Annotated in this window: 54 protein-coding genes (1 of these 54 running past the window's edge); 23 read left to right on the top strand and 31 right to left on the bottom strand. The window is 69.0% G+C overall.

Annotated features, from left to right (window positions below; all coding sequences use genetic code 11):
- Positions 1 to 351 precede the first annotated feature (351 nt).
- A complete protein-coding gene (locus F8566_RS44095; RefSeq protein WP_151569419.1) occupies positions 352 to 1,323 on the top strand; it encodes a zinc-binding dehydrogenase in 972 nt (323 codons plus the stop codon).
- Positions 1,324 to 1,515: 192 nt separating this feature from the next.
- On the opposite strand, the gene F8566_RS44100 is transcribed toward F8566_RS44095, so the two are convergent.
- Complete coding sequence (locus F8566_RS44100) at positions 1,516 to 1,788, bottom strand: hypothetical protein (RefSeq protein ID WP_151569421.1); 273 nt, start codon at positions 1,786 to 1,788, stop codon at positions 1,516 to 1,518.
- A gap of 191 nt (positions 1,789 to 1,979) precedes the next feature.
- On the opposite strand from F8566_RS44100, the gene F8566_RS44105 reads away from it, so the two are divergent.
- Genes F8566_RS44105 through F8566_RS44120 form a run of 4 tightly spaced genes read left to right on the top strand, consistent with a single transcriptional unit; the run spans position 1,980 to position 5,418 of the window.
- Positions 1,980 to 2,885 carry an ABC transporter ATP-binding protein gene (locus F8566_RS44105; protein ID WP_151569423.1) on the top strand — a complete coding sequence of 302 codons (906 nt, stop codon included), beginning with the start codon at positions 1,980 to 1,982 and terminating at the stop codon, positions 2,883 to 2,885.
- A 1-nt stretch (position 2,886) separates the two neighbouring features.
- Complete coding sequence (locus F8566_RS44110) at positions 2,887 to 3,627, top strand: ABC transporter permease (RefSeq protein WP_151569425.1); 741 nt, start codon at positions 2,887 to 2,889, stop codon at positions 3,625 to 3,627.
- A 14-nt stretch (positions 3,628 to 3,641) separates the two neighbouring features.
- Complete coding sequence (locus F8566_RS44115) at positions 3,642 to 4,799, top strand: sensor histidine kinase (RefSeq protein ID WP_151569427.1); 1,158 nt, start codon at positions 3,642 to 3,644, stop codon at positions 4,797 to 4,799.
- A complete protein-coding gene (locus tag F8566_RS44120) occupies positions 4,792 to 5,418 on the top strand; it encodes a response regulator (protein WP_151569429.1) in 627 nt (208 codons plus the stop codon). The genes F8566_RS44115 and F8566_RS44120 overlap by 8 nt, the downstream gene beginning before the upstream one ends.
- Before the next feature lie 652 nt (positions 5,419 to 6,070).
- On the opposite strand, the gene F8566_RS44125 is transcribed toward F8566_RS44120, so the two are convergent.
- From F8566_RS44125 to F8566_RS44145, 5 genes are all read right to left on the bottom strand, one after another.
- Complete coding sequence (locus tag F8566_RS44125; protein ID WP_151569431.1) at positions 6,071 to 6,877, bottom strand: hypothetical protein; 807 nt, start codon at positions 6,875 to 6,877, stop codon at positions 6,071 to 6,073.
- A gap of 748 nt (positions 6,878 to 7,625) precedes the next feature.
- On the bottom strand, positions 7,626 to 8,312 hold the full coding sequence (locus tag F8566_RS44130) for a DsbA family oxidoreductase (protein WP_192810186.1): 687 nt from the start codon (positions 8,310 to 8,312) through the stop codon (positions 7,626 to 7,628).
- Between the two features lie 207 nt (positions 8,313 to 8,519).
- A complete protein-coding gene (locus F8566_RS44135; RefSeq protein WP_151569435.1) occupies positions 8,520 to 9,638 on the bottom strand; it encodes a TolB-like translocation protein in 1,119 nt (372 codons plus the stop codon).
- A 1-nt stretch (position 9,639) separates the two neighbouring features.
- Entirely contained in the window at positions 9,640 to 10,143 is a 504-nt protein-coding gene (locus F8566_RS44140) for a SigE family RNA polymerase sigma factor (RefSeq protein ID WP_151569437.1), read from the bottom strand.
- A 188-nt stretch (positions 10,144 to 10,331) separates the two neighbouring features.
- Entirely contained in the window at positions 10,332 to 11,165 is an 834-nt protein-coding gene (locus F8566_RS44145) for an NAD(P)-dependent oxidoreductase (protein ID WP_151569439.1), read from the bottom strand.
- Positions 11,166 to 11,217: 52 nt separating this feature from the next.
- Here F8566_RS44145 and F8566_RS44150 point away from each other — a divergent pair, with 52 nt between their 5' ends.
- The 3 genes from F8566_RS44150 (at position 11,218) to dacB (ending at position 13,828) form a co-directional block, all read left to right on the top strand.
- Positions 11,218 to 11,577: a MerR family transcriptional regulator gene (locus tag F8566_RS44150; RefSeq protein WP_151569441.1), complete on the top strand. Its 360-nt coding sequence runs from the start codon at positions 11,218 to 11,220 to the stop codon at positions 11,575 to 11,577.
- A gap of 171 nt (positions 11,578 to 11,748) precedes the next feature.
- Positions 11,749 to 12,111 (top strand): nuclear transport factor 2 family protein, encoded by a 363-nt coding sequence (locus F8566_RS44155; protein ID WP_192810187.1) that lies wholly within the window; start codon positions 11,749 to 11,751, stop codon positions 12,109 to 12,111.
- A 103-nt stretch (positions 12,112 to 12,214) separates the two neighbouring features.
- Complete coding sequence (gene dacB / locus F8566_RS44160) at positions 12,215 to 13,828, top strand: D-alanyl-D-alanine carboxypeptidase/D-alanyl-D-alanine endopeptidase (protein ID WP_151569445.1); 1,614 nt, start codon at positions 12,215 to 12,217, stop codon at positions 13,826 to 13,828.
- Positions 13,829 to 14,152: 324 nt separating this feature from the next.
- Here dacB and F8566_RS50565 read toward each other — a convergent pair whose 3' ends face one another.
- The 5 genes from F8566_RS50565 to F8566_RS44190 all read right to left on the bottom strand — a co-directional run bounded on the left by F8566_RS50565 (position 14,153) and on the right by F8566_RS44190 (position 18,691).
- The gene (locus tag F8566_RS50565; protein ID WP_192810188.1) at positions 14,153 to 15,973 is read right to left on the bottom strand and encodes a hypothetical protein; all 1,821 of its coding nucleotides are present in this window, start codon (positions 15,971 to 15,973) and stop codon (positions 14,153 to 14,155) included.
- Positions 15,970 to 16,359 carry an RNA polymerase sigma factor gene (locus tag F8566_RS44175; protein WP_151569447.1) on the bottom strand — a complete coding sequence of 130 codons (390 nt, stop codon included), beginning with the start codon at positions 16,357 to 16,359 and terminating at the stop codon, positions 15,970 to 15,972. Before F8566_RS44175 ends, F8566_RS50565 begins: the two co-directional genes overlap by 4 nt.
- Positions 16,360 to 16,894: 535 nt before the next feature.
- Positions 16,895 to 17,473 (bottom strand): LppU/SCO3897 family protein, encoded by a 579-nt coding sequence (locus F8566_RS44180; RefSeq protein ID WP_151569449.1) that lies wholly within the window; start codon positions 17,471 to 17,473, stop codon positions 16,895 to 16,897.
- 238 nt (positions 17,474 to 17,711) lie between these two features.
- Complete coding sequence (locus F8566_RS44185) at positions 17,712 to 18,548, bottom strand: MBL fold metallo-hydrolase (RefSeq protein WP_151569451.1); 837 nt, start codon at positions 18,546 to 18,548, stop codon at positions 17,712 to 17,714.
- Positions 18,542 to 18,691, bottom strand: a complete 150-nt coding sequence (locus tag F8566_RS44190; protein WP_225994072.1) for a hypothetical protein — start codon at positions 18,689 to 18,691, stop codon at positions 18,542 to 18,544. Before F8566_RS44190 ends, F8566_RS44185 begins: the two co-directional genes overlap by 7 nt.
- A gap of 106 nt (positions 18,692 to 18,797) precedes the next feature.
- Here F8566_RS44190 and F8566_RS44195 point away from each other — a divergent pair, with 106 nt between their 5' ends.
- Positions 18,798 to 19,499, top strand: coding sequence for a TetR/AcrR family transcriptional regulator (locus tag F8566_RS44195; RefSeq protein ID WP_225994073.1), 702 nt, complete (start codon positions 18,798 to 18,800; stop codon positions 19,497 to 19,499).
- 234 nt (positions 19,500 to 19,733) lie between these two features.
- On the opposite strand, the gene F8566_RS44200 is transcribed toward F8566_RS44195, so the two are convergent.
- The gene (locus F8566_RS44200) at positions 19,734 to 20,942 is read right to left on the bottom strand and encodes an RNA polymerase sigma factor (protein WP_225994074.1); all 1,209 of its coding nucleotides are present in this window, start codon (positions 20,940 to 20,942) and stop codon (positions 19,734 to 19,736) included.
- Here F8566_RS44200 and F8566_RS44205 point away from each other — a divergent pair.
- Positions 20,907 to 21,434 (top strand): hypothetical protein, encoded by a 528-nt coding sequence (locus tag F8566_RS44205; RefSeq protein WP_192810207.1) that lies wholly within the window; start codon positions 20,907 to 20,909, stop codon positions 21,432 to 21,434. The two genes, F8566_RS44200 and F8566_RS44205, sit on opposite strands and share 36 nt — an antisense overlap.
- A gap of 9 nt (positions 21,435 to 21,443) precedes the next feature.
- On the opposite strand, the gene F8566_RS44210 is transcribed toward F8566_RS44205, so the two are convergent.
- Positions 21,444 to 21,782: a YciI family protein gene (locus F8566_RS44210; protein ID WP_192810189.1), complete on the bottom strand. Its 339-nt coding sequence runs from the start codon at positions 21,780 to 21,782 to the stop codon at positions 21,444 to 21,446.
- Between the two features lie 41 nt (positions 21,783 to 21,823).
- A complete protein-coding gene (locus tag F8566_RS44215) occupies positions 21,824 to 22,225 on the bottom strand; it encodes a VOC family protein (RefSeq protein WP_151569457.1) in 402 nt (133 codons plus the stop codon).
- Between the two features lie 574 nt (positions 22,226 to 22,799).
- Between F8566_RS44215 and F8566_RS44225 the strand changes: the two genes are divergently transcribed.
- On the top strand, positions 22,800 to 23,189 hold the full coding sequence (locus F8566_RS44225; RefSeq protein WP_192810190.1) for a hypothetical protein: 390 nt from the start codon (positions 22,800 to 22,802) through the stop codon (positions 23,187 to 23,189).
- A 316-nt stretch (positions 23,190 to 23,505) separates the two neighbouring features.
- On the opposite strand, the gene F8566_RS44230 is transcribed toward F8566_RS44225, so the two are convergent.
- From F8566_RS44230 to F8566_RS44245, 4 genes are all read right to left on the bottom strand, one after another.
- Positions 23,506 to 24,324: an IS5 family transposase gene (locus F8566_RS44230; RefSeq protein ID WP_151569461.1), complete on the bottom strand. Its 819-nt coding sequence runs from the start codon at positions 24,322 to 24,324 to the stop codon at positions 23,506 to 23,508.
- Positions 24,325 to 24,339: 15 nt separating this feature from the next.
- Entirely contained in the window at positions 24,340 to 24,765 is a 426-nt protein-coding gene (locus F8566_RS44235) for a RacP protein (protein WP_151569463.1), read from the bottom strand.
- Positions 24,766 to 24,795: 30 nt separating this feature from the next.
- Positions 24,796 to 25,704, bottom strand: coding sequence for a DUF6192 family protein (locus tag F8566_RS44240; RefSeq protein ID WP_151569465.1), 909 nt, complete (start codon positions 25,702 to 25,704; stop codon positions 24,796 to 24,798).
- Between the two features lie 180 nt (positions 25,705 to 25,884).
- Positions 25,885 to 26,142 (bottom strand): hypothetical protein, encoded by a 258-nt coding sequence (locus tag F8566_RS44245; RefSeq protein ID WP_151569467.1) that lies wholly within the window; start codon positions 26,140 to 26,142, stop codon positions 25,885 to 25,887.
- Positions 26,143 to 26,152: 10 nt separating this feature from the next.
- Between F8566_RS44245 and F8566_RS44250 the strand changes: the two genes are divergently transcribed.
- Entirely contained in the window at positions 26,153 to 28,687 is a 2,535-nt protein-coding gene (locus F8566_RS44250; RefSeq protein ID WP_151569469.1) for an SMI1/KNR4 family protein, read from the top strand.
- A 293-nt stretch (positions 28,688 to 28,980) separates the two neighbouring features.
- On the opposite strand, the gene F8566_RS44255 is transcribed toward F8566_RS44250, so the two are convergent.
- Entirely contained in the window at positions 28,981 to 30,006 is a 1,026-nt protein-coding gene (locus F8566_RS44255; protein WP_151569471.1) for a trypsin-like serine peptidase, read from the bottom strand.
- Between the two features lie 289 nt (positions 30,007 to 30,295).
- A complete protein-coding gene (locus tag F8566_RS44260; protein WP_151569473.1) occupies positions 30,296 to 30,931 on the bottom strand; it encodes a TetR/AcrR family transcriptional regulator in 636 nt (211 codons plus the stop codon).
- A gap of 152 nt (positions 30,932 to 31,083) precedes the next feature.
- On the opposite strand from F8566_RS44260, the gene F8566_RS44265 reads away from it, so the two are divergent.
- On the top strand, positions 31,084 to 31,458 hold the full coding sequence (locus tag F8566_RS44265) for a nitroreductase family deazaflavin-dependent oxidoreductase (RefSeq protein ID WP_151569475.1): 375 nt from the start codon (positions 31,084 to 31,086) through the stop codon (positions 31,456 to 31,458).
- A gap of 58 nt (positions 31,459 to 31,516) precedes the next feature.
- Here the strand turns inward: F8566_RS44265 and F8566_RS44270 are convergent, their stop codons facing one another.
- On the bottom strand, positions 31,517 to 32,128 hold the full coding sequence (locus F8566_RS44270) for a VOC family protein (protein WP_151569477.1): 612 nt from the start codon (positions 32,126 to 32,128) through the stop codon (positions 31,517 to 31,519).
- Positions 32,129 to 32,208: 80 nt separating this feature from the next.
- Complete coding sequence (locus F8566_RS44275) at positions 32,209 to 32,565, bottom strand: VOC family protein (RefSeq protein ID WP_151569479.1); 357 nt, start codon at positions 32,563 to 32,565, stop codon at positions 32,209 to 32,211.
- Positions 32,566 to 32,946: 381 nt separating this feature from the next.
- Between F8566_RS44275 and F8566_RS44280 the strand changes: the two genes are divergently transcribed.
- A complete protein-coding gene (locus F8566_RS44280; RefSeq protein ID WP_225994075.1) occupies positions 32,947 to 35,724 on the top strand; it encodes an ATP-binding protein in 2,778 nt (925 codons plus the stop codon).
- A 337-nt stretch (positions 35,725 to 36,061) separates the two neighbouring features.
- On the opposite strand, the gene F8566_RS44285 is transcribed toward F8566_RS44280, so the two are convergent.
- On the bottom strand, positions 36,062 to 36,514 hold the full coding sequence (locus tag F8566_RS44285; protein ID WP_151569483.1) for an iron chaperone: 453 nt from the start codon (positions 36,512 to 36,514) through the stop codon (positions 36,062 to 36,064).
- Positions 36,515 to 36,710: 196 nt separating this feature from the next.
- Positions 36,711 to 37,595 (bottom strand): helix-turn-helix transcriptional regulator, encoded by an 885-nt coding sequence (locus F8566_RS44290; protein WP_151569485.1) that lies wholly within the window; start codon positions 37,593 to 37,595, stop codon positions 36,711 to 36,713.
- A 182-nt stretch (positions 37,596 to 37,777) separates the two neighbouring features.
- Here F8566_RS44290 and F8566_RS44295 point away from each other — a divergent pair, with 182 nt between their 5' ends.
- Positions 37,778 to 38,551: an SDR family oxidoreductase gene (locus tag F8566_RS44295; RefSeq protein WP_151569487.1), complete on the top strand. Its 774-nt coding sequence runs from the start codon at positions 37,778 to 37,780 to the stop codon at positions 38,549 to 38,551.
- A 52-nt stretch (positions 38,552 to 38,603) separates the two neighbouring features.
- Here F8566_RS44295 and F8566_RS44300 read toward each other — a convergent pair whose 3' ends face one another.
- Entirely contained in the window at positions 38,604 to 39,905 is a 1,302-nt protein-coding gene (locus F8566_RS44300; RefSeq protein ID WP_225994076.1) for a M14 family zinc carboxypeptidase, read from the bottom strand.
- Between the two features lie 26 nt (positions 39,906 to 39,931).
- On the opposite strand from F8566_RS44300, the gene F8566_RS44305 reads away from it, so the two are divergent.
- Positions 39,932 to 40,546 carry a TetR/AcrR family transcriptional regulator gene (locus F8566_RS44305; RefSeq protein WP_225994077.1) on the top strand — a complete coding sequence of 205 codons (615 nt, stop codon included), beginning with the start codon at positions 39,932 to 39,934 and terminating at the stop codon, positions 40,544 to 40,546.
- 352 nt (positions 40,547 to 40,898) lie between these two features.
- On the opposite strand, the gene F8566_RS44310 is transcribed toward F8566_RS44305, so the two are convergent.
- On the bottom strand, positions 40,899 to 42,008 hold the full coding sequence (locus F8566_RS44310) for a hypothetical protein (RefSeq protein WP_151569489.1): 1,110 nt from the start codon (positions 42,006 to 42,008) through the stop codon (positions 40,899 to 40,901).
- 297 nt (positions 42,009 to 42,305) lie between these two features.
- Between F8566_RS44310 and F8566_RS44315 the strand changes: the two genes are divergently transcribed.
- The 3 genes from F8566_RS44315 (at position 42,306) to F8566_RS44325 (ending at position 44,856) form a co-directional block, all read left to right on the top strand.
- Positions 42,306 to 42,716, top strand: coding sequence for a MarR family winged helix-turn-helix transcriptional regulator (locus F8566_RS44315; RefSeq protein ID WP_225994078.1), 411 nt, complete (start codon positions 42,306 to 42,308; stop codon positions 42,714 to 42,716).
- A 98-nt stretch (positions 42,717 to 42,814) separates the two neighbouring features.
- A complete protein-coding gene (locus F8566_RS44320) occupies positions 42,815 to 43,900 on the top strand; it encodes an NAD(P)/FAD-dependent oxidoreductase (RefSeq protein ID WP_151569491.1) in 1,086 nt (361 codons plus the stop codon).
- Positions 43,901 to 43,941: 41 nt separating this feature from the next.
- A complete protein-coding gene (locus F8566_RS44325; protein ID WP_151569493.1) occupies positions 43,942 to 44,856 on the top strand; it encodes an LLM class flavin-dependent oxidoreductase in 915 nt (304 codons plus the stop codon).
- 414 nt (positions 44,857 to 45,270) lie between these two features.
- On the opposite strand, the gene F8566_RS44330 is transcribed toward F8566_RS44325, so the two are convergent.
- The 4 genes from F8566_RS44330 to F8566_RS50570 form a co-directional block, all read right to left on the bottom strand.
- Positions 45,271 to 46,194, bottom strand: coding sequence for an RNA polymerase sigma-70 factor (locus F8566_RS44330; RefSeq protein WP_151569496.1), 924 nt, complete (start codon positions 46,192 to 46,194; stop codon positions 45,271 to 45,273).
- A gap of 47 nt (positions 46,195 to 46,241) precedes the next feature.
- Positions 46,242 to 47,009 (bottom strand): SDR family oxidoreductase, encoded by a 768-nt coding sequence (locus F8566_RS44335; protein WP_151569498.1) that lies wholly within the window; start codon positions 47,007 to 47,009, stop codon positions 46,242 to 46,244.
- A 227-nt stretch (positions 47,010 to 47,236) separates the two neighbouring features.
- The gene (locus F8566_RS44340) at positions 47,237 to 48,124 is read right to left on the bottom strand and encodes a LysR family transcriptional regulator (protein WP_151569500.1); all 888 of its coding nucleotides are present in this window, start codon (positions 48,122 to 48,124) and stop codon (positions 47,237 to 47,239) included.
- A gap of 165 nt (positions 48,125 to 48,289) precedes the next feature.
- Complete coding sequence (locus F8566_RS50570; protein WP_192810192.1) at positions 48,290 to 48,478, bottom strand: hypothetical protein; 189 nt, start codon at positions 48,476 to 48,478, stop codon at positions 48,290 to 48,292.
- Positions 48,479 to 48,555: 77 nt separating this feature from the next.
- Between F8566_RS50570 and F8566_RS44350 the strand changes: the two genes are divergently transcribed.
- Complete coding sequence (locus F8566_RS44350) at positions 48,556 to 49,428, top strand: SDR family oxidoreductase (RefSeq protein WP_151569502.1); 873 nt, start codon at positions 48,556 to 48,558, stop codon at positions 49,426 to 49,428.
- Between the two features lie 239 nt (positions 49,429 to 49,667).
- Here the strand turns inward: F8566_RS44350 and F8566_RS44360 are convergent, their stop codons facing one another.
- On the bottom strand, positions 49,668 to 52,913 hold the full coding sequence (locus tag F8566_RS44360) for a DUF4132 domain-containing protein (RefSeq protein WP_151569504.1): 3,246 nt from the start codon (positions 52,911 to 52,913) through the stop codon (positions 49,668 to 49,670).
- A gap of 374 nt (positions 52,914 to 53,287) precedes the next feature.
- Between F8566_RS44360 and F8566_RS44365 the strand changes: the two genes are divergently transcribed.
- From F8566_RS44365 to F8566_RS44375, 3 genes are all read left to right on the top strand, one after another.
- Entirely contained in the window at positions 53,288 to 54,880 is a 1,593-nt protein-coding gene (locus F8566_RS44365; protein ID WP_225994079.1) for a rhamnogalacturonidase, read from the top strand.
- A 96-nt stretch (positions 54,881 to 54,976) separates the two neighbouring features.
- Positions 54,977 to 55,504, top strand: coding sequence for a pyridoxamine 5'-phosphate oxidase family protein (locus F8566_RS44370; RefSeq protein WP_151569506.1), 528 nt, complete (start codon positions 54,977 to 54,979; stop codon positions 55,502 to 55,504).
- On the top strand, positions 55,501 to 56,450 hold the 5' end (the start) of the coding sequence (locus F8566_RS44375; RefSeq protein WP_225994080.1) for an excinuclease ABC subunit UvrA. The gene runs 1,540 nt beyond the window's last position; only the first 950 of its 2,490 coding nucleotides appear in the window; the start codon lies at positions 55,501 to 55,503; the stop codon falls past the right edge of the window. Before F8566_RS44370 ends, F8566_RS44375 begins: the two co-directional genes overlap by 4 nt.

Raw genomic sequence — 56,450 nt, forward strand, 5'->3', positions numbered from 1 at the left:
ACCAACGTGACCGGCACGACCCGCGGATGGAAGGCCGCGTTGAACGCACTTTCGCTGCACTACGGCGACCGCATCACCCTGAACTAACAGCGATCACCACGCCACCCACAGATTTTCAGACAGTCCCGGACGGCACTCCCGCCTTCGGGCCACGGCCGGGCTTGCCACGCGGATGCGAGGGCATCGGCGATGCACGTGACCAAGGTCGGCAGGCTGGTCAGCGCCCCAAGGTCTGTGATCCATCCACTCGGTCGGTTGGTGGCGTGTGATCGGCCGAACGGGGTTGACCTCGATTGTGGTTGAGGTTGAAGACTCTCCTGTGCTGGATCGAGTCTTTGGGGAGTGGTGTGCATGCGCGTCGTACAGGCGGTGGATTTCGGGGGTCCTGAGGTGCTCGTTCCCGGCGAGACACCCGATCCGGTCGCGGGGCCGGGACAGGTGGTGGTCGAGGTCTCGGTGGCGGGGATCACGTTCGTGGAGACGCAGATCCGGCGTGGTGTCGACAAGTGGCACGCCAAGCCTGAGTTGCCTTACGTGCCAGGCGGGCTGGTGGCCGGCCGGGTGGCTTCGCTGGGGGAGGGCGTGGAGTCGAGCTGGCTGGGACGGCGCGTCCTGGCCGACACCGGGGAGACCGGTGGGTTCGCCGAACGGGCCGTAGCCGACGTTGGGGAACTGATCCCGGTCCCTGAAGGGCTTGGTCTTCCTGAGGCCGCTGCCTTGCACACCGACGGCAGCACCGCGCTGGGGCTGGTCGAGGCTGCCCGTGTCCGTTCTGGAGAGTGGGTGCTGGTCGAGGCGGCGGCCGGTGGCGTGGGCAGCATGCTGGTGCAGCTAGCCCGGTTGGCCGGCGCCAAGGTCGTCGGGGCCGCGCGCGGCGCGCGCAAGCTGGATCTGGTCCGCGAGTTGGGCGCCGAGGCCGTGGTCGACTACTCCGAACCCGACTGGACCGAGCAGGTCCTCAAGGCGACCGACGGCGTGGGTCCCGATGTGGTGTTCGACGGGGTCGGCGGGCCGACAGGGCAGGCCGCGTTCGAGGTGACGGCCCGCAACGGCCGGTTCTCGATCCACGGCGCCTCCAGCGGCCGGCCCACGGTGATCGAGCCCGCGCAGGCGGAGCTGCGGGGCGTGGAGGTGATCGGGCTTGAGCAGCTGTTCGGGTTCGGGCCGAAGATGGGCCAATGGGCCGAGCAGATGATGGCCGAAGCGGCTGCCGGCCGGATACGCCCGGTCATCGGGCAGACCTACCCGCTCGAACGCGCCGCAGATGCGCACGCGGCGATCGAGACCCGCAGCGCCCTGGGTAAGACCCTGCTCCTGATCTAAGACTTCGTCGAATCCTGGGTCAGCTCAGGCGGAGTCAGACGGCGGAGGGCCGGTGCGGGCAGGGGGGATGATCTCAGGGATAGGTCAGTCCCCGGACAGAGGGCGCGGGTGTTCGCTTCGCGCCTTGCAGGTGGCCGCCCCGGGACCCGGCCGGGTACCGGGGCGGCATGTGTGTGGTTATGCGGTGTGCGATTACTTGGCGCCGATGTTGGTCTTGGAGCTGAGGTCGTTCTTGGTCGCCAGTTTGTCGACGGCCTTGGTGATGGCGCTCACGTCCAGGCTGCTCAGGGGGTTCTTGAGGTCGGCCTTGCTCACGGTATCGGTGTCCAGCAGTTGCTTTTCGGGCGCCGGTGCGGCGTGCGCGGCGGGGGGTGACAGAAGCAGGGCGCCAGCGGCGAGGGGGGTGGTGATCAGCGTGGCAAGCGCCGCGCTGCGGCAGCCCCACATCATCTTGTAGTTGTTCACATACGGACAGTAGCGACGGTTGGGGTCGTGTGACCACCGATCAGGCCAGTTCCGCGTACCTCTTCGCTCGTGCCAGGACCTTCCCAGGGCCTGGCAGGACAAGTCGTACGGCGGCATCAACCGATCGGCTGATGGCAGGACGAGCGGCTCGGGCGATGTGGGGGCGCGGTGCCCGGGGCGATCCTCGAACCATGGCGATCATCGAAGTCAACGGCCTGCGCAAGGCCTACGGCGGGCGTCCCGTGGTGGACGGCGTCTCGTTCGCCGTCGAGGAGGGGGAGATCTTCGGGATCCTCGGCCCGAACGGCGCCGGCAAGACCACGACCGTCGAATGCCTGGAGGGTCTGCGCGAGCCCGACGCAGGCGCCGTCTGTGTCGCCGGCTTCGACCCGCGTACCGGCCGTGACGAGCTCACCAGGATCCTCGGCGTCCAGCTTCAGGAGAGCGAACTCCAGGAGAAGCTGACCGTACGGGAGGCCCTGGAGCTCTACAGCGCCTTCTACCCCGACCCGGCCGGTTGGCGTGAACTCGCCGAACGCCTCGGCCTTACCGGCAAGCTCACCACCCGCTTCGGCAAGCTGTCCGGCGGCCAGAAGCAGCGCCTCTTCATCGCGCTCGCCCTCATTGGCCGTCCCAGGGTCGTCGTCCTGGACGAGCTGACCACCGGACTCGACCCGCGCGCCCGCCGCGACACCTGGAAGCTGATCGAGGAGGTCCGCGACTCCGGCGTCACCGTTCTGCTGGTCACGCACTTCATGGAGGAGGCCCAGCGGCTCTGTGACCGGATCGCGGTGTTCAAGCAGGGCCGCGTCGCCGCCCTCGACACTCCCTCTGGCCTGATCCGCCGCAGTGCAGGCGGCACCGTGATCTCTTTCGCTCCGTCCCGGTCCCTCGACGACGGCGACCTGGCCGAACTGCCCGACGCCCAGACCATCGAACGCCGGAACGGCCATCTCACCATCCACGGCACCGACACGACCGTCAACGCGGTCATCTCCCTGCTCGCCCGACGCCAGATCACCGCCCACCAGCTGCGGGTCACCGACTCCACGCTGGACGACGCCTTCCTCGAACTCACCGAAGACCGGGAGAACTGACGTGTCCGCGTCCACCGCCGTCCTCAAGGCAGAACTCCGGCTCTTCGGCCGCGAGCCGTTCAGCCTCTTCTGGATCGTCGCCTTCCCCACGGTCCTGCTGACGATCCTCGGCCTGATCCCGTCGTTCCGGGAACCCGACGCCGGTCTCGGCGGGAGCCGGGTCATCGACCTGTACGTCCCGGTCAACGTGCTGCTCGCCATGATCATGGCCGGGGTCCAGGCGTTGCCGCCCGTTCTGTCCGGCTACCGCGAACGCGGCATCCTGCGCCGCATGTCCACCACGCCCGTACGGCCCGCTTCGCTGCTGACCGCGCAGATCGTCCTGCACTTCGCGGCCGCCCTGGGCTCGGCGCTGCTGGTCATCGGCGTCGGCCGGCTCGCCTTCGACGTGGCGCTGCCCGGGCAGATTCCGGGTTACCTGCTGGCGCTCATCCTCGGTGCCCTCAGCGCGCTCGCGCTGGGCGCGACGGTCACCGCGGTCACGCCCACCACCAAGGCCACCACCGTGGTCGGCTCGATCGTCTTCTTCCCGATGATGTTTCTCGCGGGCGTCTGGGTGCCCGTTCAGGCCATGCCCGAAGCGCTGCGGGGCATCGTCGAGTACTTCCCGTTCGGCGCCGCGTCCCAGGCCCTCAACCAGGCTGCGGAGGGCGCCTGGCCTGACTGGACGCACCTCGGCGTCACCATTGCCTGGGCCGCTGTGCTGATCGCCGCCGCCGTGCGCTGGTTCCGGTGGGAATAGGACAAAATTCTTCAATGGCGACGATCCAGGAGCAGTGGGAACGGTTCTTCCGCTGGGGACCGTTCGGCCTGCTGCTCCTCGCGACCCTCCTGGCGCTGACCATCAGGGAACTCGTCATGTCGCCCGCGGAGCAGGAGATGGCCGCGGCTCTCGGCCTCACCGCGCTGGTCCTGCAGGTGCTCCACCTCACCGCAAGGATCCCGGGCCCCATCTACTACTGGACCCGCACCGGCCTCGCCTTCGTCCTCTCCTGGCTGAACCCTTTCTTCTGCGTATACGCCGTACTCGGGTACTTCGACTCCCAGCGCTACGTGACCCGCCGTTGGGCCTTGACCGGAACGCTGGTCACGGCGGTCACCATGTCCGGCGCCGAAGCGGGCGGCCTCCCGCCGAAGAGCGCCGCCCATGTGGCCGTCTTCGGCGGCCTCTTCCTCCTGAACGCCACGCTCATCTTCATCTTCGGCGGCCTCGCCGACCGAGAGGCCGAGCGGACCCGCGTCCAGGAGGAGACCATCGCCGAGCTTGAACGGACCAACGCCCGCCTGGAACAGGCCCTCGCTGAGAACGCCGGTCTCCAGGCCCAGCTCCTCGTCCAGGCTCGCGAGGCCGGCGTCAGCGACGAACGCCGCCGCCTGGCCGCCGAGATCCACGACACCATCGCCCAGGGCCTGACGGGCATCATCACCCAGCTCCAGGCCGCGGAGGAGAACGAGCACGTCCGCCGCGCCACCGACCTCGCCCGCGAGAGCCTCCGCGAGGCCCGCCGCTCCGTACAGGACCTCGCGCCCACCCACCTTGAACACGACACGCTCCCTGAGGCCCTCAAGAAGGTCACCGACCGCAGGGCCCACCTCACCATCACCGGAACGGCGGAACCCCTGCACGAGGAACTCGAGGCCACGCTCCTGCGCATCGCCCAAGAGGCCCTCGCCAACGCCGCCCGCCACGCGCACGCGAACCGCATCGGCGTGACCCTTTCCTACATGGACGACGAAGTGACCCTCGACATCCGCGACGACGGCCGCGGCTTCACAGGCCCCTCCTCCTCTGGTTTCGGATTGACCGCCATGCGTGAACGCGCTGAACGCGTCGCCGGCACCCTGGAGATCGAGTCGGAACCCGGCCGGGGCACGGCCGTCTCCGCCCGCGTACCGTTGATCCGCCATGGCTGACATCACCGTGCTGATCGTCGACGATCATCCCGTCGTCCGGGACGGCCTGCGCGGCATGTTCGCCGCGACCACCGGCTTCGAGGTCCTGGCCGAGGCCGCCGACGGCCGCCAAGCCGTGGCCCTCGCTGAGGAGCTCCGCCCCGACGTCGTCCTCATGGACCTCCGGATGCCCGGCGGAGGAGGCGTGGAGGCCATCACCGAACTCACCCGCCGCGGCCTGCCCTGCAAGGTCCTCGTCCTCACCACGTACGACACCGACACCGACACGATCCCGGCGATCGAGGCCGGCGCCACCGGCTACCTCCTCAAGGACGCCCCTCGGGAGGATCTCTTCAACGCCGTCCGCGCCGCCGCCGAAGGCCGCACCGTCCTGTCCCCGGCCATCGCGTCCCGCCTGGTGTCCCGTGTACGCGAGCCCCGCAGCGAGTCGCTGAGCACCCGCGAACTGGAGGTCCTGCGCCTGGTGGCCCGCGGTACCAGCAACCGGGAGATCGCCACCGAGCTCTTCATCAGCGAGGCCACGGTCAAGACCCACCTCACGCACATCTACGCGAAACTGGACGTCAAAGACCGAGCCGCAGCAGTAGCCACCGCCTACGACAAGCACCTACTGCCCTAAGTGCCTGTCGCTGCCGGGGACTTTGAGAAAGGCGAGCTGAGTTGTGCGGCCGTAACAGCAGAGCCGCCAGTAGAAAGCTCGGCAGGCGATGCGTGCCCGCGTCGAGAGCACCATCAGCGAGTCCGGCCACGGCCATGGAACGCCCAATGCTGCTACTGCGGCCAGGACAAAGGCCACGTTCAGCACGTCCTCGCCCCCAACTGCGTTCAACGTCGAACGCATCAGCGCGCCTACCGCCCCCCGAACGCAGCCCCCGACGGCCTTACTCGTGGGGTCGGTGTCCTTCGCTGGGCGAGTCGGCTGCTGCTAGGTGGTGGGACGGGGTGGCCGTACGGCGCTGCGGGAGACCGCTGGACGGCGGGGTGGCTTTGGTTTGATAAGCGGCTGCCCGTCGCGTGGCGCCATCTGCTCCACGGTGCCTCCCGTGATCTGACTTGGCGTCCGACTCGCGGCGGGCGTGAACTGTGCGGTGCGGTCCAAGGTGAGGACACCACTCACGAAGCGGACAGCCAAGGCACCGCAAGCCCCACTGATCCTGCGCAACCTGCTCCTGTGGTGCCGCTCCCTGAGCCGTCAGCGCATGGTGCGGTGGTTCAGGTACCCGGATGATCGCCCAGGACATACCTCGTACTCGAAGCCCGGCAGCCCTGGTTCAGGGAACGCAGATGGCGTACGCGGTAACGCTCCAGGGGTCGGGTGAACCGGCGCCTGCCGTTTCCCGTCCGGTCGCCGTGACGCTGGTGAGCGCCGCGTTCGGGATGATGCGCTCGCGGACGAGCGAGTTGGTGTCGGGGAAGCCTCCGATTGAGGCGCTGCCCGCGTGCACACGGGTGCCCGCCGGGCAGGTGGCGGTGGCCGACTTGGGCGTCGTGGAGTCGTTCGCGGAAGAGCCGTAGACCACGGTGCGGCCCGGGATCGGATTCGCGCAGACTGCGACAGAGGTGATGGTCCAGGTTCCCGGGTAGCCGCTGTCATCGGGCACCGCTGGGGTGAGGACCTCAGCCGGGTCGAAGGGGTTGCTGCCGAGCAGCATCACCTGTCCCTGGCCGTTGTTGATTTGGCCGCCCATGCCGATGATGTGCTTGCCGCTCGGACAGAACGCCGAGGTGTACGTCACGCCCGGCGAGCCGGGTCCGGTGCCGGCGACGTACTGCAATCCTGCCGGGGCCGAACCGCAGATGGCGTAGGCCCTGATCTGCCAGGCACCGCTGTATCCAGTGTCGTCCTCGTGCGCGTCGACCCGATAGCCGCTCAGCGTGGCGGTCGGCCGCAGGCCGATGAACACCACCTCGCCGCCCCCGTTGATGATCTCGCCGCCTCCGCCGAGCACCGTGGTGCCGGCCGGGCACGCGGCCGTGGCGGCCTTGGCCGTCGACGAATCGCCGACCGTGGTCGCGCTGACCATCTGCAGATTCGGCACCGCCTGTGCCGGTGTCGAGATGACCACTTGGATCGCCATCAAGGCGAAGAATGCTGCGATCAGGGATACCGAGCGAATCAGGTGGTGGCGGGCCACGGTTCTCTCCGGTTCTCTCCACCCGGTGATTGGGCGTGTGCACCCATGGTCGACTGGGCCGGTTTGTCCGCCAAGGCCGTCCGAAGGCCGGATTGCGCCGCGGTCCGCTCCCTCGACCCGGCAACGGCTTGATGGGGGAGTGGTGATCGCACAGCGCGGGCCGAGGGCCTGGACGTCGGCCGCCGCATCTCCCAGGGCCCCGCACCCGCGCGAACTCGCCCTATGTCAGAACGAGCACGCACGCTGTGACCGGGCATCGCTGGGTACCGCGCGGACACGCTGGCGGATCCTCACCGGCCTCGGCCAGCTTGCGGAGGCCGAGCCGGACGTGGGCCATGCCCGCGTCCGCTACCGGCAAGCCCTCGCCATCGTGCGCGTACGCGACAAAACGCCCCCGACGACGAGTAAGACGGGCCACCGTCTACGCACGCAGGGCGTCAGTGCTGGTCGGCAACGTCCAGCGATGCGTTGCCCGTGAGGTCTCGCGTACTCGCTCCGCGGCGGCGGGCCCTGGTACGCGGTCTGATGAGCTGGCGCGGTGAGGAATCGCTGGATCAGGTGGTGCTTGTGCGATCGAGGGCGGCTGTGTAGGCGACCTGCAATTGGGTTGTGACGGTGGAGCCGTTCGGTGGCGGGCCGCAAGGACCGCGCCAGGCGCAAGGGGCTCGCCACGTTGGCGAAGCCATTCGGGCTAGCGTCCGGCGGGCGTCTTCGCGAGTTCCTCCGCGATGACCGACTGCAGTTCCTCGATCGACAACGCGCCGCTCACGATGGTTCCTTTGTTAAAGCGGAAGGCCGGAACGCCGTGAATTCCAGCGCGACGTGCCTCTGTCTCATCGCGGCGGACGGCGTCGCCGAACGTTCCGCTGTTCAGCATCGTTCTGGTTTCGGTCTCGTCCAGTCCACCCCGGCTGCCGAGTACGCACAACGTGTCGCGGTCGGCGATGTCCAGCGTGGTCGCCACGAACGCGTGCGACACCAGTTCCCGCACTTCCTTGCCCCGCCCCTTCGAGTCGGCGAAGTGCAGCAGCCGGTGTGCGTCGAACGAGTTCGCGGCGCGTGATTCCGTCATCCGGTAGTCCAGTCCGACCTCGGCGGCGGCTTCGGCGATGAACCGCAACGTCTGCAGCACCCGGGGCTTTGGCATTCCCAGTACGGCCTGCATGTACTCGGGCACTGAATACCGGCCCTGTTCGGGACCGTTCGGATTGAGCTCGAAGCTCCGGTGCCGCACTGCGATGTCGGCTACGCCGTCGAACTTGCGAACCGCCGCTTCGAACTTGCGCTTACCAATCCAGCACCATGGGCAAACGATGTCCGACCAGATCTCCACCTGCATCTTAACGGCTTCCCTTTCCATGCCTGCAGCGCTCGACATTCCGCACATGGTCAGCCTCGACGTGCTCGCCGGAGCCCAGAGCGTCGCCGTTGGGGCATATGTCACAGGTGAAGCGCAGAGGGCTGCCCAACCCGACGTCCCTGGCCATGAGCATGAACTTGATTCGTTCTACGAACGATATTAGTTCGTAGAACGAATTGCAAGGGTGTTGGAGCTGGGTGCGCGATTCGGCCGGATCCGGTGAGATCACCAGGTGAGGATTTGCGGCTGCCGGCCGGGGAAGGGAAAACGGTGAACCTTGCCGGTCGCGAGGTCCACACGGTGCCCTGAGCTGCCGCTCCAGAGGATGAGCGCCGTGCCCGACAAGCTCGGGGAGACCCTGGAGAACATCCAGACCATCTGGGTTCCGCCTTTGTACTGCTGCTGAAAGAGGACTCGCCGCTGCTTTCCGGTGGCCGCGTCCAGTTCCAAAAGCCGCGTCCACGAAGGGGAGCCCTGGGCGGCGCTCACGTAGACGCGCGTACCGTCCGCGCTCAGCACGGGGCGCGCCAGCTCTCCAAGAGCGCCACGGGTCTCGATCACTCGGCGGGCCCGTTCAGGCTGCCCGTCACCCCGAACATCGACGACGTAAACGTCATCGGGTCTGTCGGCGTAGTGAAGGGGGCCCGCCACGAACACCAGGCGCTGTCCGTTGGCCGACCAGCTCAGGCTGTGCGCCCCTCTGGTGGCGCGAACGGCCACCGTTCGTGTCGCGCCACCCGAGAGGGAGCTCAACTGAATCCGAACGTCCGCCGCTCTGCCGTCCGGTTCAGTTGCGGGGAAGGCGACGGTGCGGCCGTCCGGAGAGACGGCGAGATCCTCCGGGTTGGCGTCTGCCAGGTCACGGACCCGGGTCAAGCCTCTGACCTTGCCCGCCGTGTCGAGTTCGAGCCGGTAGAGGCGGGCCACGTCGCCCCCCTTCGACCATCCGGACAGGTAGTAGACCCTGCTGTCCCAGGTGGCGTTCACGTTGCTCCATACCTGGAGGTCGGCAGGGTTCGGCACCTTTGCGACCACCTTGCCGGTGCCCACGTCCCGCACTGTCAGATCTTTCGCAGCTTCAAGGGACTTGGACGTGAGTGTGACAAAGAACCGACTCGGCGCCGGAGGCAAGGGCACCAACGCCGCCTTGCGCTCCGGCTCAAGGGACGGCATCAGGGACACGGACGCGGCACACACCGCGGCGGTGACTCCAGCCGCGACGCCTGCCCGGATTCGCCTGGCCCGCCGCATCCGGCGCCGCGCCCCGGCCAGCAGATCCTGCGGTGGGTCGGCGGTGTCCGCCGCGGACCTCAGCGCCTCGCGAAGTTCATCGACAGCGGTCATGTCAGCCCTTCCGTTCGCAAGCGATCGGCACCATGACTTGCGGATCGAGCCGCAGTTTCGCCAGGGCCTTGCTCGTCTGGCTCTTCACCGTTCCGACCGAGCAGTCCAGCACCGCAGCGACCTGCGGCTCGGTCATGTCCTCGAAGAACCGCAGCACGATCACGGCTTGCTGCCGCCGTGGCAGCCTCGCCAGCGCCGCCAGGATCCACGCCCTGGTGTCCAGCCGACTCAGCTCGTCCTCCGAGGACGCCTCGGGCGGCTCGTCCGTCGGAATCTCCCGCCGCCACAACCTCCGCATCGAGGACGCATGGGAGTTCACGAGGATCCGGTAGACGTACGGGTCCGGATCGTCCTCGATCCGCCGCCACGCCCGCCAGGTCTTGACCAGGGTTATCTGAACGAGGTCCTCGGCCAGACCCCGGTCACGGCACAGCAGGTACGCCGTCTTGAACAGCCGTGGCGACTTCTCGGCCGCGTACCTCGTGAACTCCGGACTCTCTCGCACCGGGTCTCCTCCTCGGATAAGAGTTCGCAGGAACTACGCCACGACCGGCCCTAACCGTTGCCGTTCACCCGCAGAAAGATGTTTGTCCTGGTGGTCCGTGGGTGCGCGAGGTCGGGTGTCGGCGGCACTGCGGGCGGACATGGGTCATCCCGGCCGGGGTGTCCCGGCCGGGATGACAGGTCGGTCAGCTAGAGGGCGGCGAGGCGGCTGAATCCTGCTGATCCGTGTCCGGCGTCGATCGCTTGTTGAACGGCGGCTCGCGCGGAGGTGAGCACGCCGTTGTCGAGGCCGTTCGCCCGGATGGCCTGCAGGACGTGGTCCATGCTCGCCGCAGCGGAGACCATCGTGGACGCGTCACCGGGGTAGTTGTCGGCGGTGAGGTGCTCGGCTACCAGGTCGATCAGCTCCGGTAGAAGCCCGGTCGCCACCTTCACGTAGCCGGCGATGTCGGCGGGGGCGATGTTCTCCGCAGCGGCGAACTGGAACGCGTGCACGATTCCGATCATCGACGTCCAGAACGCGTCCAGCATCGACGCGTCGAATCCCGCCGCCCGGCCAGGATCCTCGCCGACGTACGCCGCGTTCTCGCCCAGTGCTGCGAGCGTGGGCTGATGTGCCTGGTAGACGTCGTTCGGCCCGCTGAACAAAAGGGTCACTTCCGGTCCGCCAACGGCTGCGGGCGCGCCCATGATCAGGCCGTCGAGGTAGTCGATGCCGTGCCCGGCGGCCCACGCGGCCATCTCGCGAGCCTGCTGTGGTGAGCCGCCGGTGAGGTTGACCAAGGTGCGGCCCTTCAGAGCGTCGGCATCGAGAATCGACCGCACGGCCTCGTAATCCAGGACGCAGACGACAACGAGCGGGCTGGCGGCGATCGCTTGGGCGGCGGTCTCGGCGACGGTGGCGGTGAGGTCGTCTCCCTTGCCAGGCGTGCGGTTCCAAACGGTGGTGGGGCGGTCGACGGCGAAGGCGGCGGCCAGCGCGCGTCCCATGGGGCCGAGGCCCAGAACGGTTACGGGTGTCATGGCGGTTAAGCTAAACCTTCACGTTAATGTCAGAGTCAACTCTGGAGCCGGGATGCGGATCGGGGAACTCTCGCGGCGGACGGGCGTGAGCGAGCGCGCGCTGCGGTACTACGAGGAACAAGGCCTGCTACGCCCGGAACGGCGTCCGAGTGGCTACCGCGTGTACCGCGACGTGGATGTGGCGGCGGTCCGGCGGATCAGGGTTCTGCTCACGGCCGGGCTGAGCACGGCGCAGATCGTCGAAGTGTTGCCGTGCATGGTCGATGACGACGACCTGCTGGCGCCCATTTGCCCCGAGCTGGTCGACGAGTTGGTGAAGCAGCGGGACCGCATCGGCGCGGCCATCGACGAACTGGCAGCCACCCGCGCCAACCTGGACACCATCATCGCCAACGAACGGCGAGCCAGCTGACGTCGTTGCGCATCCCGGCGGCGATCCCTTGGGGACTCCCAAAGCGTCACCGGTTCCAACGAGCGAGTCAGTGGGCGTTATGGCGGGTTGCCCGGGTCCAGCGATGAGTTCTGGGTCGGCGAGGGATCTGTATGGACAGTGACCAATCGCCAGAGCAAAAGGATGTTCCGCATGACCCAGTACCCCGCTCCCGCCGACGTGGCTGTCAGGTTCATCAAGGCATGGGGGAGTCAGGACATGGACGCGGTAGCCGGCCTCCTCGCCGAGGACGTGACCTTTGAGAGTCCGCGGATGAAGGTCCACGGAGCCGAATCGACGCTGGCGACGTTGGGCGAGTTCTCTCAGGTGGTGACCGGCATCGACGTCCTTGCCGTCCTCGGCGACGACCGGCAGGCAATGATCATGTACGACATGGCGACCGGGCCGTTCGGGACGCTGCGTGTGGTCGATCACCTCATCGTGGAGAACGGGAAGATCAAGGCGGACTCCATCGTGTTCGACACCTACGAGCTGCGTAAGGCCCAGGAAGGCTGACCGCGGCATCCGCGTAGGCCCTGGGGCGATCTCCGTCACGGCGGACGATCTCGTTTGAGCGAACTCTGGTCCCGATGGGTGAGGGGGCTCTAGGCTCTGCGAAATGTCCCGCTTCCCCCTCAGTAGGACCAAGATCCTCATCACCGCCGGCGTCGCCATCGCCACGGCGGGCACGCTGACCGTGACGCTCGTCTCCGGCGACCCGGAACCGGTGCGCGCGGCTCCTGTAGCGGCCACGCAGACCATTGCCCTCCAGTCGTCCGGCGACCTGCGCAAGGACCTGGACGCGATCCTCGCCGACCCCGCGCTCAAGGGCGCACGGGTCGGCGTCGTCGTCCGTTCGTACGGCGACGGCAAGCTGCTCTACGCGCGCGGCGGCGGAACGCCCCTCATCCCCGCGTCCAACCAGAAGCTCGCGACGACCGCCGCCGCGTTCGGGATCCTGGGGCCGGGCCACACGTTCCGGACGAGCGTCATGACGCGTGCCGCGCGTCGCGGCGCCACGCTCCGGGGCGACCTCGTCCTGAAGGGCACCGGCGACCCGACGCTCCAGGCCAAGGACTACGACCGCCTCGCCGCCCAGCTCCGCGCCAAGGGCGTCCGCAAGGTCACCGGACGTCTCCTCGCTGACGACTCCTGGTTCGACGCCCGCCGCTGGCCGCAGGGCTGGGATCCCACCGACGCGCCGTTCGCGTACGCCGCGCAGGTGTCGGCGCTCACCGTGTCGCCGGACGCCGACTTCAACGCGGGCTCCATCGCCGTCGAGGTCAGCCCCCGCGCCGCCGGGACGCCCGTCGCCGTGCGCACCGTCCCCGCCACCGGACACGTCAAGATCGTCAACCGGGCCACGACCGGAGCCCCGGGCAGCGCCTCGACGATCAGCGTGCTGCGCAAGTCCGGCGCCAACGTCATCGAGGTCACCGGCTCCCAGCCCGCCGGTGGCGGCACCCGTACGAGCCTGGCCAGTGTCCACGAGCCGACCCTCTACGCCGCCGACGTCTTCCGCCGCGCCCTGCGCGCCCGCGGCATCGCCGTCACCGGCAAGACCGTGCGCGGCGCCGCCCCCAAGGGATCCCGCACCCTGGCGTCCCGCAAGTCGATTCCCTTGGCGAAGCTCGCCGTTCCCTACATGAAGCTCAGCAACAACAACATCGCCGAGATTCTCGTCAAGTCGATCGGCCGCAAGAAATCCGGCAAGGGCACCTGGGCCGCGGGCCTGCCGGCCGTCCGGCGGTACGTGTCCACGCTCGGCGTCAAGACCTCGCAGCTCACCTTCGCCGACGGCTCCGGCCTCGGCCGAGGCAACCGGCAGACCGCCGACCAGCTCGTCAACCTGCTGCGCGGCGTCCGGACCAAGCCATGGTTCCGTGCGTACTACAACTCGCTGCCGATCGCGGGCAAGCCCGAGCCCTGGGTCGGCGGCACCCTGCGCACCCGCATGGTCGGGACGGCGGCCGAGGGCAACGCCCACGCCAAGACCGGCACCCTCACCGGCGCGACCGCCCTGTCCGGGTACGTGAAGAGCCCGGACGGCGTTCCCGTCGTCTACTCGATCCTCTTCAACGCCTACCCGGGCTCAATTACCGCCGTCCGAGGCGTCCAAGACAAAATCGTCGTCCGGTTGGCCGGCGGGTCCAGCCCGCAGCGTCTCACCGTGCAGTCACACCCGAGCCAACGCGTCCCCGAGCTCGAATGCTCCTGGATCGGAACCTGCTGACCGGAGTCCAGCGAGCGACACTCGCGGCCTTGACCGGTCGTCGGGCGGCACCCGCCTGGCGCGCCGATTCCCGGTCCTGAGTGAACGATCTCCACCGCCCACGACGGCGGGACGCTCACCACGAGCGTCCCGCCGTCTGCGGTTTTCGCCTGCTGCTTTCCCCGGCGCGCCGTCGATCAGAGCCTTGTTGACCGGCGCCCCTGCGGCCAGCGCGTCCTTGACCGGCGCCTTGTTGACCGGCGCGTCGTCGACCGGCGCGTCGTTCGACCGACTCGTGCCCGCGGCCCCTCGGTGTGGGGAATCGAGAAGGGTTGACGTGCCAGGTCAGCGGGCGATGCCGAAGGCGCGGATCGTCGTCTGGTCGACGGTGTTGCCCTCAGCATCCTCGGCGTGGGTGCGCAGGGATGCGTAGCCCGGAGTCGCCGGGTGGTGGAGGGTGGCCTGCCAGCCGTTCGCCGTCTGGCGGACCGGGGACTGGATCCAAGAGCTGCCGTCGTCATGGGACACCCACACAGACACGCGGCGCAGGGGTGGCCGGGTTCGGTCGGCGCCACGTTCGACGGCCAGGGTGAGCGTCTGGTCGCGGCCTGCAGGAGCCTGGTTGTGCTCATTGAGCGCGGTCTTGTACGTGACGCCGAGCAGAGACACCGCGTCACCCGGGCCCGGCGGCTTGGTGGTGAAGGTCCATTCAGCGCGCTGGCGCGTCGACAGGTCCGACCATGGGGCTCGCCGTTCGGCGTCGACCGTGAGGCGGTAGGCGGCGGGTTCGGGTCGAACGGCGAAGTCGCCGCCGACCCGGTCGGCGGTGCCGACGACCTTGCCGTCGGCGGTGCGCAGGGTGGTCGTGGCGGTGGTGTGAGCGGGCGGGAACGTGTCCCCAGGGGTCTTCCAGGCGTCCAGCAAGGGAACGACGAACCGCATGGTGCTGGGTTCGTCCTTCCAGAAGCCGACACCGGGCCCGGGGGAGAAGGGGCCCTGGTTCCAGGCCCGTATGTGGACGCCCCGATCGAAGTTCTCCCTGCGCTGGCCACTGGCCGAGTCGGTGAAGTCGCAGTCCGGTCCGGTGATGTCGGCCGAGGAGTCCCAGACGACGCCCGGGGTGAAGTACTCGGTCCGGGTAACGGGCAGCGCGCCGACGACGTCGGGGAACGACCAGCCGATACCGCCGTCGGAGTCGTAGTCGCCGACATAGTTCCGCGAGCAGCCGGGCCGCCCCTGGTCGGCGTAGAGGGTGCGGACCATGGCCAGGTCCCGGGTGCGCACCTGCAGCGACGCGTCCGGCGGGATCGCGCCCATGGCGCTCGTCCCGGCCACGTTATAGCTGTACGGGCTGCCGGACGCCGCACCGTTCCTGGTCAGGCGGGCCATCACGCGCACTTCCAGACCGGGTGCCGGCTCGGCGGGCGTGAGGTAGGTGGGGTGATCCCACCACGTGTCCTCTACGTGCCCGGCCAGCACGGTGACTCTGTCACCGATCTTCTGGACGATCCGGACCCAGCCGCCCACCGGACGGGCGTCGGCTCGGTCGACGGCGGCGGTGACCGGACGTCCATGGCGCGCGTCCAGGACGAACGCGGTGTCCTTGTCGATCCTGACTCGCGACTTGTACACGGTGGTCAGGGATGTGCGGCCATCGGCCTCGAGGGTGTCGACGTAGGTGAAGACGGCGTAGTCGCCGGTGGCCAGCCGTCCGGTGAGCCGCCCGTTGTCGAGCTCGCCCTCGCTGGCCGTCGTGCCGTCCAGGGAGTGAAAGTAGACGCGGCGGGCTTGTTCGGTGCTGGGCGGGCGGCCGTGCCTATTCAGCACCTCGACCTTCACCTGGTGCTCACCCTCCATCGGCCGGAAGCGCCTGCGGCCCTCGTCGGGCGTGCCATGCAGGACGGCGCGCGACTGGTCGTGCGGGACGGCGCGCGACTGGTCGTGCGGGACGGCGCGCGACTGGTCGTGCGGGACGGCGCGCGACTGGCCGTGCGGGACGGCGCGCGACTGATCGTGCGGGACGGCGCGCGACTGATCGTGCGGGACGGCGGACGATTGGCTGTGCGGGACGGTGCGTGACTGTCCGTGCGGTTCGGGGCGGGCGGGCGCGGGGCCGGGCGCGGCGAGCACTGGGGCGAGCAGGAGGGAGATCACGCGGAGCTTCATCGGATCGGCACCTCTCCGGGGCGGTCGACGAACCGGCCGGAGGCCGTACGGGTCTCCAGGTTGAGCACCGCACCCTTCTTGACGCTCCAGGTGCCGTCGGTGCCGGTGGAGGTGTGATTCTTGATCGCTACGGTGCGTTCACCCAGGTAGGCATAGGTTTTCGGATCGATCATGATCTCGGTGCGCTGGTAGCGATCGCGTTTCCAGAAGGCGATGAGGAACGTCTCGGCCATCAGGTCGTCGGACAGGTCCATGCCCAGCCGCCGCGCCACGTAGCGGTGGATCGCTGCGTGGTGGCGGTCGTAGAGCAAGGCGAATCGCTCGGCGTCCTGAAGCGAACGCCGGATCAACTCCGTGTCGGTCTCCGTGCGGACGTCATTGGTCATGTGGATCCCATCGCTGCCATACGGCCCTCCGGGTCGGGGGTGCGGTCACCTGTTATTGCCGTGAGCGGCAGCACGCTTCCCGGAAAGAAAGGGACTTGGGCCGCATGGCGGGGGGGTGCTCCCACCGGCGCGGCGCCATCGCAAGATCAGTGAGGGCTTTTCATCCTCGGATGATCTCGTAGTTCCGCAGGGTGGTGATGGCCTTGACTATGCGGCGTGGGACTCGGTCCGGTAGACCGGCGCGTCGTTGGCCGACGTGCTGTCGACCGGCCGTCGTTGACCGGCGCGGCAGCAGGTCAGGCCGCTTGGGTGACGGCCAGAATCCGGGCGACGCGCAAGTGACCCGACAGTCGGCCTGCGCGCAGTCGGCCTGCGCGGCGTCCAGTTTGCGGCGTCCAGTTTGCGGCGGATGTGCGCGGCGGCGGATGTGCGGTGGCGGTGCTCGGCAGATGTGCGCGGCGGCTGATGTGCGGTGGCGGTGCGCGGCGGATGTGCGCGGCGGATGTGTGCGGCGGATGTGTGTGCGGCGGCGCGTTCAGGTGCCGGCCGTGCAGATCGTCAGGGGAGGCTTGGGATAGACGAGCGCGAGGGGGCGGGTGGGATCGCTTTCCAGTGGATTGATGTCGGGGCCGCAGACGGCGTGGTCGGCCTTGCCCGGTACCACGGCGGTGACCCGGTAGGTCGCCAATGGTCCACACTGCACCTTGGTGACTTTGCCGGTGGGGAATCCGACCTCCTGGTAGAAGCAGTCACCGACCTTCGCATTGAGCGTCAGGCACAGCTCCCGGCTGGTCCTTCCCGTGGAGGTAGACCCGTAGGTGTTGCTGTCGCAGCCCAGGCGACCGCCCATCAAGGCCACTTTGTAAGCGGCGCTCGGCTCGGTGCAGGACACGATGCGGAACTCGCTTGCCTTCCCGGTCTTGCCGCCCCGCTCCTTGGCCTCCAGGCAATCACCCGGCTGGGGAGAACGATCGGTGGCCAGAAGACCGACCACAGGCACGCCCACCACGACTAACAGCACCACCGCACTCGAAAAGACCAGCCACATCTTGGTTTGCCGACTCAGGCCAGGTGACGCGTTCGGCGGGTGCACATGCTGTTCTTGGGTGCTCATCAGGTCATTGTTCCGGACATGTCCAGTCACGGCGCGGGAGCGAGTGTCACCTTGGCGTTGTCCACACGACCCTCGCAGACGCCCAGCTCACCGCCGCGGAGAGCCACCCCGCTTGACCAGCGCGACCATCCTGGAGGCGGGTGACCGGCCGACCTCGGCGGCCACAGGAGAACGTCGTGCCGCTGCCTTAGATCCCGACCGGCGACCCGCGCGTACTGGCTGTGTCGCACACCGATCGTTAGCCGGGCGTCCCGTCGCGCTCGCTTCTTCGGGCGAGGCTCTGGGCTTGCCCTGTGTGTATGTCGCTTACCCATTCCCAGCCGGGCTTGGCCGATGGGCCGAGTCGGGGGTCATCGGGAGTATGGCCGTCACGCAAGGCATGCACGTACGCGCGGTCAAGTTCGATTCGTGCGCGTACCTGACCAGCTCCGCCGACGGACCCGTGACCGGGGACGAGGACATCAGCGTCGTCCGCCACGTCCTCGAGCAGCCGCAGCCCAACGAGGTACTCCTCGATCGGGTCATTGGTGCTGTTCACGTTGTCGAGCATCGGAATCAGGACATCAGAAAGCATGTCGCCGGCGGCGAGAACCCCGCGTTCCTCGATCAACAGCGCCGCATGGCCCGGGGCATGAGCCGGATGCTCAATGATCCGGACTTGAGGGCCATCCCAAGGAATCCGATCAGTTTCGGCAGGCAGGCCGGTAATGAGGCCGAACAGGTCCAGCGGTGTCTCTTCGGCGATTTCCGGCGGCAATCCCTCGGCGACGCGGGCCTCCCAGCCCGCGTTCGACCGCAGATCTCGCATATAAGCCGCGCAGCGGGCTGTACCGTAACGGGGCGCTTCGCCGAGCTCGGCGTGCCAGAGCACGTGATCCCAATCAGGATGGGTCGCGAAGCCCGCCACAACGGGCTGGCCCAACTCGCGAAGGTCGTTCGCGAGGCAGGCCATCTCATCGCCTGTTATCCCGGGGTCGATGAGCAGCACGCCGGCCCGGCCCTGCACGACAACCGTGTTGTTCTGGAGCAACTCGCTCTGGTGGACCAGCACACCCTCCGCGACCTGTCTCAGCACGAGTTCGCCTCCCTTGCATCCCGGACGGCGTGGCGATGCATCGTGACGCCCTCCTCGAACGATCGCTGCTCGAGCAGGTCGAGCTCGACCGGCACGACGGCGCCGGCCGTGACCTTGCGCTGGTGTTCGGTGTTGTCAGGCATGGCGGGGTCCGTTCTCACTGTTGATGGTCCAGCAAACAGTGTCCACTGGACGCTGTGTATGCTAGACACAGCTTGAGGCCGCCAGCAAGCCATTTCGGGAGGATCGTTGGACAGCACCGTTGAGCTGCTTTGGGGGGTGCGACCACCGCCGAACCGAGGGCCCAAGCCCGGGTTCACCATCGAAGAGATCGCCAGGGCCGCGATGGACATCGCCGACGCCGAAGGGCTCGCCGCGTTGTCCATGCAGCGAGTCGCCGGCGAACTCGGCTTCACCAAGATGGCGCTGTACCGCTACGTCAGCGGAAAGGCCGAGCTGATCGCCGTCATGATCGAGGAAGCCGTGGGCGAGCCGCTCGACCTGAGCGAGGTCCCAGGCGGCTGGCGCGGCAAGCTCGAACGGTGGGCCCATCAGCTGTGGGTGACCTGGGACCGCCACCCGTGGCTGCCCGGCGCCACCATCGGCGAGCGGGTCATGGGTCCGAAAGAGATCGGATGGACCGAGAGCGCCATTGCCGCCCTGGCCGAGACCGGGTTGAGCGGCAGCGAGCAGATGGACGCGGTCCTCCTGCTCAGCGGCCACGTCCGCAACACCCGATCAGCCACCTCGGCCGGCACTCAGCCGTGGACCACGCAGCGGCAGCTCAGTCCCGCCCTCAGCACCCTGCTCGACCATGCCGCCGACCGATTCCCCGCGTTGAGCGCCGCAATCGCATCCGCCGGGGACCCGACCCCGGACCGAAGCCGCGAGTTCGGCCTCCAACGTCTCCTCGACGGTCTAGAAGTCCTCATCAACCAACGCAGCGGCTGACCGAGCAGGCGCATCGTCCAGCGCTGTCACCGCAGAAGACTGGAAATCGTGCCTCGCACGCCGGGACGCTTGTCACCTGTCGCGGAGTCCACGCCGCCAGAGTCCTTGGCGGCCCTGAGGCGGGCGACCCGGTCAAGGCAGCCCGTAGCCGTGAGCAGCCGGGCCGTCCTGGTCTGAGCGAACGCAGACTTGATCCGGCAAGAGGCTCGCGCCGACCGGCGGTGGAGGGGGTGGTCAGTCCCAGGTGAGGCGTTGGTGGAGAAGGGTTTGCTGGGCGGGGTTGGTGGTGAGGGTGAGGGCGCGCTGGTCGGCGGCGCGGGCGGCTTCGGGTTGGTTGAGGGCGCGCAGGAGTTCGGCGCGGGTGGCGTGGTAGAGCGGATAATGCTCCAGTGCCTTGCGGTCGGCGTCCGGGAGGGCGTCCAGGTCGGCTAGGGCGTTGCGAGGGCCGCCGCGCGGGCCCGGGTGGTGGTGCAGGGCGATGACGCGCTGAAGGCGGTGGACGGGGGAGGGCGCCAAGGCCAGCAGCATGTCGTACAGCACGACGATCTGTGGCCAGTCGGTGCGTTCCCACGTGGGGGCTTCGGCGTGACAGGCGACGATCGCGGCCTGGAGCTGGTACGGGCCGGGACGGCGGAACGCGGCGGCGCGTTCGATCAGATGGGTCGCGTCGGCGATGGCCTCGTGGTCCCACAGCGTGCGGTCCTGATCGCGCAGCAGGACCAGGCCGCCGTCGGCATCGAAGCGGGCGCCGGTGCGGGCCTGGTGGAGGCGGATGAGGGCGAGCAGGCCGAGGACTTCGGGCTGCTTGGGCATCAGCCAGGCCAGTTGGGCGGCCAGCCATTCGGCGTCGTCGGCCAGGTCGCGGGCGTGCGGGCGGTCGCCGGAACTGGTCAGGTAGCCCTCGTTGAACAGCAGATAGATCACAGCCAGGACCTGGCCGAGGCGGTCGGGCAGCTCGGTGTCGGCGGGCGTGCGGTACGGGATGCCCGCCTGAGTGATCTTGCGCTTCGCGCGGGTGATGCGCTGGCTGACGGTGGCCTCGGGCACCAGGAACGCGGCGGCGATCTGGGTGGTGGTCAGCCCGCACACCGTGCGCAGGGTCAGCGCGATCTGCGCGGCGCGCGGCAGCGCCGGGTGGCAGCAGATGAAGATCAGCTTCAGCCGGTCGTCGGGGTCGTTCGGGACCGGCCACGTCAGCTGAGCGAGCTTGTCGCGGTAGACGGCCTGGCGGCGCAGGACGTCGACGCCGCGATGGCGGGCGGTGGTCAGCAACCAGGCGTCGGGATGGTCGGGAATGCCCTCGTCCGGCCAACGACGCAGCGCGGTCTCGATGGCGTCCTGGACGACGTCCTCAGCGGCGGCGAAGTCGCCCAGTACCCGCACCAGACACGCCGTCAGCCGGCCCGCGTGCTCACGCACCACACGGGCCAGCTCAGCGTGCACCTGCCGACCCTGAGCCATCCGCGCATCACCCGACCGCGCCAGCTCACCCGGCCGCGCAGGGGCGCCTGGCCGCACCAGCTCACCTGGCCGTGCAGGGGCGCCTGGCCGCACCAGATCTCCCGGCTGCGTAGAGTCGCCCGGCCGCGCCAGCTCGCCGAGCTGTGCAGGGTCGCCGGGCTGCGCAAGGCCGCCCGGCTGCGCCTGCTCGCTCAGCTGCGCCTGCTCGCTCAGCTGCGCCTGCTCGTCCGGCTGTGTCAGCTCGCCAGGCCGCGCAGGATCGCCAGGCCGTGCCACCTCGCCCGGCCTTGCAGCATCGCCAGGCTGCGCAGGGTCGTCCGCCTGCGAAGGGGCACCCGGCTGCGCAGGGTCGTCCGCCTGCGCAGGGTCGTCCGGTGGCGCAGGGTGCAGTGGGTGCACCGGGTCAACTGGGGGTGTCGGGTGGTGCGGGTGCACGGGTTCGTGCGGCATGTTCATCACCGGCCGGGTCAGTGATCGGTTCGGTCAGGTGATCGGGCGGATCTCGACGATCGGGCAGGCCGGCCAGGATCGCGCGATGGCCATCGCCTCGTCCAGATCGGCGACCTCGATCTCGGCGTAGCCGGACACGACCTCCTTGCCCTCCACGAACGGCCCGTCGGTGACGATCGCGTCCCCACCGGTCAGCCGCATCGTGGTCGCCGTCTGCGGGGGCTGCAGTTTCGCGTGGTGGGTGATCTGCGCCGCGTGGTCGGTGAACCAGCGGCCGACCGCCTCGAACGCCTCCTGCCGCTCGGCGTCGCTCATCGCCTCCAGCTCGCGCGCGAACTCCTCGGTCTCGACGAACATCAGTACGTACTTCACTTTTCTCTCCTTCCCAGAATTGTGCCTGGTTGACGGCTTGCCTACTCGGTGGGCAGCGGGCAGTAGAGGTCGATGCCGTTGCCGTCGGGGTCGAGAACGGTGGCGTACCGCATTCCCCAGAAGGCGTCCCAGGGTTCCTGGACGCCGGTGTGGCCGGCTCCGGTGAGCTCGGCGTACTTGGCGTCGACGGCGGCCGGGGTGTCGAACTGGAAGGCCAGGAAGTTGCGCGGGTCGCCCGAGGGGCGGCTCCATCCCTTGGTCTGGGTGGAGCCCCGGAACTTCTCGGTGTCCAACATCAGGTGAATCCCGTTCGGCAGATCGCAGCCCGCGTGGTCGGGGTAGGTCTCGTCGACCGTGAACTCCAACCCGAGCCGGGCGTAGAAGGCGATCGAGGTCTGGATGTCGGCCACCACGATGTCAATGCTGTTGAAAGTCGGGTTCACGGCCCGCTCCCTCCGCTCTTGGATGAGTCTTCACCGCCCAGACGAACGGGCGAGGGCTCGATCCGACATCACCGCCCACCAATTTTCGAAGAGTCCACCGACGGCGCGGCTCCGGCGGGGGATGCGGGCGATTGACTGGACACACGATGCCGCGAGGCGGAGTTCGGCACCGTGCTTGCGGTGGGTCCGTGAGGTGCTTGCGCCCTCTGCCAGGGCTGAGGGTTGTGCAGCGCTGCACAAGCTCGGGTTAGAAGCTGTTTCAGATCGATGATCTTGCCCGAGAGGGGATAAGGCGCTGGTGACTGTCAGATGCGTCGCGGACGGTCACAACGGTGCTGTGCCTGTGCGCTAGCGGGCGTTGAAGAGGGTGACGGGGGTGTAGATGGGCGGCCGGCCTCGGTGGGTGGCGGAACGGGCGGGTCAGGTCGAGCTGGTAGGTGTTGCGGCGGCCGATCCGGGTGCGGGTGAGGTAGCCGGCGGTTTCCAGGTCGTCGAGGATGGCCTTGTGATACACCGAGGAACGCTCTGCCTGGATGACGTCGTCTTCGCCGGGCTCAACCCGTTTGGATGACAAGTGATTGTGCTGCGTGACCTCGTCGAGCTTGAGGTTCTCCAAAAGGCGCTGATGGGTGCGAGGTTCGGCGACTCTCCGTCGGACCCGTCCTTGATAGCTAGCCCATACCTGGCGGTAATCCATAGCTCGATAGTGGATGAGATCATTGCCGCCCACCGGAGCGACGCGAAGGAGGGTCCTGCCTCCAGGTGGGAGAAATGGCGCGTCATGTCAAAGCAGCGCCATGAGTGGGACGTGATTGTTCATCGCCTAGCCTCTCCTGAGATGGGTTGGAAAAACCTTTCTCTAGCCGGTAGAAGAGATGTGGTACTGACTTGCCTCCAGCCGTTTGAGATATCGGATGAACTCCTCGGTGAGATGGTGGCGGAGATCGATCGGCTGACGGGCTGACGGGTCAGCGCTCACGGTCACGCTTTGTGCTGAGCGCCCACCCCGACCGTCAGTGTCCGTCCCTATTGCCGTCAGCGTTGCCGTCAAGCCCGAAGCTGGCTTGTAGGTTTTACGAGCTGCCTGAGCTGCGGTTCTGCGGCCGTGCGGCCGGTGGTGGCCACCCCGCGCTGGTCACGGCTTTCCGTGCCGCCGGCGCCGGCGCCGAACGGGGACGGCCAGGTCACCATCGGACACGTCATTTACCGTGTCCAGCGCACCGATCATTGACCCCGGCCGGCCTTGTTGTGGGAGGGCATCGCGCAGGTCAGCACCGATGTCATGGCTGGGCTGCCAGGCGGGCGAGGCGACGGGTCATCAAGGTCACCGCTGCCCAGGCGATATGGGCCTCGGCGTGCGCCGGCAGGCGTTCGTAGTCGCGGACGGTTCGGCGGGCGTGCATGAGCCAGCTGAATGATCGTTCGACGACCCAGCGGCGTGGGAGCAGCACGAATCCGACCGCGCCGGCGGGCCGGGTGACGATCGCCAGCGTCAGGTCCAGGGCGTCGGCGGCCCAGCCGACCAGCGCGCCGGCGTAGGCGGTGTCGGCCCAGGCGCAGGTCACCTGAGGCTGGCTCTGGCGGAGCTGGCTGAACAGATCTCGGGCGGCGTCGCGGTCCTGGACCGACGCTGCGGTGACCAGGACCGAGACAAGGAGTCCGCCCAGGTCAACGGCGATATGTCGTTTCCTGCCCTCCGTACCCTTTCCGGGGTCATATCCCCTGGTGGCTTTGCTGACGGTCGCTGCTGCTCGGACGGTCTGGGAGTCGACGACGATCGCCACCGGGTGAGGGCAGTAGCCGCGGTGTTCACGCAGACGAGAGCGGAGTTGGTGCAGGATGTGGTCGATCACGCCGGCCCGCGCCCAGCGCGCGAAGATGCTGTAGACGGTCTGCCAGGGGATGTTGTAGTCGTGCGGGATCGATCTCCATTTGATTCCGTTGTCGACCAGGAATCTGATCGCATCCACCACGTCGCGGCGCCGGTGTTTCTCCGGCCGCCCGCCGCGGGGTGTCTGGCAGGCGGGCGGCGGGAGCAGCTGTTCCAGCAGGGCCCATTCTTTGAGCGTGGTGTCGGAGGGGTAGCGGCGGCGGCGCATCACCGGTCACCCCGGTCAGTTCGCGGCGTCGCGTGACAGCACGATCAGCGCTGCGCGGACGCCGGTGATCTGGTCCAGGATGAGCTGGACGTCGTCGTCATCGGGCATCAGGGCCGCCCAGGGGCCGATTGTCGAGGTCATCAGCCGGTCCATCCGTGTGCAGGCCTGAGTGCTGACCGCCCGCACGAAGGCGGCCCACTCCGCCCGTTCCAACGACAGCTTCCACCCCTCGGCGCGCGTCCAGGTCAAGGGCGTGAGGTTGGCCATCGCGGCGGTGGTGCGGATATAGAGCAGCCCGGAACGCACTTGGGAGATGGTCAGCCCGGTCGAGGTGACCAGCTGCTTGGTGGTCAGCCCGGCAGGCCGGGCCTCCTTCAGCGCCATGGTGATGCGTTCGGCGCAGACGCTTGCGGCCAGCCGACGTCCCGATGCCCGGCCCATGATGGTGCCTTCCGTCTCGGCGGGGAGCGGTCAAGAGTCGGCGTCGCCGCGCAGCAGCGCGGCCAGGCCCGCATCCAGGGAGGTGTTGCCGGTGTCGGCGGCGCCCTCGATCCAGTCGGCCATCGCCCGAACTCTGGCGACGTTGCGGTGGATCGCGGCGCGTTCGTCGTCGGTGAACGGCCGTCCCGACAGGTTCGGCACGATCCGGCCGCCCGCGGCCACGAACGTCGAGCACGCCGCGATGAGGTCGATGAATCCCGTCGTGTGCTGGATGCGTTCGCGTGCCGGCTGCACGATCTGGCGGGTCCGCTCGCCCGCGGCGTGGTCGTGTTCGACCTGGGCCCGGTTCACCAGGTGCCGGGCCGTGGTGTCGCGCATGGCCTCGCGGGCCACCGCCGGCCGCCGCAGCAGGTCGGTGGTGATCTGCGAGGCGACCTGTTCGTCGGCGGCCAGGTCGTGGATCGCCGCGACCTTCTGCGCGACCGTGGTGGGTTCCCGGGTCTGCTGCCCGACCCGCTTGTGGGCCGTCTTCTCGGTCCACCGGCAGGTGCCGGTGCGCTCGTCCAGCGGCGGGTTGTCGATGGCCTCCCACCGCTCGGCCTCGTCGGGAATCGACGCCAGGATCGCGTGAACGTAGTGCGACACGCCCTTGCGGCGGCGCTGGGCCGGCCAGCGCGACGACACCCACCGGTAGTTGCGGATGGTATTCAGGGCCGCGCCCACATCATCGGCGAACATCTGCAGCAGCTCGTTCACCCCGGCCATGTTCTCGACCGGTCCGTGACCTTGACCTCCATGCCGCTGCAGTGGCTCGATCTCCAGAGCCTTATCGCCCAGCCCCCACTGGCAGCGCGTCTGCAGCTCCACCAGTTCCCGCGCCTCGCGCACCAGCTCCTCATAACGTGCGCGGGTCACGTGCCCGACCATCTCCACGCTCATGACTTCCCCGCCTCCTCCAGCGGAAGGGGATAGAAATCTGGCGCGGCAACGACAGTGTGCACATGATCACTTCACGTGACAATCCCTGCATACAAGGTCCTTTTCCGGCGCCGCGAAAACCTGCACCGCCGACTACCGATCCGTTCGCGAAGGGGGCACAGATCCCCCTCGCCGAACGGATCAACCCGCCGAGCGCGCGGCCTGACGCCCCCGCCTCGCCCGGGTCTTGCACCGCCGCGAGCAGAACACCGCCTCCACCCGATGATCCACACCCACCACCCACACCAGCCCGCACTCCGGACACTGCGCCCGCGCTGCCGGCGAGTCGTCCTTCACCGCCGCGACATTCCCCGCCACCCGCTGCTTCCACCGCCAATTTCCCCGGTGTCGCGTTCCCGCGTTCGGCATCTCGCAGCCATGCGTGATCTTGATGTCCATAATGGGCGGCATGACGGACGCGAGGGCGCGCGAATTGCTGGCGGCGGGCTGGGAAGCGCGCGAGGACGGGATGGTGGAGCGCGTCTGGCCGGACGGGACGCGCTGGCGTTGCGTGTACGGGCCCACGAAGGCCGGACGGTGCGAAGGCGATATCCCGGAGGGGCTGATCTTTGAGGCGGGCGAGGATGTCTACGTCGTCGACGTGCTCGGATTCACCGATCCGCAGGGCATGGTGCTCGACCGGGCGGACCGGACGGCCGTTGTGCTCGACTTTCTTGCTGCGGCACCAGAGGGCAGGGGGCTCGTCCGGAACGTTCTAAAGCCGCTGATGGTCCATGCGGCGGTGTTCAGAGAGCGGTCGTTGCGTCCTGTTGGGCTCAAAGGGTTCATGCTGGAGGACATGCCGCGCCGTCCGGCGGGTCCGCTGGCTGCGGCGGTCGCCGCTGCAGACGGGTCACCCGATCGCTGGCTGGACGTCGCGTTCGCCGCGCTGGATGCGAGGTTGCTGCATGTGGCGCTTGAGGCGCTCGACCGGGCGCTGGCCGCCGGAGCGGAGCCCGGGCTCGCCGAGCTGTGGAGGGGCTGGCTGCTCAAGGAGGCCGATCCGGCGGAGGCCGCCGAGGCTTTGGAACGAGCCGCTGACGGCGGCATGGCGGGCCCGGCGATCTGTCTCCTGGAGAGCATCCGGCCAGTGGACTGGGAACGTGCCACTCGGGAAGATCCCGCGTTCCTACGCGGCTGGCTGATCCGAGGGCTGAGGCTCGCCAAGTCCGGACGTCCCGACGACGCGCTGCGGGTACTCGATCAGGCCGCGTCCCTCCACCCTGACGCCGAGGTGCGCTACTACCGCGCCTACGTCCGGTCTTTGCTCGGGGACGATGACGCCGCGCTCGACGACCTTGCCGAGGCGATCCGCCTCGACCCGTGCATCACCGAGGACATCCTCACCGACCCTGACCTCGATGGCCTGCGCGGACACGAAGGCTTCCGGTTGCTGACCGGCCGCCGGGCCGGCGAGAGCGAGCAGGACCCCCAGACCACCGGGGTGCTGCGGCGGTTTGCGGCGAAGGTTGCCGCCCAAGCCCCGGAGGGATGGCGGCGAGCCGACCTCACTCTCGGCGGAAGCTACAGCGGCAGATACCTCCTGGCGGACGGCACCAAGGATCGCAGTGCCCCCCCGTTCGACGTTCTCGCCAAAGGGCTGCCCTTCACGCATGGCCGGAACAAGGTGATCAGGATGGCCGTGCACGCTTCGGGCTGGTTCGAGGCCGCTGTCGGAGGTATGGACGAGGATTCGGGTGCGGCCTTCGTCCTCGACGAGAAGGCATTGGCGAACGACCCCGGCGATGATCAGGAGGGGCCCGCCGATCTCAGCCAGGCGGGCGATCCCGACGAGGCCGTCCGGCTGCTGGGCGCCTACCTCCAGCGTCGCGAGGAGATCCTCGGTCACCCCGATGAGCTGCCCCCGCCTGCGGAGGATCGCGAGGAGGAACTCGCCGATCTGGACCCCTCGCTCCCCGACGACCTGCGCGCCCTCTACGAGGTGCTGGACGGCGACGGCGACACCGGGCTCATCGACAACGGCTACGAGTGGCTTGCCGCGTCGGACCTGTCCTTCATCCACATGGACGGCGACCACTACTGGATGGACGGTGTGCCGTTCGACACCGATCTGCGGAACACCATCCTGGACACCGGTCCGCCCTGGGCGGTCCGGCGCTCGCGCGACAGGGCCGGCTGGATCCCGTTCGCCGACGGCGGCAGTAACGACTACCTCGCCGTCGACATGGACCCCGGGCCGGGCGGGCGTCCCGGCCAGGTCATCCGGATCGGCCTGCGGCGGCGCCATCCCGCCTACGTCGCCGACTCGGTCACCTCGCTGCTCCGCCGGCACGTCGAGGCGCTCGACCGGGGCGACTGGGTGCACGAGGACGACCGTTTGAAGATCGATCTAGGCGACATGTCGCTCGACCGGGAGTCCGAGAACGAACCCGGCGAGGCCACAGTCTGGGGCGACCGCGACACACTGAATCCCGGCGTGAACACCCAGGTTCTGCGTGTGAGGGGCGGGGGCGACATCGACCTCGACGCCGTACGGGGCACCCGGCTGCTGCAGATGGAGCTGGACAAGTGCCGGTCGGCCGACCTCAGCCCCCTGCAGGACACCCCGATCGAGGCACTGACCCTCCTGGGCATGGAAGCCGTCGACCTGGCGCCGCTCGCAGGCCATCCGACGCTCCGCGCGGTGACGGTGCGCGTGCACCACGCGGTCGACCTCGAAGCGCTGGTCACCGTCCCCCGACTCCACGCGCTGGACCTGGGCGGATCGCAGGCGCTGGACCTTGCTGCGCTGGGCAGGATGAAGCGTCTGCGGTATCTGTCGTTGTCGTACGAGCAGTGGCTGGAGCTTTGGCGGCGAGACGTTCTGCTGCCTGGCCTAGCGATGGCCGTACTCTCCGGCACTCCGTCCCCGAGCACAGTGGCCCAGTGGGCGCGGCGTCTCCCCAAAGGGGAACGCGTCCAGCACTACATCGGCCAGTACTGACCCGAGGCTGGTCCTGACCGGAGGCTGGGCTTCGCCACGGCGCGCACGGCGAGGCCCGGGGGACGGGGCCAGGGGGCGAGGCTCCGCCGCCGGAGCGCGGGGGGAGGCTCCGCGGCCAGGCCGGGGCCGGGCGCGGGGCCTTGGGGGCTGGGCACGGGGCCCGGGATTAGGCGCGGGGCCTGGGCTAGGCCCGGGCTGGGACGCGGGCCTGGGGGCCCGGGGGCAAACCTTCCCTGGCCCAGGGACCGGGAGAGGTGCCCTGGGCCGTTGTGTCGGTTGGCTCGGGCGGGGGGTCAGTCTCGGTGGACGGCGTTACGGACGTTGATGGCGGCCGTTCCGAGCGTGGGGCTCCACTCTCGTGCGACGCCGGGGCCTTCGTTCCAGCCCTGGTGGCCGATGATGTAACCCCAGCCGCGGGAGAGGGGCATGCCGGTGATCCACGGCCCGCCGCTGGAGCCCGAGCCCATGTCGCAGCCGATTCGCCGGTAGAGGGCGTCCGGAGTGGCGGCGCCGACGCAGAACCTCAACTTCTGGGTGCTGATGCCGTCGCGGGGCGGATGGGTCTTCGACGGGTAGCCGAACGCACGGACGTCGTGGAAGGTGGTCTCGTTGTGGGCCTCGCCGAACCGGTAGCCCTGGTAGCCGACCACGTCGCCGACCTTGCGGCCGCCCGAGGTGTTCAGCGCGATGGCGGCCATGTCGTAGCGGTGCTTCTTGCCGTCGTGGTAGCCGTTCGGCACCGACCAGCTCTTGCCCGTCCACGTGCCGTGGGGCCGCTTCCCGTCGTGGTAGTCGGGCACGAAGGCGAAGTTGGTGTACCAGCGCTTGTTGCCGCTGCTGACGCAGTGGCCCGCCGTCCAGATCGTGTTGCGGTTGGACGAGTTGATCACTGCGGCGGAGCAGGAGTAGCCGGTGCCGTTGTTGGTGTAGAAGAGCTTGCCGATCGTGCTGGCGGGCATCTTGCCGTGACCCGACCAGAGCTTGGAGGCCGAGAAGTAGTCGAGCGCCAAGGTCCCCGGTGTGGCTTGCGGCGTGACGGCCGCTGGGACGAAGCCGTCGCCGCTCTCGCCGCTGGTGCTCGGAGGTGCGGGGCTGTCATCCGCTGTCGGCACGGGGGGCTCGACCGGAATCGCGGTGGCCATGCGTTCGGGTGTCCAGTACGCCTCGACTTCAGCGGAGGAGAGGGGCGATATCCCGGCCTGGGTGCCGGTGACGGCGGCCCAGGGATCGGTGGCGTCGAGGGCGTGGGCGGGGCCCGCAGTGAGCGGGGCGGCGGCCACGGCCATCGCGAGCAGGACGGTGCCGCGTCGGGTCGTCAAGGTGGGGTCCTCATCTCGGAAGACAAAGATCATCGGGGATGGTCGGGAGAAGAGAATCACGATCTTGGTGAACGAGGCCCGTACCGAAGATGATCTTTAGGGGCCACGTGGCTGACAGGGAAGCGGGCCTGATCGCGCCAGCGGTCACCACGGGGTGTCTGCAGGCCGAGAATGTGTGGTTGAGGAGCGACCAGCCGCGCCTGCTGGACGAAGCGGCCCGGCACGGTCGGCCATGTACGTGTGCTGGAGTCTCTGCTGCGCGCGTTTTGGGAGAGAGGCGAGTTGGGTCTTACGTGGCGGTGTTGCCGTTCTGCCTCCGGCGGGCTTCGAGCGCGTCCAGGATCAGGTCCAGGCCATAGCCGAACTCGCTGGTGTAGTCGTAGCCCGGCTGCAGGGCGTGGTCAACGATCATCTCCCTGAGGTACGGCAGCTCGTCCGCCGGCAGGTGATCGAGGATGCCACCGGCCACTTCCTCGACATCGTCCGGCGTCATCACCGGCAGGTTCGCCTCCTGGAGGACGAACCCGCCGATGTAGCTGTCGATGAGCGAGATGGCGTGCGCGGCCATCGGCAACGTGAACCCGGCCTTCCGGAGGACGCCGAGGACGGCGTCGTGGTGGCGTAGCGTCGCCGGGCCCGGGTTGCGACGAGAGTCCATGAGGCCGAGAGCCCAGCTGTGCTGCAACAGGACCGCCCGCGCGGAGGAGGCCTTCGCGCGGATCGCGTCGCGCCAATCGTCGCCCCCGGCCCTGGGTAGCTCGATCGCCGCGAACACCACGTCGACCACGCCGTCCAGGATCGCGTCCTTGTTCGGTACGTGGTGGTAGAGCGACATCGCCTCCACGCCCAGTTCCCGCGCCACCCGTCGCATTGTGATCGCCTCCACGCCGCCACGATCGGCGACGCGGATCGCGGCCTCCAGCACGCGACCTCTACTGAGCGGTTGCGGTGGCAAGACGGGCTCCAGGGACGGGACGGGACTGTTGACAGGCTTACAAGCGTAAGGCAGCCTTACGAGTGTAAGTCGCCCTGAGGCGGAATCAGCCTGAGTGGTGCCGGGGCGCGGAAGGGGATCCAATGCCGATGCCGAAGTGGTGGGGCCACGTCAATAAGCGGGTGTTCAACCCTCTTACGATCGCGCGTGGGAAGTCGCCAGTGCTCATCCATGTCGGACGCGTCTCCGGGGCGACGTACCGCACTCCGCTCGATGCGCATCCTGTCGACGGCGGCTACCTGTTCATTCTGGTATACGGCTCCGGCTCGGACTGGGTGCAGAACGTCCTTGCAGCAGACAGGGCGCGGCTCCGGGTCGACGGGCGGGACGTGGAACTCGCCTCCCCACGCCTCGTCGGGAAGGACGAGGCGTTCGAGGCCCTCCCCGATGACGTGGCGCGCCCACCAAGGGTGCTCCGCATCACCGAGTTCCTCCGCATGGACCTGGTCGCAGGGTGACGACCAGCGTCCAGCGCGCGGCGTACCGCAGGTGGACGATCAGCGTGCGCGGCCCGCCTCAGGCGGACGCGGTCTCCCATACGAAGCCGTCGGGGTCAGTGAAAGGCCCGGTATCGCTGCCGATCACGATCCGGTGTGATCCGGTGCCCTCCTGCGAGACGCCGGTGTCCTTGGCGAGCGCCCGGCGCGGGTAGAGCGCCAGCGTAACGGCCGACGACGGGGTGTCGAACTCGACGTACTTGCCGCCGAAGCTCTTCGCCACGGCCAGGCCGCGGTCGACGTAGAACCGCTTGCTCGCCTTCACATCCGCCGCTCCCAACAGGAGTGCGACCTGGTCGATGTGCTGGGCGGCAGGGCCGGTGTCCTTCTTCTTCGAGGTCGCGATCTTGCAGATCGTCCCGTCCGGGGCGCGGACGACGCCGCCGTAGCCCCAGAATCCCTTCGTGGCCGGCTTCAGCGTCGTGGCCCCGGCGTCGAGGGCGGCGGCGATAAAAGCGTCGACGTTGCCCGGCTGGGACACCACGAGGGACAGCGCGAACCCGCGGAAGCCGGTCGTTGTCGCGTCCGAGGCACGGACGTTCACGTACGAGTCCAAACCGAAGGCCTTGTAGAAGGCGTTCGCGGCTGTGGGGTCGGGAACTTCCAGGGTGACGGATTTGAACGAGGTCATGGCAGATCCTTTGAACGAGGTGGGTTCGTCGTCTTGTCGGCCGCCGTTGAGCGGCTGATATGGCGGGGCAGGTCGGGCGTTCAGCGGTCTTGAAGGAGCCCGAGGACATTGCCATCGGGGTCGATGACGGTGGCGACAATGCGGCCGCCGCCGACCTCCTGCGCGGCCTCCTTCACAGTGGCCCCCGCAGCGATCACCTCGGCCAGCTTCGCCTCGATGTCCGGCACGTGCCAGTAGGCCACCGGCGAGGTCATGCCCTGCGGTCCACCGCCCGGCACCAGCCCGATGTGCTGGCCCTCGACCTCGAAGCCGACGTAGTAGGACGAGTCGGTCTGCGGCGGGATACCGAGCAGGGCTGCGTACACCGCCTTCGCCTTTGCCAGGTCGGACACGGGATGCAGAACGGTCTTGATTCCTGGGGGAGAAGAGCCAGTCATGGTCACTCCTGTAGTCCTGAGTCACATTGACCCGCTGGGCGCGTATTCAAAGCTTCTCTCCCGGCCTGGCCAGTCCACATCCGTGGCGACCACGGACCCCTCCACTGATCGACGACACGGACGAACCACACGGACGAACCGCATGAGTCGACCGCATGAGTCGACCGCATGAGTCGACCGCACGGGGCGTGCGCACGGAGCGGCGGCACGGGCGGGTTGCACTGGGCGGCGGCACGGACGGGCGACACGGGGCGACCGTGTGAGTGGGCGCAGGGGGCGACGGTACGGAGGGGGCGTGCGGGCGGCCGCGCGGGGCGATGGGGGTGGTTGCTGCGGAGGGGGGCGGATGGGATGCGGCAAACTGGGGCGGTGGTGACAGGAGTGGACATCTCACCTCGTGAAGCCGAGGTGTTGGAGCTGGTCGGGGCCCATCTCAGCAATGCCGAGATCGCGGCACGGCTGTTCATCTCGGTGCGCACCGTGGAGAGTCACGTCTCCTCGCTTCTGCGCAAGCTTGAGGTACCGGATCGGCGGGCGCTCGCCCAGCGTGCGCCCGAGCCGCCCGGCGCAGGCCCGGCGCGTCCGGCGCCGGTCCTGCCAGCCCCGCTGACCTCGTTCGTCGGCCGGGTGAACGAACGGGCCGAGCTGAGCGAGATGATCAAGGCACACCGTCAGGTGACCGCGGTCGGGCCCGGCGGGGTGGGCAAGACCCGGCTCGCGCTGGCGGTGGCCGCGGAGGCCGCCGGTGAGTATTCCGACGGGGTGTGGTTCGTCGACCTGGTCCCGGTCACCGATCCGGACATGATCGCCACTGCGGTCGCCGGTGCGCTCGGCCTCGGTGAGCAGCCCGGCCGCGACATGACCGAGTCCGTGGTCGCCGCGCTGGCCGACCGTCGTGCGCTGCTGGTGCTGGACAACTGCGAGCAAGTGGTGAACGGGGTTGCGCTGTTTCTGGAGCGACTGCTGGCGGCCTGCCCCGGGATAAGGGTGCTGGCGACCAGCCGGGCGCGGTTGATGGTGCCGTTCGAACGGGTGTATCACGTACCGCCGCTGTCGTTGCCCGTCGGCGGTGAGTCGGACGCGGTCGCGCTGTTCATGGAGCGTGCGGCGGCGGTCGGCCGGCCGCTGGAGCCTCCGCAGCGCGATCAGGTCGCCCAGGTCTGTGAGCGGCTGGACGGGATGGCGCTGGCGATCGAGTTGGCCGCCGCCCGGTATCCCACGCTCGGGCTGGACGGCATCACCGCCGCCCTGTCCCATCCGCTGCGGATGCTGACCGGCGGCTCTCGTGCCGATGATCGCCATCGCTCGGTACGGGGGGCGTTGGACTGGAGCCATGCGCTGCTGGAGCCGGCAGACCGGGCGTTGCTGCGCCAGGTGTCGGTGTTCGTGGCCCCGTTCACCGCCGCCGCGGCGGCGGAGGTCGCCGGGTCCGAGGAAGGCATTGTCGCCGAGGGACTGGCCCGGCTGGCCGAACAGAGCCTGCTGGTGGTGACCGCGTCCCCGAGCGGGACCAGGTACCGGGCGCTGGAGACCATCCGCCAGTACGGGATGGAGCGGCTGGCCGAGACCGGTGAGCTGGTCGACGCCCGATCCCGCCACGTTCGCTGGTGCCTGGCCAAGGCCGACGCCCTGGCGGTCGTACGGGAGGACTGGCGGGCCCGGTTCGGCGCGGTGGCCGACGATCTGCGCGCCGCCCTGGCGTGGGCGGCCGACCGGCCGGAACAGCGCACGGACGCGTACCGCCTCGCCCGGTGCCTGGCGGAGCTGACCTTCACCCGTCACCTGATCGGCGAGTCCCAACAACGCTATGAGCAGGCCGCCGCGCTCGCCGACGACCCCGCCGTCACCGCGTCAATGCTCCGGCAGGCCGCTGCCGTGGCCGGCTGCCGGATGCGTGGTGATGACATGTACCGCCTCCACAGCGCCGCCGCGGAAGCCGCCCGCCAGGCCGGGGACACCGCCGGCGCCGCCTGCGACCTGGCGACCATCGCCACCACCGCGTGCAGGTTCTCGAGCAAGTTCGCGCGGAAGCTGCCGCAGGAGGAGACGGCCGCGCTCATCACCCAAGCGCGGCAACTGGCCGGCGATGACCTGGCAGCACGTGCCGCGGTGGCGTTGGCCGAGGCCGCGCGGGCGCTCCTTGACGCGGTCGGCGCCGCCCAGGGCCAACCCGGCGACTCCGTTCCGGAGACGATCGCGCGCGCCGAACGTGCCGTCGAGCTGACCCACCGTACGGGTGATCCACTTGCGGAATCCGCCGCGCTCGATGTGCTGACCGGTGCCCTGAGCTGGGCGGGTGACAGCTTCGCCGCCGCCACCACGGCCCGACGCCGGATCACGCTGCTGGCGTCCGCACCCGATACACCGGCCGCCACCCACGAGCTCATCGAGGCGCTCGGTGAGGCCACCGAGGCCAGCCTCGGCACCGGCGACCTGCCAGGGGCCCGCCGGTGGGGACGACAACTCGCGGATCATCCATTGCTGGCAGAGGTCGGGCACCGCGCCACGAGCTGGCTGCTCGTCGCCGACGCGCTGTCGGGCAACGTTGATCAGGTGCTCACCGGCAGCATCCGGTTCCTCGACGCGTGGCGGCGCGCCGGCAGCCCTGCCAGGACGGCCCTCGGCCCGGCGGTGGCCGCCGTGCTGACGATCCACAGCCTCCGCGACGACCACGACGCCCGGCGCGAATGGGGCGCGGTCCTGGATCAGTTCGGCACCCCGCCGGAGCGCACGTACGGCTACGGGGCGGTCTTCGACGCGATCCTTCTGCTCCACCATGGGCAGGCACGGGAGGCGCTGGAGCGGATGGCCCCCGAGCCCGGCGAGGTATGGAAATGGGTCACCTGGATCTGGCTTCATTGGTACGTGGCGCTTCGCGCGGAGGCCACCGTGCTCGCCGGAAGCCCCGACGCCCGTGACCGCCTGACCGAAGCCCGGACCATCACGGCCGGAAACCCGGTCGCCAGCGCCATCGTGGAACGGGCCGAAGCGCTCCTCGACAACGACCAGGCGCGGATCCTCGCCACGAAAGACGCCTTCGACGCGTCCGGCTGCCACTACCAGTCGGCCCGCACGCTGGTCCTAGCCGGGGGCAAGCACGCCGCCGCCGGCCAGACCACACTCGCCAACCTCGGCCTACCCCCCACACCCGCCCCCTAGCCGCCCCCCGCAGCCGCACGCCACCGCCCCCCGGAAGCCGCACCCTCGCGGCTGCCGTCCGGCCGAGCCCCGCTGCCGCGAGGTAGCCGCACTCCGCGGCTGCCCGGTTGCCGCACCCCGCAGCCGCTCGCCAGCCCACCCCGTAGCCACCCCGGTAGCCGCACTCGTGGCTGCCCGCTAGCTGCTCTCCGCGGCTGCCCGGCAGCCCCACCCCGTAGCCGCCCGGTAGCCGCTCCCCAGGGCCCGCGCTGCGGCGAGCGTGGGGGCCGGGGTGGTAGCGGAGCTGGTTTCGCCCCACTGACCTAATGCAATCCGGCCGTTCAATCGGGTCTGCGCCTCAGCTCACCGCCTGCTTCACCAGTGCGGCGATCTGGGTCTCCACCTCGGCCGTCACGTCGGTCAGGGCGAATGCGGTCGCCCACATCGCGCCGTTGTCCAGCTTCGCCGGGTCGTTGAATCCCAGCGTCGCGTAGCGGGCCTTGAACTTCGCCGCGCTCTGGAAGAAGCAGACGACCTTGCCGTCCAGCGCGTAGGCGGGCATCCCGTACCAGAGCTTCGGCGCGAGGATCGGGGCGTTGGCCGTGATGACGGCGTGGACGCGCTCGGCCATGATCCGGTCCGAGTCCCCCATCTCGGCGATCTTGGCGAGCAGGTCCCGCTCCGCCTCCGCCGCCTTGTCGGCGCGCGAGCCGCGGCGGGCCGCCTTCTTCTGATCCTGGGCGTGCTCCTTCATCGCGGCCCGCTCCTCGGCCGTGAATCCCTCGTACGTGCTGGTGGCGGTGCTGGCCATGGTCACTCCTTTGGTCCTGGGTCGCGATCGCCGCGGTGTGTCCGCCGGGCTGATCGCCGTGGTCACAACCTCTCGCAGGAGGAGTGCGGGCCGCCTCCGTGCTGACCACGGAAACCAGCACGGATCGTGAGTCGGGGTCCCTAGTGGGTGGTGGCAGTTCGAACCCTGGTCACCTCCCTGGAATGGGGGTGTTTTGTCATGGCGATTCGGCGGGTGGGGTGGTGGGTTCCGAACGAGCGTGGCGCTCTTGCTCGGGTGCCGTCCAGTTGGCCAGGAGCTGGAGGGCCTGGGCGGTCGGGGAGCCCGGTTCGACGTTGTAGACGCACAGCGTCTGATCCGTGTCGCCGGGAGGTTGCAGCGACTCGTACGAGAAATGCAGATCGCCGACGAGGGGATGGTGGTAGTGCTTGGCGCCATGGGTGCGGCGCAGCACACGATGGTCGTTCCACCAGGTCGTGAATTCGGGTGAGCGCAAGGTGAGCTCGCCGACGAGGTCGGCGAGTCGGCGATCGTTGGGGTAGCGGCCGGCATCAAGACGAAGGATGGCAACGGTCTCGGCGGCGATGCGTTCCCAGTCGCCGACCCGTTCGCGCGCCTCGGGATCAAGGAGGTAGTAGCGGGCCAGGTTCCGGTGGGTCGCGGGGAGCGCCTCGAAGTCGGTCAGCACTTCGCGGGCGAGGCGGTTGGAGGCCAGGACGTCCGTGCGGCGGCCGAGGATGAACGCGGGCACGTGGTCGAGGGTCTGCAACATCAGGTGCAGACCCGGCCGGACCCGTTGGGGGCTGATCGGGGCACGCCGAACGGGACGTGCGAGCAGGTCGGTGAGGTGCTCGCGTTCGCCGAGGTCGAGTTGAAGGGCGCGTACGAGACCCTCGGTGACTTCTGGAGAGGGATTGTCGGCGCGGCCCTGTTCCAGGCGGGTGTAGTACTCGGTGCTGACTCCGGCCAGCCTGGCGACCTCGTCGCGGCGCAGGCCGGGCACGCGACGGGGCCGGCCGCCGGCGGGCAGCCCCGCCTGGTCCGGGGTGATCCGGGCTCGGCGGGTGCGCAGGAAATCGGCGAGTTCGCGACTGCGGTCCATGCGTTCCAGTGTGCCCAGCCGCGCGTGCCGAGCTGATTGCCGGGGTGGTACTGCCAATACCTGCCTTCCGGATACCTGCCCGGTCAGGGCACTTTCCGGCACCCCACGAGGGGTGCTCCGGCTGGTTCTGTGGTGAAGGCAACGCGGCGACCCGCCGCGGTAACGTCCGAAAGGTACGCACTATGACCACGCAGAACTCTGCCCGTCCCCTCGCGGGTCGTGTGGCGGTCGTCACCGGCGCCTCCAGCGGAATCGGCGAGGCCACGGCCGAGCACCTGGCCGAGCTGGGTGCGAGTGTCGCCGTCCTGGCGCGGCGCGCGGAACGGCTGGACGATCTGGTTGCCCGAATCGAGAAGAACGGCGGCCAGGCCTTGGCGCTGGCGGTCGATGTGACCGATGTGGCCGCGGTACGGGCGGCCGCCGGACGTGTGGCGGACGAGCTGGGCGGCGCCGACCTGCTCTTCAACAACGCGGGCGTCATGCTGCCTGCCCCGATCGAGGAGCTGGCGACCGACCAGTGGCAGCGTCAGATCGACCTCAACGTCACCGGTTTGATGAACGTCATCGGAGCCCTTACACCCCAGCTGGTGGCCGCCGGTGAGCGCGGGGTCGCCGACCTGATCAACACTTCGTCGATCGCGGCGCAGAACATCTTCCCGACCTTCGCCGTCTACTCCGCCACCAAGGCCTACGTCACCCACCTGTCCCGCCACCTGCGGACCGAGCTCGGTCCGAAGAACGTGCGTGTCTCGGCGATCGAGCCGGGCATCGTCGGCACCGAGCTGCAGAGCCACGTCACCGACGAGGGCGCACAGGCATGGCTTGAGGGCTCCCGGGACACGATGGAATGGCTCACCTCTGAGGACGTCGCACAGACCATCGGGTTCATCGCGTCCCTCCCGCCGCGGGTGAACCTCCAGCAGGTCACCATCATGCCCACCGGCCAGCCCAGCTGAGCCCATGGCGTTGGAGGTCCCCCGAGGCTCGGGGGACCTCCAACGGACATCGCTAACTTGCGGCGGCGAGGAGGACGGCGCCCAGTTGCACCGCGACCAGCTTGCGGATCTCGGTCGCCGAGCTCGGGGAGTCGGTTTCGGCTTCCTGCACCCAGCGGTCGAAGCGTTCGGCGAGCAGGCGACGCTGGGTACGGATGGCCGGAGTGGGATTGCCCGCCGCGATCTCGGCATCGAGCATGCGCAGGAACGTTCCGAGCAAACGGAGGCGGAACAGGTGCACTGACTGGCGATGATCGAACCGTTCGGCGACCGTGGCGGGGCGGTCGGGGCCGGGAAGCGATTCGTCGGCCTGCTCGGTGAGCGTACGGAAGGTCCGCAGCGTGGCCTCGGTCGAGCGGCGGAACGGCGATCGTACGGTCAGGTCTTCCGCGACCGAGCTCAACGCGGTCTCGAGTGTGTCGATCAGCTCTCGCCGCGCCGCTGTCGCGGCGGCGACGATCTCCTGGTGGCCGGTGCCGGTCTCGGTCCGGTCGGACACCCGTTCGTCGGCCCACATGGGCACCTCGGTCACCAGGTGCAGGGCGCCGAACCGGGCGGCGTAGTCGGCGCTGCTGGCGCCCGCCCCGAACGCCGCGCCCACCCGTGCCCCGCTGGGGGTGGCGTGAACGGCGGGGGCGATCGGCTGGGAGCCAGGGAGTTCCGGCTCGCCGTGATGGAGGGGCAGGCCCTCAAGGCCAGGGAGCTCAGCCAGCCGATGCGCGAGCGTCGCGTCGTCGCGGTTGAGGTAGAAGAACGCGCCCTGGTGCTCCCCGTTGTGCAGCGAGCAGACGAACGACGGCTCCACCTCGTCCATCAACCGCATCAGCGCCGCCGTCTCCGGCAGCGTCCGGTCGAAGCGGTAGTCACCAGCCGAGAGCGGGAAGGTCCACTCGACCTGGTCGGCCAGATCCGGGCGGTAGAAGTGCTCGGCATAGGCACGGCGATCCCCGGGCCTGCCGTACCAGCCCTCGTTGAGGCGGGCGCCGTCCGGGTCGGCGCACGCGAGGAAGTGCCAGCGATACCCCAGCCTCGCGCGCAGCGCAGCGTCCTGGCACAGCAGGGTGATCAGCGCGGTGACGGTACGGAAGCCGACCGGTTCGTTGGGATGCGGGCCGCCGATGACCACGGCGTCCGCGGGGCCGTCACCGACGGTCAGCACGCGCAGAGGCTCGCCCAGCCGCGAGGTCCCGATGTGCCGGATTCTAACCAGGTCGGGGTGGGCGGCAGCCGCCGCGTCAAGCTCTGCGTGCAGGGCGTCCACGGACGGGAAGGCCGTGTAGCCGGGCACCCGGCTCATGTACTCCGCTACTTTCATAACGGGATTACTGTAATAATGAGATTATGAGAATGACAAGGGCGGAGGCCAAGGAACGCAACCGCCGCGCCTTGCTGGAGGCCGCACGGCGGATCGTCACCCGCGACGGCCATCGCGCCCGGCTGGAGGAGATCGCCGAGCAGGCCGGCCTGACCACCGGTGCCGTCTACTCGTTGTTCGGCAGCAAGAACGGCTTGCTGATCGCGCTGGTCACCGACTACCTCGGCCCGCACTACGAAGGGATTGAGCAGGCCGTCCCCGCCGGACTCGATCTGCTTGAGGCCATCGACGCCTTCTCCCGCTACTACCAGCGCACCTGCGAGGATCCCGACGCGCTGCGGCACCTGTCGTTCGAGATCAGCCTGCAGGACACGGCCCTGCGCGACCCCGACCTGCAGGCCAAGCTCGCCGCGTCCATCCGTGCACACCAACAGCGTTTGGCCGAGCTGTTCACCGGCAGATCCCATGGGAACGCGATCGTGACGGCGCGGCAGGCGGAGCGCGTGGCGACCGCGCTGCGGGCACTCATGGTCGGCCTCAGCCAGGGGGTCATTCTCGGCTTGGCCGAGCAGGCCTCCGAAGAGTACTTCGCCGAAACCGCCCGCGCCCTCGCCACCCCCCAGGTGCTCGGACCGCCCTGATCTCCGAAGTTCACTGAAGGAAGCTAAGGAAGCTGAAGGAAGACGGGCGCCGGAACGATCTCCGGCGCCCGTCTATGTCAACGGGCCGTCTGTGGTCAGCGCCCGTCTGTGGTGAGCGCCCGTCTGTGGTGAGCGGCCGTCTGTGGTGAGCGGCCGTCTGTGGTGAGCGGCCGTCTGTGGTGAGCGGCCGTCTGTGGTGAGCGGCCGTCTGTGGGTCAGCGCCCGTCTGTGGTGAGCGGTCCTCTGTGGTGACCGGGCGTCCGTGGGTCAGCGCCCGTCTGTGGTCAGCGGTCCTCTGTGGTGAGCGGTCCTCTGTTGTCTGCGGCCGTCCGCGGTCTGCGGGCGTCTGTGGTCAGTGGCTGTAGCGGAAGACGATGCTTCCCTGGGGAGGACGCCAGTTGAAGCCGGCTGCCAACGCCGAGTCGGTCTTGGGAACGGCGACGAGGTCCGTCCACTGGAATCCTGTCGCGACAGGCGTGAGGTTGCGCCGGGCCAGCTTCGCGCCCGTGTGGCGCAAGGCGTCAATGGACAGGGTCGTGTAGGCGTAGGGGTCCTGCCCATCTGGTGTAGCGGTGATGGACTGCTGGTAGGACGCGGCCCAGATACCGCCCTTGCCGTCGCCGGACAGTGTGGTGACGACGTCCTTGGACAGCCGGTTCTGGTGCCATTTGCCCTTGGTGCGCCGGAGCAGGGCCGTGCCCGGCTGGGACCAGTCGCCCTGCTGGAAGCCGACGGCGATCCACACATTCCCGGCGACGACCTGCACGGCGTCGATCCGCGGCCGCACCGGGCCGTACGCGGGGTTGGGCGCGACGGGCACGGTGGTCTTGGGCAACGCCACGGTGCGCCAGGCCTTGCCGTTGAAGTGCAGCACCGAGGAACGTCCCAGGCCCCAGATGTCGTTCGGCGTCCGGACGCTGACCTCACGCAACCCGCCGGGCGCCGGGAGAGTCTTCCACCGGCCGTTGCGGAAGTGCTTGAAGAAGGCCTTTCCCGTGCGGTTGTCACGTCCGACGATCCAGGCATGCCCGGCACCGAGCACGTCAAGGTCGGTGACCGTCGTCCGGCCGGAGCCCATGAGTTGCCAGCGCTTGCCGTTCCAACGCGACACCACTGACCGAGTGCTGGAACCGACATCACCCGGCCCCTTCGCCACGGCGGTGCCCGCGGTCCACACATTGGACGGCCCGGAGGCTTCGATCAGGGAGAGCTCACGCAGTGGGAATTCCTTGGGCCCGGCCGGGCTCTTTACGACGGCCCACCGGCTGCCGTTCCAGTGCCTGATCTGGGGGGCGGTGAAGTAGGACCCGGTCCTGGGGTCGAACTCCTTGGTCCTGCGCGCCCCCGCCGACCAGGCGTTCTTCGGACTGACGCTCGCCAGGTCATTCACGGAGACCCCGGCATCGCCTCGGAAACCGACGCGCCACTTGGCCGGGGCGGCGGCAGCGGTGGGAACCGCCACGAGGCCGGAGCCCGCCGCTACAGCGGCTACAACAAGTATGCGATTGATCATCACATGAACGAGACGGACGCCATCTAACCGCGGTTGGCCGTTCGAAGATGAACATCTCGTGGCGCGGAGGCGACGCTCGTTTCGGACGGCGTCCTGCGGCCAGCCGTCTTCATGCCCTCATGGGGGGTAGTTCGTTGCGCGAATTATAGGGGTTCTCGGTGTTACCCTGGCCGGGTGGGTAAGCATGATGATGGCCAAATCGGGATTGTCTCCGCGCTTGTGCGGTCCTCGTTCTTGGTGAATGCCGTGTACGCCGAGTCGGGGCGGGAGTACGGAGTGACCCCTCAGCAGGGGCAGTTGCTGTGTGTGCTGATGGCGCGGCCGCACGGCATGAGCGAGCTGGGGGCGATGCTGAGGCTGGCCAAGTCGAGCCTCACCGGTCTGGTGGATCGTACCGAGCGCAACGGCCTGGTCCAGCGTGAACCAGATCCCCTGGACACCCGTGCGGTGCGGGTCGCGCTCACCGCGCGAGGCGAACGAGTGGCAGGGGAGTTCTACGACGAGACCTGCAGGCGGATCGAGGAGTTGCCGGCGTGCCTCAGCCCAGCCGAGCGCGACCTGCTTGCCGGACTGCTCGGCCGCGTCGTGCTGGACAACGAGGTCCCGGTGGTCTTCCAGGAGCCGGATGAAGGAGCCCGCGCCGCTCAGAGCCACTGAGACGCCACGTTCCCCCGGAGAGGAGTTGCAGTTCGTACTACGAACTAATATAGTTCGTGGCACGAACTCAACCCCTTCACTATGGGAGCGTTTAAATCATGAAGCGTACAGTCGCGATCGTCGGTGGCGCTACGGTCGCCAAGGCCCTGGAGTCCGAAGCCGACGTCATCCTCATCGACCCCCGGGACGCGTTCGTCAACGCGGCCGCGTCGCTGCGGGCCCTGACCCAGCCCGACTGGGCGAACAACGCGTTCTACCCCTTTGAGACCCTGCTTTCGCAGGGCAAAGTGATTCGCGACCGCGCCGCTTCCGTTGACGCCGGCGGTGTCACCCTGGCCTCGGGTGAGCATGTCGCGGCGGACTACGTGGTCCTGGCCACCGGCTCCAGCTACGCCTACCCGGCCAAGCCCGCCTCCGACTCGATCGACGAGGCGCTGGACGATCTCCGCCGGACGCACAAGGAACTGCGCCAGGCCGGCAAGGTGCTGATCCTCGGCGCCGGCCCGGTCGGACTGGAACTGGCCGGGGAGATCAAGGAGGTCTGGCCGGACAAGCACGTGACCATCGCCGACCCGGCCGAGGAGCTGCTCCCCGGCTTCAAGCCGGAAGTGGTCGAGGACCTGCGCGGCCAGCTCGACGCCCTGGGGGTCGAGGTGCGCCTGGGCACCGGCCTGGTGGCGCCGCCGGCCACCGAGGCCGGCCTGGCGGACGCCTTCACCGTCACCACGACCGACGGCGACGAGATCGCCGCTGACATCTGGTTCCGCGCCCACGGGGTGAGCACCAACAGCGACTATCTCGCCGACGGGAAGCTCACGACCCGTACGCCAGAGGGACGGGTGCCCGTCACCGAATTTCTCAACGTCAAGGGGCACGACCACGTCTACGCGGTCGGCGACATCACCGACGTTGCGGAGACCAAGATGGCCGCCTTCGCGATGCAGCACGCCGAGGTCGTCGCCAAGAACATCATCGCCCAGCTGAACGGCGAGCCGCCCACGGCCACCTACCAGCCGCTGCCCTACCCCATGATCATGGTCCCGCTCGGCCCGAACGGCGGGGTCGGACAGTTGCCCTCTCCGGACGGCCCGTTCGTCACCCCGGCCGCGACGGTCTCCGAGTACAAGGGCGCGGATCTGTTCACTGGCCGCTTCGTCGAGCAGTTCGGTCCCACCGCCGCCTGACGCGGGGGCCGGAACACGTTAATCAAATGAAAGGCAGAGCAATGTCTGAACATGACGTCGTCTTCGGTTTCGGCGCGCACAGCGCCATCGACGACGGGCCAGAGCTGCTGCGCATGGTCCAACAAGCCGACCGTGACGGGCTCGACCACTTCTCGCTGTCGGACCATCCCTACATCGGAAAACGCTTGGACGCCTACGCCGCCATCGGATTCCTCCTCGGACGTACGCAGCACATCGCGGGCTTCGCCAACGTCACCAACTTGCCGACTCGGCCTGCTCCCATGCTGGCGCGAACGGTGACGACACTGTCGGCGCTCTCCGGAGGCCGCGTCGTGCTCGGCATGGGCGCTGGCGGGCTGTGGGATCGGATCGCCGACATGGGAGTGCCGCAACTCTCACCGGCCGATGCCGTGGACGCCTTCGAGGAGGCGATCGTCCTGGTCAAGAAGCTGTCAGGTGGCGGTCCGCCGGTCACCTACCAGGGCCGCCACTACCAGGTGAACGAGATCGAGCCGGCTCCGGTGGCCGCACCCCCGGTGTGGACGGGATCGGTCGGGCCGAAGTCCCTGGCCGCCACCGGCCGGGTGGCCGACGGCTGGATCCCGGGCCACGCGGCGGACTGGCTCAGCGAGCGCTACCGGACGTCGCGTCCGGTCATCGACGAGGCGGCGGCCGCCGTGGGCCGCGATCCGCGCGAGATCCGCACGATCTTCAACTTCCCCGGACGCATCACCGACCAGCCGCTGCCCGCCACGCGTGACCGTGACGGGCGCTGGATCGGCGGTTCCGTCGAGCAGTGGGTCGAGGAGCTGACCGGTGCCGTGCTGGAGCACGGCGCGTCGGGCTTCACGCTCTTCTCGCCCTCCGGCGGAACGCAGGACATCGGCACTCTCGGCCGCTGGGCAACCGAGATCGTTCCGGCCGTACGCGAAGCGATCGCGAAGCAGGACGCCTAGCGCGCAACCGCCACCACCCGCTGGCCGCCAGCCGCCACCCGCCGGCCACCAGCCACCAGCCGCCGCCCGTCGGCCGTCAGCCGCCACCACTCTCCGGCTGCCATCGCCCGTCGGCCGTTAGCCTCAGCTCCAAGCCCCGCCGTTACCAGCGACGCACGTGGGCGCGGGGACGGGCCTGGACACTGGCCCGAAGTCCGGTCGAACTATCGCTCCTTCATATGACCGTTCTTACTTGTCCGGTGCGACCTCGTGTCGCACGCTGAGCACCAGGTGGCCCCGTCTGAGCACCTAGGTGCTCAGACGGGGGCGGATGGGGCGGTGCTGTTCGATGGCCGATCGTTCGTCGCCGAACTGCTCGCGACGGCCGGCGCACGACTGGCGGCTGTCTCAGGGCCCTACGCAGTCGGCTTTGGGTCATTCTGTGGGCTCGTGAGCCTGGTTCGCCTCTCGAAGAGCCGCCCAGGCGTCCGCTACGGGACCGACGTGTCCGAGCTTGTCGGGGTTGTTCACTGTGCGGATCGTTTGGATCTGTCCGTCGAGTACGTCGAGCGCCCAGGTACTGAGGACCTGGCCGTCCCGGTCGCGGAAGATCGCGCCGGGCTGGCCGTTCACCTGCTGCGACTCCACGACGCCGCCGCCCTTGACGACCAGCGGAACGAACGCTGCGAGCACCCGGGCCACGTTCTGGGCGCCAAGGATGACGGGTTTCCATTGCGGGGCCTTGCCGCCACTGTCGCCGATCATGTGAACGTCGGCGGCCAGCAGCTCGGCCAGCTCGTCGACGTTCCCTTGCCGGAAGGCTTGGAAGAACCGTTTGGCGAGTTCCTCGCTGTCCTTGCGGTCGGCCTCGAACCGGGCCCGGCCCGCGTCCATGTGACGTCGCGCCCGCACCGCGAGCTGGTGGCACGCCGCCTCCGATCGCCCCACGGCCGATGCGATCTCGGGAAAGCCGAAGGAGAACACCTCCCGCAGGACGAAGACCGCGCGTTCGAGCGGGGTGAGCCGCTCCAGCAGGAGCAGGGCCGCCATCGACACCGAGTCGGCCAGCTCCGCCGACCGCGCCGGGTCCTGGTAGGGATCGGTCAGCAGCGGCTCCGGGAGCCATGGCCCGACGTACTCCTCCCGCCGGACACGGGCCGAGCGCAGCACATCGATCGAGATCCGGGTGACCACGGTTGAAAGGAACGCCTTGGCCGACGCGGGCTGGGTCGGGGATGCCTGGTAGCGCAGCCAGGTCTCCTGGACCGCGTCCTCGGCCTCGCTCACACTGCCCAGGATCCGGTAGGCGATCGAGAAGAGCAGCGGCCGTAGCTCCTGGAACTCTTCGGTCTTGGTCAAGCCGGCTCCTCCTTGAATGTCTGCCACCACAACGTGCCCGGGCCACCTCACCAGGGCAACGGGCCGTCCTCACCGAAGAACCCCCCGGTCGGCCCGTCCGCGCCGAGCGTGGCCAGGCCCACCACGACCGCGGCGCCCTGCGCAGGGGTCAGGTGCCCGGTGTGGTTGTTGCTGTCAGTGTCGACGTAGCCGGGGGCGACGGCGTTGCTGAGGATGCCGTCTTTGCGCAGCTCATTCGCGTATTGCACGGTCAGCGCGTTCAGCGCGGCCTTGGAGGGGGTGTACGCGGCCGAGGGCATCAGGGCTGCGAAGGGACCGTCCGGGTCGCTGGTGAGGGTCAGCGACGCGGCGTGGCTGCTGACGTTGACGATGCGCGGTGCCGGTGACCGTCGCAGCAGCGGCAGCATGGCGTTGGTCACTGCGATCACCCCGAAGACGTTGGTCTCGAACACCGTCCGGACCATGTCCAGGTCGACCGAACTCGGGACCTGATCGTAGGCGTCCTGCGGTGAGACCTGCCCGGAGCCGGTGATGCCGGCGTTGTTGATCAGCACGTCGAGGTGACCGAAGCGCTCCTCGACCCACGTCGCCACTGCCCGGGCGGTGGCCTGGTCGGTGACGTCCAGGGTGACCGCGTGCACGATGCCGCCCGCCGCGCGCAGCGCCGCAGCGGCTTCCTCTCCACGCTGCGGGTCTCTGGCCCCGACCAGGACCGTCATGCCCAGCGCGGCGAGCTGCTCGGCAACCGCACGGCCGATTCCCTTGTTCGCCCCGGTAACCAGCGCGATCTTCTGGTGTGTGGTCTGCTCGCTCAAGACAGCTCCTTGCTACAGGTGGTGTGTTCTTCTCAAAACCTGCTTTCGAACCCGAGACGAGACAGCCCGGCCATCCCTGACATAAGGACAGGAAAAAGTTGGAGAGAACGTTGGCGGCGCGGGCCCAGCGATCCAGCGGCCGCCGTCCTGTGCAGCAGAACGGCCTTCCAGGTCACACCGTTGTCGAAGGACACGCTGAAGGCGAGCACCTGGACCTCCGGGCGCGCTTAGCCATCTGCCGGGGTTGCCGAGATCCCCAGCTCGGACAGAAAGGCTGCGGCGGCGGGGGAGGGCTGGAAACGGCTCCAGATGAGGTGCTCGATGCGGGCCGGGGCGTCCCGAACGCGGACGGTGGGCAGGTCGGGGAGATTGGACACGAAGCGGGCGGGCAGCATCCCGATGCCCAGGCCCTGCCGGATCAGGCGGGCCATGAAGTCAGGGGCTGAAACCTCGAAGGCGACCTCGCGCCGTACTCCGGCGGCCGCGAAGGCCTCGTCCGACTGGACCCGCCCGGCACTGCCCGCCGGAAAGTCGACGAACGGCTCGTCCGCCAGCCGGTGCAGGTCCACGTCTTCCATGTCCGCCAGCGGATGACCGGGCGAGACCACGGCGACCAGTTCGCCGCGTGCGAGCTCCCGGCCTCGAACACCCTTGGGCCGTACGTCCAGCGGAAGCCCCAGGAACGCGACGTCCATGGTGCCCTGCCGCACCCGTTCGATCAGGTCCTCGCTCGCTCCCGACCGGAGGCTGATCCGTACCTGCCGGTGGCGCAGGTGGAACTGTTTCAGCGCGGCCGGGAGATCGACCGCGGTGACGGTGGGGATGGCGCCGATGGTGAGGCTGCCGCGGATCTCGCCGGCGGCGGCCGCCACCTCCGCCCGCGCCCGCTCGGCCGCGTCGAGGGCCTGGCGGGCCGCGGGGAGGAACGCCTCCCCGGCCGGCGTCAACCGGACGCGGCGGCTGGTGCGCTCGAACAGCTTGGCGCCCAGCTCGCGTTCCAGCCGTGCGATCTGGTGGCTCAGTGCGGACTGGACGACCAGGCACTGCTCGGCGGCGCGGGTGAAGTTGCTCGTCTCCGCGACAGCGACGACATAGCGCATCTGCTGAAGCTCCATGGATCAATCGTGATACACGATCGTTCTGATGACAAACATGTGTTGGACTCATTGATCGTTCGTCGCCGAAGCTGGTTCCATGACGACGAGACCCCATCCGGACGGCGGCGGCCTGTCACGCGGGCTGGCACATCAGGCGGTGCTCAACAGCAACCAGAACGTCCTCTACGCACTCCGGCCCGAAGCCCGCAACCGGATCAACTCGGCCTTCCTGACCACGTTCTTCGTCGGTGGCGCGGTGGGATCCGCGCTGACGTCGGCGGTCTGGGTGCGCGGCGGCTGGACCGGCGTGTGCGTCCTGGGCGGCGTCTTCTCGACCGGGACCGTCGTGCTCTGGGTCCTGGAGCGCGTCACCGTCAACCGAACGAAAAATCCCCAGTTGACCAGGGCGTACACAACCTGGTCACCACTATTGCCCAAGGAGAATGATCATGGCGCGTACCGTACTGATCACCGGAGCCACCGGCACCGTGTCCACCGCGCTGATGAACGCGCTGGAAGGGGCCGACGTCAACCTCCGTGCCCTCGTCCGCGACGAATCCAAAGCCGCCGGCCTGTGTGAGGAGGGCGCCGAAGTCTTCGTCGGCGACCTTGATGACCCTGGGTCGCTGCCGTCGGCGTTCGAGGGTGTGCACGACGTGTGGCTGCTCACCCCGAACGGCCCGCGTGCTCCAGAGAACAACATGAACGCCGTGTGGGCCGCACGTCAGGCCGGTGTGGAACGCGTCGTGCGCTTGTCGGTCGTCGGGGCGGCACATGACGCGCCTAATCGCAGCGGCAGACTGCACGCACTGTCGGACCAGGAGATCGAACGGTCCGGCATGCGCTGGACGATCCTGCGTCCGCACTGGTTCATGCAGAACCTGCTGAACGAGGCGGGCGACATCTCCGCCACCGGCGCGTTCTCCCTGAACATGGCCTCGGCGCGGCTCGGCATGATCGACGTACGCGACATCGCCGAGAGCGCTGCCCGTGTCCTCCTCGACGACGCCGATCGCCACCACGGCCACACCTACACCCTCACCGGCCCACGCTCGCTGACGTTCGACGAGGTCGCCGACCAGTTGGGAAGCGTTCTCGGCAGGTCCATCACGTACCTGCCGAGCAGCGACGACGCCAAGCGCAAGACTCTGCTCGGCTACGGCGTTCCGAAATGGATCGTCGACATGCTTGAGGAGTACGCGCAGGCGTATGCCTCCGGGTGGGGAGACTTCACCACCGACACGGTCGCCGACCTCCTGGGCCGCCCACCACGCGACATCGCCGATTTCGCCCGCGACCACGCCGACGCGTTCGCCCTTTGATCAGCTGCGCAGGGCGGTCTCGCGCTCCATGTGCGACAGCTTCTCGGGATTGCGCACGGCGTAGAGCCCGGTGATGAGGCCGCCGTCGACGCGTACCGCTCGCCGTTGAGCCGGAGAACCAACGCCAGGCAGCCGTTGACCTCTGCCGGTTGCAGCGCCGCTGCGGCGATCCTTCCCAGCACGTCGGCGACCGTTCCGGCCCCTACGACAGGCGCCAGCGCGGCCCAGGGATCGGCCGGTCAGGTCGCTGTGCGGCCTTCGGTGAGGTGGAGCAGGTCGGTCAGGAGCTCTGAGGCGCTCATCGCGTCGAGGTCGGCGAAGGTTGCGAGCCCGGAGTCGGCACGGTGGCCCGGTACGTGGCCGGAGATGATTCGGACGGACATGATCCGCTGCTCCGGCCAGTAGCTCGGGTCGACGATCGAGATGCCCGGGTCGAGGGACACCATGACCGTGCGCGCGCCGGGCAGGCGGCGCGAGATCCAGAAGATGATGCCGTTGTCCTGGGGGTCGCCGCGGTCCCAGTCGCGCCGCTCCATGCCCAGGGCCGCGCCGGCCGCGACGGTGACGTCGCGGAACCGGTCCAGCTCGGTCGCGGCCCGCTCGGTGTCCGTCAGGGCGTGGACCGGGCGACCGAGCTGGGGGAACGGCTGCATGATCTCGTAGTCGGCGAAGACATCGGACCACGCCGTGAGCACGTCCGGGGTGAGGTTCAGGGGGTGGACGAGCCTGACCGAATCGGTGCGGACCAGGTGCGCCTCGGCATCGTCGAGGTCGGCGAGCGTGCGGTCCTCGGCGACCCGGAACGTGCGACCGTCCCCGGTCGTCCACAGCAGCCGGTGAGCGAGGTGCCGGACCAGCGGATGCCCGACGATCAGCTCCCGGAACTCGTCGGCCGTCCAGCGCCGCCCGGCGACCATCGCCCGTTCCAGCCGCTCGATCCGGCCGGCCGCGACCGTCCGGACCTCCTTCTTCAGCACGGCGAACCGCTTGTGCGCCGCCGGGGCCGGCTCCGCGTCGTCGCGCGCGCCCGGCTTGGGGAGGCTAGCCCGGCGCTTCCCGTCCTGGTCCAGCACGTACGGCTTGAGCTGCTCGTCGAACCCGACCGTGAACTGCCGCGGGCCGTAGTCGAGGACGAGGGTGCCGTCAGCGTTCAGGCCCAGGTCGGGGACGAGGCGGTCGGAGAGCTGCTCGCCGGTGAGCCCGCGGTCGGCGGCGAGCGCGGCGATGCGGTCCCGCGCCTGGCCCTTGAGGCCCTTGTACTTGATCCGTTCGGCGATGCCGTTGAGCTGGGCCAGCGCGGTGTCGGTACCGATCGCGACCAGCACGTCGAGGCCCGCGACGGCCAGGAGATGGCCGTTCATGCCCGGCCAGGCGCGGATCACCGGAGCCAGCTCGCGAACCGTCGTGTCGTTCCCGAACAGGCCGAGCGCGGTCAGCACCCAGCCCTCGTCGCCCAGGCCGCCGCCCCGGCCGCGCAGCCCGGACTGCTGGAAGATCTCCCACGCCAGCGCGGCGAGGGAGGCGGGGTCGCATGCCTCCCGCACCGTCTCGATGCCCGGGTGGACGTCGTCCAGGTCGGAGACGGTGAGGAGCGTGACCAGGTGGGCGACGGCCGCGCCGGGGAGCGCCCGCCCGTCCCGCAGCAGCACCTGCGGGGTCAGGTACGGGTCGAGCCACCTCGGGGGCTCGGGGATTTTGGTGGGGAGTACGGCGACCAGGGGATCGAGCGAGACCAGCGCCTCGATCGCGTCCGAGGCGGGACCGCCGTGCTCCTTCGCCGCCGCCAGGACCTCGGCGGAGTGCCCACGCGCGGCAAGGTGAACCAGCGCCGTCTCCGCGTCGCGGCGGGCCCGGCGCTCGCCGACCTTCTTGCCCCCGGCGAGCGCGGCGGGGACCAGCACGCGGGCTGCGGCCGCCGCGTGCCGCGCGAACCAGCGTTCCGCGATGGGACGCAGCGCCGGGCGCCGTAGCCGCCAGGCGGCCATCAGTGCGGTGATCTGAGCATCACAGAACGGCAGCAGCAACTCCCCGGCCGCCGCGGGCCGCGCCCCAGCGAGTTCCAGCGCGGCCGGGACGGCGTCCTCGGAGAAACGCGCCAGCACCGGCTTCAGCCGTGCCGGGTCGGCGAGGGTCAGGCTCGGCCGCCACCGGCTCAGCAGGGGACGAACGCGTTCCTCCGGGCCGGACAGGAACAGCGCCCACTGCCGTTCGGCAGGCAGGTCGCCGTCCTGGAAGAGCTCGATCTCCTCATCCCAGTCGACGTTCTCGTCGGCCGGGGGAGTGGCCCACTGTTCGCGTTCGCCCGGTTCCCACACGACCGTGTTGTCCGCCGGGGTTCGGAGGCCCTTCACGACGACGGGCGTCCGGTCAGGGAGGTCCTTCGCCCACGGTGGATCGACCAACAGGGATGGCAGGTCCGCCGCAGCGGCCTCGGGAGCCCACCCGGCTTCGTTTGCGGCCTCGCCACCCAGCAGGCGCGCCGCGTACCGGGAGATCGCCGCCCTGTCGGAGCTTGCGGCAGCACTGAGGACGCGGCGTGCGCGTTCTGGGAAACGCCGCGCGGCCTCGACGACGGCCGCGTGCACGCGGTTCTTGTCGAGGCGTCCCACCAGGAACTCCATCGCCTCGTCGGACGGCAGGGCGGCCAAGATCTCCAGTGCGCGGTCCGAGTCACTCCCGAAGCTGAGGAGGTCGGCCAGGACGGGCACCAGAGCCGAGCCGAGCCCGTCGGCCGCCGTGTACAGGGTGTCGGGGCTCTCCAGCCAATCCCAGCGTTGGTCACGTGAGCGGAATCGCACGACCTGGTCCGCCGAGCCGAGCGAGCACAGGACCCTCCGCAGCGGCAGCGGACGCAACTCGTCAGGCAACTCGTCGCACAGCTCGTCCACCCAACCGGTCTCGGACGGTGCCAGGAACGCGACGGCCATCCGGCCGGTCAGGTCCCTGCGGCACTCCGCCAGCGCCGCGACCACGTCCCGGTAGCCGCCCTCGTCGGCGGCCGCGATGAGCGCACGGATCCGAGGAGCGACGGCGTTGAAGCACGGGTCCTCCATGGCCCACCATCCGGCGGGCTGGTCGTGCCGGATCAGCGCGAGGTGCCGTCGCGCGCCGCTGCCGGAAGCGATCCGGATACGGGCGGCCTCGGCGGCCGCCGCGGCGGCGAAGGCCAGCCCGTGCTCGGCGACCCACGCGTCCGCGAACACCCGGGCGTCAATGCTCCTGTCGGCGGCGATGACCGCGAGGACGGCGGCGCCCTGGGAATTCTCCGCTCCGTCCAGATGTGCGCGGGCAGCCTCGACCAGCTCGGGCACGCTCCTCGTGTGGGCGAGCAGCTGGTCGGTCTCCTCCCGCAGTCCGGCCAGGGCATTCCGCGCAGCCTCGGGGGCACCCGGATCGATCGGTGCGGCCGGCACGGGCGTGCCTCCCCGCCGTGGGTGAAGGGCGTTCCGCCAGTGCTCGGGGATCATCAGCGCGCTCTCAGACATGGATGATCACGTTAGCCCCACCGTCCGACAACGCGCCGATCGGCAACGGCTGAGCTGAGCTCCCTCACCTATGAGATGGGCTCCCTCACCTACGGGCTCGCGTTCACCACAAGGCTCGGGCGCGTGTGCCGCCTACGTCGAGGGGAGTATGCGGGAAGCATCCCGCGATACGACGACGACGTCCGTGACCGCCTCCGAGGATGGTGCGATGTCACGATCATCGCGCTGGTCTTCTACACGGCGGCGATCCGTGAGGCGTTCCGCAGGCCGTTCCGCGAGGCGTTCCGCAAGGCGGTTCGGGGCTGTGCAGGGCGAATTCGCATCGACGGCCAAGGCCAGTGGTCGCACAACGAAGGAAGAGAAAGGAACACGCCTTGGCCAAGTCGATGAGCCGTCGCCGCATCGTCACAATGGGAGCGGCCGGAATGGCCGGCGCCGCGCTGCCGCTGGTGCAAGGAACCGCCGCGGAGGCCGCGCCCCGGCCCCCGACGGACGACCCCAGCCGAGTATTCGACGTGAGGCGTTTCGGCGCCAAGGGCGATGGTGTGACGATCGACTCCGGCGCCGTCAACCGCGCGATCGACGAGGCGGCAAAGGCCCGGCCTCCTGCTGGCGGCGGGGCGGGCGGCACCGTCTACTTCCCGGCCGGCACGTACGCCTGCTACTCGATCCGTCTGAAGAGCAACGTCGCCCTCTACCTCGCGCAGGGCGCCACGCTGCTCGCCGCCAAGCCCGTCGACGGAAAGGGATACGACCCGGCCGAGCCGGGAGCGGGCAATCCGTACCAGGATTACGTGCACAGCCACTGGCACAACAGCCTGATCTGGGGTGAGGGCCTCACCGGCGTCACCATCTCCGGTCCGGGTGTGATCGACGGGAAGGGCCTGGTCGGCGGGCCCGGAGAAGAAGAGCCGGGAGCAGGCACCAAGGCGATCGCCCTGAAGCTCTGCCGCAATGTCATGATCCGTGACATCACGATCCTCAACGGCGGCAGCCTGGCGATCCTGCCGACCGGTGTGGACAACCTGCGGATCGACAACCTGGTCATCGACACCTACTCGGACGGGATCAACCTCGACTGCTGCCGCAACGTCCGGATCTCGGGCAGCGCCATCAACACACCGAACGCCGACGCGATCGTGCTCAAGAGCTCGTACGCGCTGGGCAAGGCTCGCGCCACCGAGAACGTGACCATCGACAACTGCATGGTCAGTGGCTATGACCTCGGCACCCTGTACGACGGAACGTTCAAGACCGCGGCGTCGTACGGGCGGACCGGACGGATCAAGTTCGGCACCGAGTCCAACGGCGGGTTCACGAACATCGCCATCTCGAACGTGATCTTCGAGCACTGCCGCGGGCTGGCGCTGCAGACCGTCGACGGCGGGCTTCTGGAGGACGTGACGATCAGCAACATCACCATGCGCCAGGTACAGATGCCGATCTTCCTGCGGCTGGGCTCGCGGATGCGCGGACCGGCCGGTGCCCAGATCGGCAAGCTGCGCCGGGTCAGCATCAGCGACGTCATCGTCCACAACGCCGACCCCCGCTACCCGTCAACGATCTCCGGAATCCCCGGCCACCCCATCGAGGACGTCCGGATCAGCAACATCCGGCACAGCCTGGCCGGCGGCCTCACGCCGGGAGATGTCAACCAGAACCCCCCTGAGAACGAAGGCGCCTACCCCGAGACCACCATGTTCGGCCCCCTGCCCGCCTACGGCTTCTTCATCCGGCACGCCAAAGGCATCACGCTCGACAACGTCGAGGTCAGGTTCGAGGAACGCGACACCCGCCCCGCATACGCATTGCGAGACGTGGCCGACGCCGATTTCCACCACAACCGGGCCGACAAGGTCGAAGGGACGCCGACCTTCGTCCTGGACGACGTCGACGATTTCACCGTCACCACCAGCCGCCCGGTCCCCGACACCCGTCTCGACCACACCGGCCATAAGGAACTCTGACGCATAAAGGCTGACGCAGGATGTCAGGTTTGAGGGTGAGCATGAGGTCATCGGTCGGCGTCGTGGACCGGCCCCTACGGATGGACAAGGACCGCAATGCGTGAAACGCCAGAAGATCTCAGAGAGCTGCAGGCGCTCCTGGACGCCTCCCTCTCCCGCTCCAGCTCGCACCTGCGTTCGATCATCACCACCAAGAGAACGTTGACCGCGGAACAGCTCACCCAGGTCCTCACCGGCATGTGCACGCTCGCCCTGTCGACCGTGACGGCGAAGGGCGAACCGCGGATCAGCGGAGCGGACGGGCATTTCCTGCACGGGAAGTGGCACTTCGGCACGGCGCCCGAAGCCGCCAAGGCCCGCCACCTCGCCGCCCGGCCCGCTGCCAGCGCCGCGCACATGCGCGGTGAGGATCTGGGCGTGTTCACGCACGGCACGGTGGAGATCCTCAACCCGCAGGGCGGCGAACCGGCGGCGGACTGGCCGGAGCTGCTTGCATACTTCAAGGACTTCTACGGCGACAACGCCTTCGACTGGGACAACGAGGTGGTCTACTACCGGCTCCATCCGCACTGGATGAGCGTGTACTGCCCCGACTTCGCCAAGCTCACTGCGACGGCCCGGTGACCGCGTTCGTACGGGACGTCGCGAGCATGGGACGCGAGACCATCGACGTGGTGGGGGCTCGTACCAACAATCTGCGGGACGTGTCGGTGAGCATCCCCAAGGGGCAGCTCGTCGCGTTCACCGGAGTGAGCGGCAGCGGCAAGACCTCGCTGGCCATCGACACCCTGCACAACGAGGCCCAACTGCGTTATCTGGAGGGGCTTTCGCCGTTCGTCCGGCAGTACATCACCCAGCGCAACCGGCCGAAGGTCGACCGCATCCTCGGACTCGGCACGACGCTCGCGGTCGACCAGCGCCGCCTGAACCGCAACCCCCGCTCCACGGTCGCGACCATCACCGGCATCGACGGGCACCTGGGGCTGCTGTACTCGCGCCTTCCGGCGGTCGGCGACGGGCATCTGACAACCGCTCACTTCGACCGCAATACGCCGGAAGGGAGCTGCGCGGACTGCCACGGGGTGGGCGGACGCTGGCAGGCCCAGGAAGACCTGATCATCACGCACCCGGAGCTTCCCCTCTTCGAAGGGGCCTCGCCCTGGTACGCGAAGTGGCGGTCGGGGGAGCACGCGTTCGTACCGGCGCTTGCCGAGAAGCGGGGCGTGGACCTCAGCCGGCCGTGGCAGTCGCTGCCTGAGGAGTTCCGTCACTGCGTGCTGTACGGCACAGGCGACGAGAAGGTCGAGGCGATCGTCGACATTCCGAACAAGAACGAGACGGCCCGGATGACCTACACCTCGAACCAGCCGATGCGGGGCGCGCTCGCCGAGGTGGAAAGAGTGTTCTTGAACGCCCAGACGTCCAGCGCCAAACAGCGCTACCTGCCGTACATGCGCAAGCAACCCTGCGGCACCTGCGGCGGGAGCGGATATGACCAGGTGGCCCGGTCCGTGCGGCTCGGCGAGCTGACGTACCCCGACCTGCTTGAGGTGGAGGTACGCGAGGTGCG

Source organism: Actinomadura rudentiformis, from assembly GCF_008923185.1.
Lineage (GTDB): Bacteria > Actinomycetota > Actinomycetes > Streptosporangiales > Streptosporangiaceae > Spirillospora > Spirillospora rudentiformis.

Bases quoted from the DNA above. Each gene is read 5' to 3' on its own strand.
- F8566_RS44095 (WP_151569419.1), top strand. From the start codon at position 352: ATGCGCGTCGTACAGGCGGTGGATTTCGGGGGTCCTGAGGTGCTCGTT.
- F8566_RS44105 (WP_151569423.1), top strand. From the start codon at position 1,980: ATGGCGATCATCGAAGTCAACGGCCTGCGCAAGGCCTACGGCGGGCGT.
- F8566_RS44115 (WP_151569427.1), top strand. From the start codon at position 3,642: ATGGCGACGATCCAGGAGCAGTGGGAACGGTTCTTCCGCTGGGGACCG.
- F8566_RS44120 (WP_151569429.1), top strand. From the start codon at position 4,792: ATGGCTGACATCACCGTGCTGATCGTCGACGATCATCCCGTCGTCCGG.
- F8566_RS44125 (WP_151569431.1), bottom strand. From the start codon at position 6,877: ATGGCGATCCAAGTGGTCATCTCGACACCGGCACAGGCGGTGCCGAAT.
- F8566_RS44130 (WP_192810186.1), bottom strand. From the start codon at position 8,312: ATGTCGAGCGCTGCAGGCATGGAAAGGGAAGCCGTTAAGATGCAGGTG.
- F8566_RS44135 (WP_151569435.1), bottom strand. From the start codon at position 9,638: ATGACCGCTGTCGATGAACTTCGCGAGGCGCTGAGGTCCGCGGCGGAC.
- F8566_RS44145 (WP_151569439.1), bottom strand. From the start codon at position 11,165: ATGACACCCGTAACCGTTCTGGGCCTCGGCCCCATGGGACGCGCGCTG.
- F8566_RS44150 (WP_151569441.1), top strand. From the start codon at position 11,218: ATGCGGATCGGGGAACTCTCGCGGCGGACGGGCGTGAGCGAGCGCGCG.
- F8566_RS44155 (WP_192810187.1), top strand. From the start codon at position 11,749: ATGACCCAGTACCCCGCTCCCGCCGACGTGGCTGTCAGGTTCATCAAG.
- dacB (WP_151569445.1), top strand. From the start codon at position 12,215: ATGTCCCGCTTCCCCCTCAGTAGGACCAAGATCCTCATCACCGCCGGC.
- F8566_RS50565 (WP_192810188.1), bottom strand. From the start codon at position 15,973: ATGAAGCTCCGCGTGATCTCCCTCCTGCTCGCCCCAGTGCTCGCCGCG.
- F8566_RS44175 (WP_151569447.1), bottom strand. From the start codon at position 16,359: ATGACCAATGACGTCCGCACGGAGACCGACACGGAGTTGATCCGGCGT.
- F8566_RS44180 (WP_151569449.1), bottom strand. From the start codon at position 17,473: ATGAGCACCCAAGAACAGCATGTGCACCCGCCGAACGCGTCACCTGGC.
- F8566_RS44190 (WP_225994072.1), bottom strand. From the start codon at position 18,691: ATGCCTGACAACACCGAACACCAGCGCAAGGTCACGGCCGGCGCCGTC.
- F8566_RS44230 (WP_151569461.1), bottom strand. From the start codon at position 24,324: ATGCGCCGCCGCCGCTACCCCTCCGACACCACGCTCAAAGAATGGGCC.
- F8566_RS44235 (WP_151569463.1), bottom strand. From the start codon at position 24,765: ATGGGCCGGGCATCGGGACGTCGGCTGGCCGCAAGCGTCTGCGCCGAA.
- F8566_RS44240 (WP_151569465.1), bottom strand. From the start codon at position 25,704: ATGAGCGTGGAGATGGTCGGGCACGTGACCCGCGCACGTTATGAGGAG.
- F8566_RS44245 (WP_151569467.1), bottom strand. From the start codon at position 26,142: ATGGACATCAAGATCACGCATGGCTGCGAGATGCCGAACGCGGGAACG.
- F8566_RS44250 (WP_151569469.1), top strand. From the start codon at position 26,153: ATGACGGACGCGAGGGCGCGCGAATTGCTGGCGGCGGGCTGGGAAGCG.
- F8566_RS44265 (WP_151569475.1), top strand. From the start codon at position 31,084: ATGCCGATGCCGAAGTGGTGGGGCCACGTCAATAAGCGGGTGTTCAAC.
- F8566_RS44270 (WP_151569477.1), bottom strand. From the start codon at position 32,128: ATGACCTCGTTCAAATCCGTCACCCTGGAAGTTCCCGACCCCACAGCC.
- F8566_RS44275 (WP_151569479.1), bottom strand. From the start codon at position 32,565: ATGACTGGCTCTTCTCCCCCAGGAATCAAGACCGTTCTGCATCCCGTG.
- F8566_RS44285 (WP_151569483.1), bottom strand. From the start codon at position 36,514: ATGGCCAGCACCGCCACCAGCACGTACGAGGGATTCACGGCCGAGGAG.
- F8566_RS44290 (WP_151569485.1), bottom strand. From the start codon at position 37,595: ATGGACCGCAGTCGCGAACTCGCCGATTTCCTGCGCACCCGCCGAGCC.
- F8566_RS44295 (WP_151569487.1), top strand. From the start codon at position 37,778: ATGACCACGCAGAACTCTGCCCGTCCCCTCGCGGGTCGTGTGGCGGTC.
- F8566_RS44300 (WP_225994076.1), bottom strand. From the start codon at position 39,905: ATGAAAGTAGCGGAGTACATGAGCCGGGTGCCCGGCTACACGGCCTTC.
- F8566_RS44305 (WP_225994077.1), top strand. From the start codon at position 39,932: ATGAGAATGACAAGGGCGGAGGCCAAGGAACGCAACCGCCGCGCCTTG.
- F8566_RS44320 (WP_151569491.1), top strand. From the start codon at position 42,815: ATGAAGCGTACAGTCGCGATCGTCGGTGGCGCTACGGTCGCCAAGGCC.
- F8566_RS44325 (WP_151569493.1), top strand. From the start codon at position 43,942: ATGTCTGAACATGACGTCGTCTTCGGTTTCGGCGCGCACAGCGCCATC.
- F8566_RS44340 (WP_151569500.1), bottom strand. From the start codon at position 48,124: ATGGAGCTTCAGCAGATGCGCTATGTCGTCGCTGTCGCGGAGACGAGC.
- F8566_RS44350 (WP_151569502.1), top strand. From the start codon at position 48,556: ATGGCGCGTACCGTACTGATCACCGGAGCCACCGGCACCGTGTCCACC.
- F8566_RS44360 (WP_151569504.1), bottom strand. From the start codon at position 52,913: ATGTCTGAGAGCGCGCTGATGATCCCCGAGCACTGGCGGAACGCCCTT.
- F8566_RS44370 (WP_151569506.1), top strand. From the start codon at position 54,977: ATGCGTGAAACGCCAGAAGATCTCAGAGAGCTGCAGGCGCTCCTGGAC.